Consider the following 45,244-nt stretch of genomic DNA (forward strand, 5'->3'; position numbering starts at 1 on the left):
GCAGAGGACCCCCACATGTCCACACCGCCCCACACCGGAGGCCTGCTCCTCCTCGTCGACGGCACGGCCGGCCTGCTCACGGTCGCCGCCCTCGGTATCGCGCTCCTCCTCTTCCTGATCATCAAGGTCAGACTCCAGCCGTTCGTCGCACTGCTCGCGGTCTCCATAGCCGTCGGCCTGCTCTCCGGACTGTCCGTCACCGAACTCTTCGGCACCGTCCAGCGCTCCGACGCCGTCTCCACCATCGAGTCCGGCATGGGCGGCATCCTCGGCCATGTCGCGATCATCATCGGCCTCGGCACGATGCTGGGCGCGGTCCTCGAGGTCAGCGGCGGGGCCGAGGTGCTGGCGTCCCGCCTCCTCGGCCTCTTCGGCGAGCGGCGTGCCCCGCTCGCCATGGGCCTCACCGGCCTGATCTTCGGCATCCCGGTCTTCTTCGACGTCGGCATCTTCGTCCTCGCGCCGATCGTCTACGCGGCCGCCAAGCGGGGCGGCAAGTCGATCCTCCTCTACTGCCTGCCCCTCCTCGCGGGCCTGTCGATGACCCACGCCTTCCTGCCCCCGCACCCCGGCCCGGTCGCGGCCGCCGGCCTGCTGCACGTGGACCTCGGCTGGGTGATCCTGATGGGCGTGGTCTGCGGCGTCCCGGCGGTGCTGGCCGCGTGGGCGTTCTCGGCGTGGATCGGCAAGCGCATCTTCGTCGCCGTGCCGCAGGACATGGTCGAGGCGGCGGCCGAGGCCAAGCAGGCGGTGATCGAGGAACAGCGCGGCCAGGGCGTGGTCCCGCGCGAGGACCCGGTGCCCCTCGGCACGGTCCTCGGCATCATCGGCACCCCGCTGATCCTGATCCTCGCGGCCACCTTCTCCTCCATCGCCCTGGACCCCTCCACCGGCCGCTCGGTGATCGAGTTCTTCGGTCACCCCTTCGTCGCCCTGACGATCGCCCTGCTGCTCGCCTACTACCTGCTGGGCGTCCGGCGCGGCTGGTCCCGCAGGTCCCTGGAGACGGTGTCCACGGCCTCGTTGAAGCCGGTCGGCAACATCCTGCTCGTGGTCGGCGCGGGCGGGATCTTCGGCGCCGTCCTGAAGGCGAGCGGGGTGGCCCAGGCCCTGTCGGACACCTTCCACGACGTGGGCCTGCCGGTGCTGGTCCTCTCCTACCTCATCTCGGTGGTGCTGCGGGTCGCCCAGGGCTCGGCGACGGTGGCGATCGTGACGACGGCGGGCATCGTCGCCCCGCTCCTCGCCGAGGGCCACCACTCCCAGGCCTTCGTCGCCCTCGTCATCATGGCCATCTCCGCCGGCTCGATCTTCGCCTCCCACGTCAACGACGGCGGCTTCTGGATGGTGGCGAAGTACTTCGGCATCAGCGAGCGGGACACACTGCGGACGTGGACCGTGCTGGAGACGGTTCTGTCGGTGGTGGGGTTCGCGGTGGCGGCGGTATTGAGCCTCTTCGTATAACGAAGTTGGGGGCTGGCTGTGTCCGGCACAGGATCTTCGACCATACTTCGCGCTGTGGAGCAGCGTATAGGTTCGAGCAGCCAGCCCCTGGAGGGCGCCGGATTCGACCCGGCATTCATCCCCGGGCTCACGTCGCCCGCGACCGCGGAGCCGGAGGACACGAAGCCGGCCGACGAGGTCGAGGCCGAGGACGGGGAGGCCGAGGACGAAGTCGTCGGGGAGGCCCGTGACGCGGCGGAGGAGACCGCCGAGGACGACGCGGACGAATCCTCCGACGGTCCCGTCTTCGAGGCCTCCGACCGCCGGGCGCGGATCACCGCCGACGCCAAGGGCGTCCGGCTCCGCCTCGACGAGGAGGAGTGCGAGTTCCGCTGGGAGGAGATCGGCGCGATCGAGACCGAGGAACCGCGGTTCGGCAAGCGGTTCACGATCACGGTGCACACACCTGACCGCCGCTGGTACCCGATCGAGATCGAGGCGGCGGCCAGGTCGCGCTTCAAGGAGTGGGACGAGCAGTTGGACGCGGTGCTCGACGCCTACTTCGAAGAAGGGGAGGAGGCCGAGGCCGGGAAAGCCGAGGCCGAGGAGACCGACTAGCTGCAGTACTGGGTCGCCTTGCCGATCGACCGGTACATACAGTCCGCGTTCTCCAGCAGTTGCAGCACGGCGTCCCGGTTCCGCGCGGTCTCCCGCTCGATCACCTCGTCGGGCGGGTAGAACCCGCCCGCGCCCGCGGACGTCGGGTACATCTCGAAGGTGTACGAGAAGATCTTCTGAGTGCCCCAGAGGTAGTCGTCGATCGTCCCGTCCGTGATGTACAAATCGCTGGACTGCTCAGCGGTGTACCCGTTGCTCGCGGCCATCTTCTGCCCGACGGCCTTGAACGCCGCGTTGTCGTCCGCCGTCATGCCGGTCGCCGTGTCGGAGTACGTGAACCCGAACGGCCACAACACGAGTTCGCTGTAGGTGTGGAAGTCGATCCCGGCGGTGATCTGCTGCTTGCCGCCGACCACCCGGCTGCGCACGAAGTCGGCGACGACCTTCACCTCGGGCGCCGACTCGGCGGAGGCCCCCCGGTAGGTCTCGGAGGACGTGGAGCCCGAGGAGCCGCCGCAGCAGCCCCAGTTGTAGTTCCAGTTCCGGTTGAGGTCCGTACCGACGTTCGAGGAGCCGGAGTTGGGCTGCCGGTTCTTGCGCCAGGAGCGGTAGGCGCCGGTGGCGATGTCGTACTCGCCGCCGTCCGGGTTGAGGTCGGGGACGATCCAGATCTCGCGCCCGTTGACCATGCTGGTGACCCGGGAGTCGGTGCCGTAGCCGGCGCCCAGTTCGCGGATCAGGTACAGCGCCATCTCCACCGTCATGTGCTCGCGGGCGTGCTGGTGGTGGGTGAACAGCACCTCCGGCTCGGCCTCGTCGGTGCCCACGTTGTCGCTGATCTTGATGGCGACGATGTCCCGGCCGCCGTACGACTTGCCGATCACCCGCTTGCTCATGATGCTCGGGTAGGCGGCGATGCGCTGGTCGATCTCCGCCGTCATCTCGGCGTAGTTGTGGTACTTGGCGTCTGCCGTCGGGAAGTCGAAGAGCCGCACCTCGTCCTCGGCGACCCGGTTCGGCGCGGAGCCGAGCAGGGAGACCTCGTAGCCCTGTGCGCGCAGCTTGCCGATCTGGTCGGCGCGGCCGGAGACGACCACGGTCTCCTCGTCGGCCTCGTCGACGCTCACCCCGGACTGGGCGATCGCGGTGCGGGTGACGGGGGTGTTGTGGTCGACGTGGATCTCGTACTGGCGGATGTCGTCGGCGGAGGCGGTCGCCTTGGGGGCGCCGTCGGCGGAGGCGCTGGTGGCCGTCGCGGAGAGGGGTGCCGCGAGGGCGAGGGCCAGCAGTGCGGCGAGCAGGGCGGGTCGCCTGCCGCCGCGGGCGCGGATGGCGCCCGCGCCTGAGCCGCGGATGCGAAGTCGCATGGAGTCTCCTTGTGGGGAGCCGGTTGTGGGGGGTCTTGCTGTGCGCTTGCTGTGTGCGGCGGTGCGGTGCCGCATATGGTCCGGCCTTGGCATGGTCAGGTCAAGAGACGACAAAGAGCCGCTGGCCTGAATCATGCGGAATGCGAAGCGTGAAGGGCGGCGCAGTGTACGCACGGGCGTGTCGCGGAAGGCGATCCTCGCCGAAGTACACCCCTGAGAGTGAGCCTGACGTGCACATTTGCGCATTCCGGGGAAGCCTGGGGGTCCGCACGAACGCACCCCCCAGAGGACTTGCCGATCATGGGCGGATCAGCGCCGCGCCGGGACTGTCACCTGCCGGTGGAGACGACCAGCTTCGTCGACCGGCGGAGCGAACTGGCCGACGGGCGCGAGCTGTTGGCCAGGGCGCGACTGGTGACCCTGACCGGCCCCGGCGGCGTCGGCAAGACCCGGCTGGCCGCCCGGATCGCGGCCCGGCTCGAACGCGCCTTCCCTGACGGCGTCCGCTTCGTTCACCTGTCCGGCCTGCGCGACCCGGCCCTCGTCCCGCTGGCCGTCGCCGACGCGCTCGACCTGCACGACCACTCCGAACGCCCCGCGCTGGACGCACTGGTGGAGCGGGTACGGGACCGGCGCCTCCTGCTGGTCCTGGACAACTGCGAACACCTGCGGCCCGCCTGCGCCGCCCTGACCGGCGCCCTGCTGCGCGGCACGGCCGGCATCCGCGTCCTCGCCACCAGCCGCCACCGCCTCGGCCTCACCGAGGAGCACCTCTTGGAGGTACGGCCGCTGCCGGTCCCCGACCCGGACGGCGACCTCCGCGCCGCCGACGGCTATCCGGCCCTCGCCCTCTTCGCCGACCGCGCGGCCGCGGTGGTCCCCGGCTTCCGCCTCACGGCCGCGAACCGGGCCTCCGTCGCCCGGCTGTGCCGCCGCCTCGACGGCCTTCCCCTCGCCATCGAACTGGCCGCCGTCCGGATGCGGGTCCTCGGCGTCGAACAGCTCCTCGCCCGCCTCGACGACCGCTACCGCCTGCTGACCGGCGGCAGCCCGGCCGTGCTGCCCCGGCACCAGACGCTGCGGGCGGCGGTGGACTGGAGCCACGAACTGTGCGACGAGCGGGAGCGGCTGGTGTGGGCGCGGCTGTCGGTGCTGGCGGGCAGCTTCGACCTGGAGACGGCGGAGGCGGTGTGCGGGGGCGGGGGGCCGTCGCGTCTTCCCGAGCCCGGGGGCCGCCGCCCCCGGACCCCCGCTTCGGCCCTGGACGGGCCTGCCTCTCGAACTCCCCCGGAGGGGGCACCCCCTGACGGACCGGGAGCGGCCGCCCGTTGTGCCGGGCGAGCCGGGCGGGCCGGATGGTGGGCGGGCATGGGTCCGGGGGGCCGGGGGGCGGAGCCTTCTGATGGAGGCCGGGCGCCGGAGTCCGCCGGGGCCGAAGGGGCGGCTGAAGGCACCGCTGGAGGAGCGGCTCCCCTTCCCGCCCACGACGTGCTGGACGCCGTGGCAGGGCTCGTGGACAAGTCCGTGCTGGTCCGGGAGACCGGGCCGGACGGCCAGCCGGTGCGGTACCGGCTGCTCGACACCCTGCGGCACTACGGACTCGAGCGGCTCCGCGAGGACCCGGGGGAGGAGCGCGCCGCCCGGGCCCGGCACCGTGACTGGATGCTGCGCCGGGCCGCCGACGACGAGCGGGACTGGTTCGGACCCGGTCAGCCCGACACCGTCGCCCGGCTCCGCGCCGACCAGGACAACCTGCGCGCCGCCCTCGACTTCAGCCTCACCACCCCCGGCGAGGAGCACGCCGCCCTCCGGCTCGCCGGCACCCTGTGGTTCCACTGGCATGCCTGCGGAGCCCCGCGAGAGGGCCGGTACTGGCTCGACCGGGCCCTCGCCGCCAACCCCGGCCCCACCCCCGAACGGGCCCGCGCGCTCTGGGTCGCGGGCCTCCTCGCCGGCTGCCCCGAGGACCTCACCCGCGGCCGCCGCCGCGCCGAAGAGGCCCGTGACCTCGCCCGCGAACTCGGCGACGAGGCCGAAGCCGCCCACGCCGAGTACGTCATCGGTGTCATCCGCCTCTTCAGCGACGACCTCCCCGGCGCCCTCGCCCACTTCCGCGCCTCCGTCGCCCGCGGCCGCCGCCCCGGCCAGCACCTCAGCCTTCTCGTCCTCGACCATGTCGAACTCGCCTGCGCCCTGGCCTTCCTGGGCCGGCCCGACGAGGCCGTCGAGGTCTGCGAGGAGACCCGCCGGCTGTGCCTGGCGCACGGCGAGCGGTGGGTGCTGTCGTACGTGGAGCGCATCCTCGCCCTCGCCCACCGTGAGAAGGGCGACCCGGAGCGGGCGGAGGCGCACGCCCGCGCGGCCCTGCGCCTCAAGCTCGCGGTGCACGACGTCGTCGGCATGGGCCTCACCCTCGATCTGCTGGCCCGGATCGCCGCCGACCGCGCCGCCCACGAGCGCGCGGCCCTGCTGCTCGGCGGCGCCGACCGCACCTGGGAGGACGTGGACCGCGACCGCTGGGGCGCGGACTGTCTGCTCGCCACCCGTCGCGCCGCCGAGGACCGGGTCCGCGAGGCGATCGGCCCCGCGGCCTTCCGCCGGGCCTACGACCGCGGCTCCGCCCTCGCCCTCCCCGAACTCGCCGCCCACGTCCTGGACCCGGCCGCCGCCGGCACCGGGAGCGGCCCGGCACCGGCATCCGGCCCGCTCCCCGGGGTGCCGCCCGCCGTCCGCCTCACCCGCCGGGAGGCCCAGGTCGCCGAACTCGTCGCCGAGGGCCTCGCCAACCAGCAGATCGCCGACCGCCTGGTGATCGCCCGCCGCACCGCCGAAGGACATGTCGAACGCATCCTCAGCAAGCTCGGCTTCAGCAACCGCAGCCAGATCGCCGCCTGGGTGGCGGCCCAGCGCTGACACCCGCGTGCCCGCACCCGCAGACCCGCCGTTCCGCGCACCCCGGACGCCCCGCAGGGCCCGTCCGCCGACCGATCCAGGGGGACCCGTGTTCGACCACCGCATGACCGTCTTCGACACCGACGAGGGGTTCGTCGCCGACGCCCTTCCCTTCCTCGCCGAGGGCCTCGCCGCCTCCGGCGAACCACCGCCGCTGGCGATCGTCGCCCCCGACAGGCTGGACCTCCTGCGCGACGTCCTCGGCGGCGACACGCGGCACGTCGGCCTCGTCCCGCACACCGACTGGTACACCGGCTCGGCCGCCAACGCCGTGGCCCGGGCCGCCGCCCACCTCGCCGGACACGCCGGTCCGGGCGGCCGCACGCATCTGCTGATGGAACCGGTGTGGAACGGCCGGGCCGGCCGCTCCCCGCGTGAGAGCGCCGAGTGGATCCGCTACGAGGCCCTCGCCAACCTCCTCTTCGCCCCCCTGGCGACCACCGTGATGTGCGTCTACGACACCCGTACCGCGGGCGCGGTCCTCATCGAGGCGGCCCGCCGCGCCCACCCCGGTACGGGCGTGTACGAGGACCCGGCACGCGTCGCCGCCGAGCTGGACGACGTCCCGCTGCCGCCGACGCCGTCCGACGCGCGGCGGCTCACCGAACCCGCGCCCGAGGCCGTCCGCGCCTGGGCGGCCGGGCACGGCCTCGGCGCCGCCGACGCGGAGCTGTTCGCCACGGCCGTCACCGAGGCGGCCTCCCTCGGCCGGGTCACCGGCGCGCTGCTGTGGGGCGAGGCACCCGGCTGCGTCTGCGAACTCGGCCTGGCGGAGCGGATCGACGACCCGCTCGTCGGCTTCGTCCCGCCGCAGGCCACCGGTCTCGCCCCCGGCCAGGGGCTCTGGTACGCCCGCCAGGTGTGTGCCTACGTCGACGTCCGGGACACCGACGGCGGGGGTACGACCGTACGGTTGCAGTACGCGTGAGCCCCTCCGCGGGCGCGGTGCGGGTACGGAATCGGGTAGTCCTCCCCGTACGCGAACGGCCCGGGCAGGGGATCCTTGCGGCATGGCCATGCTGCGACTGACCGGGGGAGGACCCCGCCCGGACTCCGCCGCCCGGCACGCCGGACCACCCCGGCCGCCGACGGGGGCGGGCCTTGCGATCACCGAGTACGACCCCCGGCCTGCCGCCGTCCGTGAGGCCCGGGCCCAGGTGCGCGGGCGACTGGCGGACTGGGGCCTGGCGGACCGGGGCGAGCTGGTGGACACGGCCGAACTGCTCGTCAGCGAGCTGGCCACCAACGCCGTGCTGCTCTCCACGAGCCGCTTCCGGCTCACCCTGACCCTCGCGCACGGGCTGCTGCGCTGCGAGGTGCTCGGGGCGGACGGTGCGGCGGGCGGCGGCGGGATGTTCCTGGTGGAGGCGCTCGCCCGGCGCTGGGGCCGTCACCGGGACAGGTCGGGCACCACCATGTGGTTCGAGCTGGCGACGGAGTGAGCCCATCGGGTGGAGATGGCGTCCGCGCTCTTGCCTGCCTGCCGTCTTTGAGCTTTCTTGACCATCATGGCGGACACCACGGGAAACCCCACGGACACCGAGGCACCATCCGGCATCGACAACGAATCCCCCCGCAGAAGCAGTTGGAAGCACATCGGCCCCGGCATCGTGGTCGCCGCGACCGGTGTGGGCGCCGGTGACCTGGTCGCCACGCTCATCGCGGGCAGCAACTTCGGCTACACCCTCCTCTGGGCGGCGATCGTCGGCTGCCTGGTGAAGATCTCCCTGGCCGAGGCGGCCGGGCGCTGGCATCTGTCCACCGGCCGCACCCTGTTCGACGGCTGGGCGAGCCTCGGCCGCTGGACGACGTGGTTCTTCGTCGTCTACGCCGTCGTCTGGGGCTTCGTCTACGGCGCGGCCGCGATGTCGTCGAGCGCGCTGCCGCTGCAGGCCCTCTTCCCGGACGTGATGGACCTCGAGTGGTGGGGCATCCTGTGCGGGCTGGTCGGACTGGTCTTCGTCTGGTTCAACAAGTACGCGGTCTTCGAGAAGGTCATGACGGTCCTGGTGGGCGTCATGTTCGTGGTGACGGTGTACCTGGCGATCCGGGTCACCCCGAACCTCGGCGACGCCTTCGCGGGTCTGCTGCCGGTCCTGCCGGACGAGAAGGACTCCGTCCTCAACACCCTCGGCCTGATCGGCGGCGTCGGCGGCACGATCACCCTCGCCGCGTACGGGTACTGGGTCAACGCCAAGGGCTGGACCGACACGGGCTGGATGAAGGTGATGCGGCTCGACAACCGTGTCGCTTACGCCACCACCGGCATCTTCGTCGTCGCCATGCTGTTCGTCGGCGCGGAGCTGCTGCACTCCGCGAACGTGGCGATCGCGAGCGGCGACAAGGGGCTCGTCCAGCTGAGCGACATCCTGGCGGCCGAGTACGGCTCGGCGACCGCGAAGTTCTTCCTGATCGGCTTCTTCGCCACCTCCTTCACCTCGCTGATCGGCGTCTGGCACGGCGTCAGCCTGATGTTCGCCGATTTCGTGGCCCGCTACCGGAGCGCGTCGGGCACGACGGGCGGCGAGGTGGCCTCCGGCGCGCGCGAGCGGTCCTGGCCCTTCCGCGCCTACCTGCTGTGGCTGACCTTCCCGCCCATCGTCCTCCTCTTCCAGGGCCAGCCGTTCCGTCTCGTCATCCTGTACGGAGTCCTGGGCGCGGCCTTCCTTCCCTTCCTGGCCGGCACGCTGCTGTGGCTGCTCAACACCTCCCGGACGCCGCGGAAGTGGCGCAACGGGCTGCTCAGCAACGCGATGCTGGTGCTGGCGGGGGTGCTGTTCCTGGTGCTGTGCGTGAAGCAGGTGTGGGACCAGCCGTGGTCGGAGTTCTTCTGATCACCGGCGTTAGTTGACTTTCGCAAACTTGAGTTACTCAAGTTTGAGTTTGGCAAGCATCTCTCCTAGGCTGCTGCTCCCCTAGGAGAGGTGCCGTGCCATGGCAGTGACCGTGCTCGACGAGAAGACCGCGCTGGTCCTGATCGACCTCCAGGCGGGAACCCTCGCCGCCCCGACCAAGCCGTACCCGGCGGCCGACGTGGTGGCCCGGGCCGCCGAACTCGCCGAGGGCTTCCGCGCCGCCGGCGCCCCCGTCGTCCTGGTCCGCATGGCCACCTCGCCCGACGGCGCCGACGCGGCACCCGGCCGCAGCGAGGCGGCCCGGCTGGCCGGCGGTCGCTCCCGCCCCTACGACCTGGGCCCGATCGCCGAACCCCTGACCGGCCACGACGGGGACATCCTGGTCACCAAGCGGACCTGGGGCGCCTTCCACGGCACCGACCTCGACCTCCAGCTGCGCCGCCGGGGTGTCACCCAGATCGTCCTGGCCGGCATCGCCACCAGCCTCGGCGTCGAGTCGACCGCCCGCGCCGCCCACGAGCACGGCTACCACGTCACGTTCGCGGTCGACGCGATGACCGACATCAACGAGGACGCGCACCGGCACAGCGTGTCGTACCTCTTCACGCTGATCGGCGAGCCGGGGACGACCGAGGAGATCCTGGGCCTGCTGAAGGGGTAGCTGGCTCAAGGCGTGACCGTGTCGTCAAGCCATTCCGGGCTGAGCGCGATCGTGCGCAACTGGCCGAGGGTGAGGGCCGGCGTCTCACGGGTCGCGTCCTTGTTCTGGTCGTCGGTGTTGAACGCACTGACGACGACACGCAGTCCTTCCTTGCGCAGGGTGTCCGCGGTCCACTCCACGACCCCCGCCCCGCCCTTCTCGCCGGCCGCCTCGCGCAGAGCGACCCGGGTGCCGTCGGGGAGGGTCTCGGAGCCGGAGCCGTAGCTGCCGGCGACGTCGGACATGCCGGGCTGCACGTTGACCTGGACGAGGCTCCGCCCCTTGCCGTCGTCGACCACGAAGTAGCCGTACTCGGTCTCCTGGCTGCCGTGGGAGACGATCTCGGCTCCCTTGGGCAGCAGCAGCTTGAGCTTGCGCAGGATCGTCGGGCCGGACATCTCCCCGGAACGGGTGGGGGCACCGCTGGACGCGGTCGGTGCCTTCTCCTCGGGCAGGGCGTCGATGATCCTGCGCCACTGCCCGGCGGTGACCAGTTTCTTCAACTGCTTCGGGGCGAGGGGCGGATCGGTACGCGTGACCGGCTTTCCCTTCTCCGCCGCGGCGTTCCACTCGATGACGCTGACGTGGTGTCCGTCCGGGGTGACCAGGTCGGCGCCCCACGCCTTGGTCTCGGCGCGGTGGTCGGGATACTCGTACCCCTGATAGACCGTGATCGCGGAGCCGTCGGACAGGGTCTCGGTCGTGCACTTCTCGAAGTCCGACTGTGTGCCCTCCGAGCAGGGGATCACCTCGGCGGCGGGATCGAGGTTCTTCCCGCCCGGCGTGATCCGGTCCAGCCCCAAGGAGATGGACCCCTCGCCCTTGCCGTCGTCGAACACGCCCACCGCGAGCGGCGGCAGGTCCTCGTCCGTGCCGCGTGCCTCGGTCCTGGTGAACTTCCCCCGGGGCAGGAGCCGTTGGAGCGTACGGACGACGTCGTCGGCGGAGTAGGCGGTCGCCGGGCCGGGCGTGCGGCTCGCGGCGACGGACGTTTGCCGTGGGGCGGGCGTATCGCCCGACGGCGCGAGCAGTGCCCCGCCCACCCCCACGAGGGCGAGGCCTGCCGCGCTCCCCACGATCGCGGTCCGGCGCTGCAACTGCAGCCGCCGGCCCCGCAGCGCGCCCGCGGCCGCGAGCTCGGTGCGGGGGGAGTCGAAGGCGCCGCCCAGATGATGCAGGGCGGCGGAGAGACGGTCCTCGAAGGGATCGCCTGGACGGTCTGCGGGCATGGTGAACCACCGTTTCCACGAGCTGGGTGATGAAGGGGCGGGTGAAGCGGGACTGTTCTCTCGTCAGGGGCGGGCGTACTCGCCGATGTCCTCGCCCAGCAGCTCGCGCAGCCTGCTCAGCGCTCGTGACGATCTGGTCCGTACGGCCGCCGGGCTTGCGTTCATGGCGCCGGCCGTCTCCTCTATCGAGCGGTCCTCCCAGTACCGCAGGACCACCACGGCCCGGTCCTTCGCGGGCAGCCGGCCCAGGGCCTGGAGCAGCGTGAGTCTGAGCGGTGTGTCGGTGCGGCTCCCGTCGGGCAGGTCGGGGAACGCCTCCACGGCCCGCTCCCGGCTGCTGCGGCGCCGCTGGTGGGCGAGGAAGGTGCGGGTCAGGACGGTCTGCGCGTACCCCGCCGGGTTCTCCACCCGGGAGACCCGGCCCCAGCGGACGTACAGCCGGCCGAGGGTCTCCTGCACCAGATCCTCGGCGAGGTGGGTGTCCCCCGCGGTGAGCAGACACGCGGACCGGTAGAGATGCCCGGTGCGCGCCGCGGCGAACTCGGCGTACTCGTCCGCGCGGACCTTCCTCATACGACGTCCCCCTGTTCGACCGTCTGCACTGTCCTCACCCCATTGATGCGGTGGGGTGGGGAAAATGTTTCAGGGTGGACCGAAGACGGCGCACAGGGTTCGTTGGGTAGGTTTCCGGCGTGACCGAGCAGCCGCCGCCGTATCCCGCCACCCCGCCGCCGGGATTCGGGCCGCCACCGCCCCCGTACGCGCCGGGGCCGCCCCGGCCCGCGGCCCCCGGACCGGAGTTCCTGGCGGTGGACAAGCACAACGCGATCGTCGTCGACGCGTCCGGCGTCGGCTTCGAGATGTACGACATCACCGTCGACTTCCCCTGGCCCGAGATCCGCAGCGTCCACTACAAGGCGAGCCCCAACGGCAAGGCGCTGATGGTCGCCGTGGTCCATCTGGACGGCAGGGTCTACGAGGGCGTGGTGAACGCGAAGCCGCGCGGCCTGCTGCACGGCTGGTTCGCGCAGTTGGCCTGGGTGCTCGGGTACTACCGGCCGACGGGATGAGGACACGGCCGGACCCTGGGGGGAGGGTCCGGCCGCGTCGCGGGGGTGTGGAGAGTGGTCAGTGGGCGGCCACCTCGAAGGTGGCCGCGCGCGGCACGAACTTCGTGCCGCCGTCCGTCGACGTCGCCAGGGCGGAGACGTACCAGGTGCCCTTGGCCAGGTCGGCGGCCTCCGCCTTGGTGACCTTCAGGGTGTAGGTGCAGCGGTACGCCTCGTCCGAGACGGCCTGGCACTTGGCGCTGTCCACGTGCCGCAGTTCCGCCTCGGTCGGGTCGAGCTTCGAACTCGCGGGCCAGGCGACGACCTTGAGGTTCTCGATGTTGTTGTCGTCGGTCACGTCCGCGGTGAAGGTGATCGAGCCGGCCGCGTCGTCCGAGGGAGCGACGTAACGCGCCGAGCCGTTCTCCACGGACGGGTTGGTGGGGGCGAGGGCCCAGGCGAGACCGCCGGCGGCCACCCCGCCGAGGGCGACGACGGCACCGATGAGGGACGAGACGAGAACGCGCTTGGACATGGTGATTCCCCGTGGGTAGGTGTGGTGTCGGAGGCGGTGGTCGCCGCTTCCTCGATGTGATCGAGCCTAGGGTCGGGGGCCGGGCACGGTCCTCACGCCGCGGGACGATTGCCGCGCTCGAACCGCGGTTGGAGCAGCTGCGGGATCTGCAACCCAGGTAAGAGAACCGAATCCGACCCGGGCCGGAGTCGCGCCCCTCACCTGCGGACATAGCCTGGGCGCACGATGAAGCGAACCGACGACCGGCTGATCCCGGTCCTGCTGATCTGCGTTCAGGCCGTGGTGTGGCCCGGGGCGTCCCTCCTGCGCGGCACCGTCCCTTCCGCGTCCGACCTGCTCGTGGCGGCCCTGGTCGCCGGACCGGTGGCGGCCGCGCTCGCCCTGCGCCGCACCCGCCCGGTGACCACGCTGGTCCTGGTCGCGGTCGCCTGCGGGCTGGGGGCCGGGCCGCTGCCCACGGGAGCGGTGGCCGTGTCCGGGACCGCGGGCGTCGCGCTGGCCCTGTTCACGGTGGCGAGCGAACGCGACACCTTCACCGCCCTGCTGTGCGTGGTGACGCTCCCCTTCTGGCAGTTCGCACAGGACGTCAGCCTGCACGGGCTCAGCTACCGCGACGGCCTCGGCGTCGTCCTCACCGCCCTGCTGTACGCGGCCGCGTGCGGCACCGGCATGCTGGCCAGGCGGTCCCGGCGCGCCCGACTGGCGGCCGAGCACGCGCTGCGGCGCGCCGAGGCCGAGCGCCACCGGCTGCCGGCGGCCGAACGGCGCCGTATGGAGCGGGAGTTGCACGACGTCAGCGCCCACCACCTGACCGCCGTGGTGGTCACCGCCGGCGCGGCACTGGGGCTGCGTGAACGCCGACCCGAACTGGCCCAGGAAGCACTGGAGTTCGCGGCCGAGACCGGCCGCGAGGTCACCCGGGCGCTCGGCGCGGTCCGGGCGCCGGCGCCCTCGCGCGAGGAACTGCCGTCACCGGAGGAGCGGTTGCGGGCACTGGTCGCGGGGTTCCGCAGGCTCGACCAGCCCGTGGACTGCGAGATCGACCCCCTCCCGGACGGCGTCCTCGCGGACGCGGCGTACGGCATCGTGCGCGAGGCACTGACCAACGTGGCACGGCACGCGCCGGGCGCCCGCACGACGGTGCTGTGCAAGTACGGCGACACCCGCACGGACGTCGTCGTCACCAGCGCTGCCCCGCCGGCCGGCGCGGCCGCGCACGCGGCGGGCCTCGGCGGCGGCCGGGGCCAGGGCTTCCTGCGGTCCCGCGCCCGGGAGGCGGGCGGCACCCTCACCACCGGCCCCACCGCCGACGGCGGCTGGGAGGTGCGGGCGACGCTGCCCGGCCGGACCTCCGCCCCGGTGGAGGGAGCCGTACCGCGCGGCTACCGCCTCGCCCAGGTCGTCGCCGCGCTCGGCCTGTCCCTGCAGCCACTGCTCCCCGCGCTGATCGTCCGCACGGAGACCGCCGCGTACACCTCGCAGATCTCCGCGGGCGCGCTGTTCGCCCTGCTCGCCGCCGCCCAGGCGGTCACCCTGCTCTGGCTGCGCCGGACCCCCCGGACCGCCTTCGCCGCGCTGCTCGCGCTGGCCCCGCTGTGGCCGGTGGCGATGGCGGTGGGCGACTACACCGGACCGGTGCTCCTGCCGCCCGCGCTGAGCATGCTCGCCACCTGCGCGGCACTCGCCGCGACCGCGTCCACCCGGATGGCCCTCGGCGGCGCCGCCGTGGCGGTGCACGCGGCGGCCCTGACCGCCGCCGTCCTGGACCGGGGGACGAGCCTGCCCGGCTGGGCGGTGGGCGCGGCGGCGGTGACCGGGGCGGCACTCCCCGTCGCCGCCGCGACAGGGGCCGGAGCCCTGCGCGGGAGGCGCGAGGCGGCCGCCCGGGGCGTGCGGGAGGAACGGCTCGCGGCCCTGACCGAGGAGGCCGTGCGGGACGCGTGGGCCGAGCGCCGCCGGATCGCCGGCGGGCTGGAGACCACCGTGCTCTCCCGTACCGCCGACATGGTCGGCGAGGCGGAGGCGGGCCGGCTCGACGCCACCGCCGACCGGGCCCGCGAGGCACTGGCCGCGATGCGCGCCCTGCTCGACACCGTCCGGGAGGAGAACGCGGCGCCCGACCTGCGCCCGCAGCCCACCCTCCAGGCTCTCGACCTGCTCGCCCACCAGTGCCGGGCCGCCGGCCGCGAGGTGGAGATACGGCTGACCGACCGCGTCCCGCCGCACCTGCCCACCGCCGTGGACCTGGCCGCCTACCATGCGGCGGAGACGGTGCTCGCGGCCGGTGACGAGGAGCCCGCGGTGCTCGAACTGGACGCGTACGACGATACGTTGACCCTGACGGCGACCGGAGTGCCCGGTGCCGCCCGCCCCGCCGTACGGGAGCGGCTGACGGCGCGGGTCACCCCGCTCGGCGGAACCCTGACCACCGGCCCGCCCGGCACGGTCCGCCTCCGGCTGCCGCTCGAGCCGGCCGGTGAGCGCAGGGACGAAGGGGACGAGGAGAGGGAACGATGAGCCTCAAGGTGCTGGTCGTCGACGACCAGGGCATCGTACGGGCGGGCTTCGCCGCCCTGATCGACGCCGAGGAGGACATGACCGTCGTGGGCGAGGCCGGCGACGGGGTGGCGGCCGTACGCCTGGCCGAGGAGCTGTCCCCCGACGTGGTCGTCATGGACGTACGCATGCCCGAACTGGACGGCATCGCCGCCACCCGGATCATCACCGGCAACGAGAACGCGCCCCGCGTCCTCGTCCTGACCACCTTCGACCTCGACGCGTACGTCTTCGAAGCGCTGCGGGCGGGCGCCTCGGGATTCCTCCTGAAGGACGTGCAACCGGCCGAACTCCTCCAGGGCATCAGAGTGGTGGCCGCCGGCGAGAGCGTGCTCGCCCCCTCGGCGACCCGCCGACTCATCGGCCACTACGCCGCCGCCCCCGCCGCCACACCGGAGGTCAGCCCGCGCGAGCTGGACAGCCTCACCACCAGCCAGCGGGGCGTCCTGACCCTGCTCGCGTCGGGCCTCAACAACGCGGAGATCGCCGAGCAGCTGGGCATCACGGTGGGCACGGTGAAGTCCCATGTGAACGCACTGCTCCGCAAACTCGGCCTGCGTGACCGGGTCCAGGCGACGATCCTCGCCTACGACCTCGGTCTCGCCCGCCCGAACCCGCCCGGCGCCCACCTCTGACCACCCCAAGGAGCCCCTCGTGACAGGTCCGGCCCGCCTGCGGCACGCCCTCACCGACGTCTTCGCCCTCGCCTACCTCGCGGTCTGCGCGGCGCTGCTGATCTGGGCGCTGGTGGTGACGGCGACGGACGACTCGGGCGAGTCCATGGCGGGAGTCATCCCCCTCCTCGCCACGGCCCCGGCCAGCCTGATCCTGCTCTTCCTCCCCGACCACGTCACGATGACCGTCGCGGCGATCGCCTTCGGAGCCCTGTGCAACGCGGCGGTCATCGGCTGGTGCGCCCGCATGCTGCGGGGTCAGAGCAAGTGATCGGCCTTCCCCGCTTTGATGTCCCGGATCATGGTCCGGAGCGCTTCCCGGGAGTCGCTGAGATAGGAGTCCTCGGCGCCGGCTATGGCGATGTAGGCGTTGCCGTTGGGGTCGGTGCCGAGGCGGAAGCAGGCCGATCCCTCGGCACAGAAGGGCTCTTCCCAGGTGATGTCGGGCACGGTCGTCTCCTCAGAGCTGGATGGCGATGTCCTGGATGAAGCCGTACGACTCTTCGGGTGAGAGCGCACGTTCCTCCATCCAGTCCAGTTGCGTGCGGTACTTGGACAACTGGGCTTCCTGGTACAGGAATTCCGGCCCGTGCGTGCTGTCGACCTGAACGGTGTCCAGCAGAGGCACCGGCCCCTCCAGATAGACGACGGTCTGCCCGGCACCGGGGAACGAACCCGCCTCGAAGGGAATCACACGCAGCGTCACGCATGGCCGCTCAGAGGTGGCAAGCAGATGCTCCAACTGCCCCCGCGCGACCTTGCGGCCACCAAACTGCATGCGCAGCGCGGCCTCGTGCAGTATCCCGACGTACTCGGTGGGTGCGTTGCCGTCCAGAACCCGCTGCCGCTCCAGCCGGTGGGCGAGCCGTAGGGCCACCTCGTGCTGGGGCAGCGGCGGGAGTGCGGCCTTGAAGACGGCCTGGGCGTGGTCGCTGGACTGCAGCAGCCCCGGCATGTGGATCAGGTGCACGCTGCGGATCCGTACGGCGTGATGTTCCAACTCGGCGATGTCGAGGATCCCGGCCGGCAAACTGCCCCGATACCGCTCCCACCAACCTCGCTCGGCGGGTTGGGCCATATCCACCAGGGCGTCGACGTATGCCTGGTCGTCACAGTCGCAGTTGCAGGCCAGTGTGCGTAGCCGCTCGGCGCTGATGGCACGGGTACCCGACTCGATGTTGGAGATCTTGCCGCGGTCCACGCCGAGCAGTCCCGCGGCGTACTCCCCGGTCATACCCGCGGCGGTGCGCATCCTCCGTACCTCCGCCCCAAGCCTCTTCTGACGCTCGGTCGCAGACGCCCTCGCGGCCATGCGCTTCCCTCCTCACAAAGCCGGAGTCACCCTATCGGTGCCTGTGTTCCCCTGAAATTGGGGCAACATAACCCTGCATGCTCTACATTCGGTGATGCAAAAGCTACACAGAGCAGTCAGCAGTGCATCGCGCGAGCCTGCCCGACGAGCCACCGACTGCCAACGCCTGCCCACCCACACAAGGATTTCCCATGCCCATGCCCCTCTGTCCCCTCGCCCCCAAGTTCCCTGCCGACTTCACGCCGCCCTTCCCCGAAACCCTCTCCTACAGCCTCACGCTCCCCGCTGCCCTGGCCAGCCCCTCCCTTGCACGGGCGGCGACACGAGAGGCCCTCAAACTCCACGGTCTGCACGACATGCTGGACCCGGCGCTGCAAGCCGTAGGTGAACTGACAGCAGTGGCCGCCCAGTTCACCGAGTCCCCCGACTTCTACCTCTCCCTCCGCTACCGAGCCGACACCCTCCGAGTGATCGCCTACGACAGCCACCCCCGCCACACCCAACCGAACCTCGCCGCCGCCTGCGACACCCGCCGCCGAGCGGCCCTGCGCATCCTGGCCTGCGTCTGCCGCTCCTGCGAAGGCGACTGGGGCTTCGGCGAGTCACGCGAGCCCGGCGGCGGGACCCGGATGTGGGCGACGCTGCCGAGGGCGAGCGCGACGGCCTACGGCACGGGGGCGGTGCACAGCCCGGTGGCTGTCACCGCTTGACCAGATGAGACGAGCCTCTCTCCGCCGGGCTCGCGGCGGCGGCGTACGCGGCCATCGGCCTACCCCGCCGTCTGAGCAGAAAGCCACCACTTACGTGGGTCCAGAGTGCCCGCTCGTGCAGCGACTCAGGGCCGAAGCTCAGCAGATCGGCGATGCAGTCCGAGTTCGACCGCCGACTGCGCCGTCGCAGGCCTCCACATGGTGGTCCAGCTCCGGACGGCGGCCGCGTTTCGGGGTCAGCCGTTCGTGCCGGGCTACTCCCATGGCCAGTGCACGTCGACTGGTTCGAACTCCTGGCTCGTGGCTTCCCGGCCGTCTGGCGCCGGGAGGTCGACGACGGTCTGGGTGAAGAGGTGATGGACTCGTGGATCGACGGCTTCGGCCAGTGCCGTAGGCCCGGCGAGCGTACCGCGCAGCAGCCATCCCGGGCCGTCGCATCCGATGATCCGCGTCGGTTGGAGCACCCGTTGCCCATTCCGGACGACGGGAATCTCGGCCAGGATTTCCGCACCGAAGCGGCTTTCACCGTTCTCGGCGCGTCCTCCTTCGTGTCGGATCTCCTCGATGATCTCCGGGCGCATCGTGCCCCAGTCGGAGCCGCCCGGAATCCGAAACACCCGCAAACCGAGCGCATGCCCGCCGAACACGAGGGTAACGCCGGTGATGCGGTCCCCGGAGCGCAGCGGCTGCGTCTCCATACCGGGCAGGCGGGGGACCTTCAGCACGCCGTAGTCGGTGCGCTCAGTGTCTGCGGGCATCGGCGTCTCGGAAACATCCCATGGGCCGGCATCGCCGTTTCTGACCCGGGGAAGAGCGAGTTCCGCCACGATCTCTTCCCATACTTCTGCGGCGTCCGCGAGCAGCACCTCGAGAGCATCCGGCGCCGCGCCGGGACGGTGGACGAACGCCCACAGCCAGCCCAGCCAGTCCTCCCAGCGGAACGGGGCGCCCGCCTCGGACTGGGCCAGAGCGTTGTAGACGTCACCGCTCAGGATGGTGGTCAGTACCTCGTGCCCGGCCCCCGTCGCCTGCTCGGCGAAAGCCGGGTCCTCCACGGCTGCGATCGAACCAGCCACCACAACCACCATCCCGGGGCTCTGCCGTTCCCATACTCCGAAGTCCGCCAGGGCCAGGTTTTCCGGGGTGAGTGCTCCATCCCGGCCGAACTGCTCAACGATTTCCGCGGCCCTCGCCGTGATCACACTCACTCGCCTCTCCCAGTCGCCCTTCGAGCCCTTCGTGCGACCATCTTCTTGAATACGTCGGCAGAGACCATGGCCGAAACGGCCACCGCGCTCACCGGATCGGCCACCTGCAGTCCGCCGCCGTTGCCGTCAACTACTGCCGTCAGGAGCGATCAGGCCACCTGATTCATCTTTTCCAGGGCTTGAATATCAATCTCCGAAAATCCAAAGATATCTATGAGCATCTGCGAGGGTGAATTTGCAGTACTCGACCAATCGGCCGAGGGGAGCCTCAACGGCCACCGCTCCCGGCGACCAGGAATTCAATTCCTTCATGAGTGAACGAACTTGAAGAGAATTGAAGATTGTATCTCCATACGGATCAATGTGTCCCAGGAGGGGAAAGCGCTCACGGTCGATCCCCTGGAGTAGCGGATTGATACTTCCGAGCGAGATCAGTGGGGACAGTACTGCACCGTCTCCGCCCCTCACCTGCATCTTCAGCGCCATCGCTCAATACCCTCGTATATCTCTAGGAAGCCCCGGATGCATGGTCTTCAGCTTCAAGGTATCCGCATCACGTATGACGGTGTAGACCTTCGGTCCGCACTCCCATTTCGGTCTGCCCGATGAAATCAGGAGCTTCGATGACTGTTCGGATCGAATGACTGTCAGCGTGATACTTCCCTACAGCACTCTTGGACCGGGCGGCCAGATTCTCCAAATCGACGTCGTCATCGAAGAGACTCGATGTTTCGTCGACCAAATGTCCACCGTCAATGTGGCGAGGTTCAACGTGGGTTGCGATCTTCGCCACATCGTCGTTGCAATTGTGCACCAAGATCGGCGTGGCCCCCGCCAGCACATAGTACGTGTGCGGGCGGAATCTCCGTCAGCTGCAAATTCGCTGGTCAAGCTCCGATTTGACAGCCATTCCCCGTCCGTGCATGTGCGCTGAAGTCCGCCGGTGTTGCCGTCGCTACTGCCGTCGAGCAGACGGGGGTCGCTGCACATTTCTACACGCCAAATCTGGCTAATCCACGGACCGTCACTAGAACGCGATGTCGCCTATTTCGCTGACCCCGCATCTTGGCTTGGATCCCTAATCAGACACGCCAGGACGGACTCTGCTGCCCCATCCAGAATAGCGATCACGCGCCAAGGTCCGGTGATTATCGACAGCAGACCGACTCGCCCTTCGGCTCGACTCAGAGCATGGAACAGAGAATTCCACCCAACCCGCGATTTCCGAAACTTCGGCAGCGACTCAAACCTGTATCTGTAGATTTCCAGCAGCTCGCTTGCATGGGGTAATGTGACCTCGATATCGGCATCCGGATCTCCGAAGAGCGCCTGCGTCAATTGCTCGACAATCTGTGCAGGAGCATCCACGCCAGCCTGCGCAATCAGCTGAGCTACCCTTCGCCTAGTGATCGACTGCACGGTCATCGCGGCCTCCAAACCGGATACGGGTTGCCTTGCACGGGTCCTTCAATCAGCACTTCGAACTCGCCCCTTAGATCGGGGTCTGCCCAAGGCTCATCATTTACGTGAACATGTGTGCGTCCCGCCGAAATAGTCCGATGCCCTCGTCGCGTGCCAGGTCTTCCAGGACGTGATCACCAGGCTCACCGCGGGTCTGGATGCCAGGCGAGCATTGTTGGTTACTTCACGACTGGCTCCACGGCATTCGATTGTGCGCCAGCTTTTTCACGCGAACTCAATTAGGCGGTCAGCCTTTCTTCAAATTTTCCCTGGCGAAGGCCGCAATATCACCGAGGGCGTCTTCGGCCAGGCCACCCAGCGTGGGGTCGTCGAGCAATTCTTCAAGCCGATTGACGACATCGGCACTTACAACTTTATGGATTCTTCCTACGTGCCCCATGCAGGTCACAGCCAGAGCTCTAATCTGCGGATCAGTTTCACGAGATAGACATTCGAGCAGGACGGCCTCGACCCGCTTGCGGTCCGGATCATCGTATGTCATCGCCAGCAGCGCTCTGGTAGACATCTCAATATCCGAACTCCTAAGGTCGGACATCAAAGCTGCCCGCCATTTTTCTAGCTCCAGTTTTTCTCGATCCATCACGGAACCTTAATCAGTCCTGCCTTGATTCCCTTACGCAATACCGACTGCGCCTTCGCCATGCCTGGGTCTGTTCCCATGTTCGTCCGCACATGCCCGTGGAAGATCTCGTTGGTTCCGCCAGGCGTTGTGCAACCGCAGGGGACCACGCCAGTCCGGTCCAGGATCACGGTGTCTCCGTTGGACGGATCAACTCCCACCCGGCGCGGAGATGTGGGTTTGATCTGTACGGAGTTGTCCAGCGCCCCTTGTCCGTCCTGAGGCTCAGCACTGTTTTCACCACGCGAACTACTCCGTGCCTCAGACCCGTGCTTTCCCCCTGCCTCATATATCTGCTCATCACAGTTGTGAACGAGGACCGGGATTGCACCCGCCAGCACATAGTACGTGTGCAGCGTCCCGACCGTGAGGTCGTAAGTAACCCCCGCCTGGTGGAAGTTGCGGACTCCGGTCACCGTGACCGTCGTGCCGTCCGGCTGGCGGAGCTTTGTGCCCGGTGTCAGATCGTGGGCGTCGGTCCAGCGGTGGTGGGTGGGGTCCCAGAAGGGGTGGTGCCAGGTGGTGGTGAGGGTTTGGGAGGAGGGAGGGCCTCGGACAGGGGTCGTGTCCAGGGTGAGGGTGGTGAAGTCCTTGTCGGTCGTGGTGACGATGACGTTCTGGACCTTTTCCGGAGCGGTGACCCCGGTCTGCGGGTCGGTCGCCAGGACCGTGTCGCCGGCCTTGATGTTGCTGATGGGTTTGGACGAGCCGTCGGCCAGGCGGACCTCGGTGGACGGGACGAAGCTGTGCACCACGCAGCTCGCGGCCTCGGCTCCGGCGCCCTCGGCCTTCTCCGCCTCGACGATCGCGCGCTCCGCCGCCAGGGCGTCGTCGGCGACCTTGGCGGCCTCCTCCGCGTCCTTGACTGCCGTGTAGGCCCGGTCGAGGGCGCGCCAGATCTTGAAGGCCTCGACACCGACCTTGATGGCCTTGAAGACCTTGCCCCAGGGGACGGCGGTCAGCGCTGTGTTGACGCAGCCCATGACGTCGCCCTTGGTGAAGCAGTTGTAGGCGTCGGTGAGGCCGATGACGTCCGCGATGAGACTGAGCATCTGGTGTTTGAAGCCGGACGCCTGTTTCTTGGCGGCCGCCGCCGCTGCGTCGGCTGTTGCTTTCTGCCGTTGCAGGGCCCGTTCCTCGGCCTGGGCGTGGGCCGTGCTGTTGCTGACCTCGGCCTGGTAGCGCTTGGCGTAGGACTTGGTGTTGTTGGGGGTGCTGCCCGAGCCGGGGTGGTCCTGGATCGATGCGTGGGTGGAGACCGAATTGCCGGGCGTGTAGTTGAGGCAGTAGGCGCAGTTGCGGGTCGGGCAGTCGATGTCGGCGCAGTCGCCGCTGGGGTCGGAGGTGGTGACCGGGGTGTCGTCGGCGTAGTCGTAGGCGTTCCAGGACTGCGGGGCGCCGGGGTCGAGGAGGGGATCGGGGCTGAGGAAGCGGCCGATCGTTGGGTCGTATTCACGGGCGCCGAGGTTGGTGAGGCCGGTGTTGTCGTCCTCGGTGCCGCCGACGAAGCCGCGCTGTCCGGCGGTCCAGGTGCCCGACTGGTCGCGTGACTCGCCGAAGGGCTTGTACTGGCGGCGGGTGACCTGCTGGGTCTGGGAGTCGACGGCGAGGGTGCCGGTGCCCTGGCGGTCGGGGATCAGATAGGTGAACTTGCCGTCGGACGAGTGGGTGGCGACGGTCTCGCCGGCGAGGGAGATGTAGCGCACACCGTCCGCGCTGCCGGCGCCCTTGTCGAGGGTGATCTCCTCGTCGCCGGTGTAGAGGGTGGTGGCGTCGGGGCTGCGGCGCAGCAGCAGGGTGCCGTCGGCGTCGTAGAGGTACGTCGTGTCGCCGCTCGTGCCGGTCGAGGACAGCTCGGCGAGGTCGCCCTCGTCGTTGTAGGTGAGGGTGTCGGTGCCCGCCCGCGTGGTGCGGGTGCGGGCGTTTCCGGCGGCGTCGTAGGTGTAGGAATTCGTCGTGTTGGCTGCCGCGTCACCGGTGGTGACCTTGCTGACCTGGGCGACGGCGTGGGCCGGACCCGCGCCTGCCGCGAACGGGGTGTAGGTGGCGGTCGTGTCGTGGGAGGTGTCGCCCGACGGGTCGTGGTCGACCTGGATGGACCGGGCACCGGTGGCGTCACCCACCGCGCACTACCGCGTGACGGATGGCGAGGGCGTCGGGTGTCAGGCGGGAGACGTGGTGGCGGCCTCGCCTTCCCCTTCCGACTCGCCCGGCTCGGCGGCGTGGAGAAGCCCTGTCGGAGGACCGCGGAGAGGGCGAGGGTCAGAAGGATCAGGTGGAGAAGGACGAAGCCCAGGCCAAGCAGGACATGGCCGCTCCGGTGGCTCCGACGATCTGACCCGCGTCTGCGAGCTGATGAACCCGCGACGGCCGACCACCGCCGCGTCCTCGCCGTCGGCGTCTCGCTGACCGTTCCGGTGGCCTCCGCGGCCGCCGAACCCGCCCCCGGCGTCACCGTGCCCGCCGCCCAGGCGTACGACGGTGACAAGCCGCTGACCTCGACGAAAGCGGCGGCTTCGCGAACGCCCGGCCCCGGGAGTGTCGGGGCCGGGCGTTCGCCCACGGGGTTAAGCCCTGGGTCTCACGGCAGCGCGTGCACGTGTGGTCCTACCGTCGACGACCACGCGTTGCCCGCCGTCGCGTCCCAGTTCGTGGACCAGGTCATCGCGCCTCGCAGGTCGGGGTACGTCTTCGAAGGTTTGAAGGAGCCGCAGCCGGTGCCCTTCGTCAGGCAGTCCAGGGCGTTGTTCACCACGGACGGCGACACGTACCCGCTGCCCGCGCCGCTCGTCGAGGCCGGGAGGCCCAGGCCCACCTGGGACGGGGACAGGCCGCCCTCCAGCTGGATGCAGGCCAGGGCGGTGAGGAAGTCCACCGAGCCCTGCGAGTACACCTTGCCGTCGCAGCCCAGCATCGAACCGCTGTTGTAGTACTGCATGTTGACGACGGTGAGGATGTCCTTCACGTTCAGCGCGGTCTGGAAGTAGGTGTTCGAGGTCGACTGCATGTCGATCGTCTGGGGGGCCATCGTCAGTACGAGCGAAGAGCCCGCCTTCGAGGACAGCGACCGCAGCGCCTGGGTCATGTACGTCGCGTCGAGGCCGTTCTCCAGGTCGATGTCGACGCCGTCGAAGCCGTACGTCTGCATGAGGGTGTAGAGCGAGTTCGCGAAGTTGGCCGCCGACGTCGGGTCGTTGACCGACACCGTGCCGTTCTGGCCGCCGACCGAGACGATCACCTTCTTGCCGGCCGCCTGCTTCGCCCTGATGTCGGCCTTGAACTGGTCCACCGTGTAGCCGCCGAGGCCGGCCGAGTCGAGGTTGAAGGTCACCGCGCCCGGAGTGGTCGTCGCGTCGGCGAAGGCCACCGCGATGATGTCGTACTGGGACGGGACGTCCGAGATGCGCTGGACCGTCGCGCCGTTGTTGAAGTTCTGCCAGTAGCCGGTCACCGCGTGCTTCGGCAGAGAGCTGTTCGACGTGGCCGTCGTCGTGCCCGTGACCGCCGTCGACTTCGGCGACTCGCCCGCCGCGTTCGCCGCCGTCACCTGGAAGGAGTACGACGTGGACGCCGCGAGCCCGGTGACGGTGGCCGAGGCGCCGGTCACCGAGGTGACCTTCGTGCCGGCCCGGTAGACGTTGTAGGACGTCGCGTTCGACACCGGGGACCAGGAGAGGGAGACGGAGGAGGACGTCGTACCGGAGACGGCCAGACCCGCCGGTGCGGGCGGGACCGTCGGGGTCGTGTCGCCGCCTCCGCCGCCGTCGGGGCCGTAGACCGAGACGTCGTCCGCGTAGTACGGCGGCTGGCCGTACCAGCCGTGGGTGTAGACCGTGACGGACGTGGTCGACGACCCCGTGGTGAAGGTGGTCGACAGTTGTTTCCAGGTCGAGGAGTCGGGGGTCCAGGTCGACACGTCCGTGGTGCCCGTGCCGGTCACGCCCAGGTAGCTGTAGCCACCCTGGACCCAGGCGCCGAGCGTGTACGTCGAGTTGGGCTGTACCGCCACCGACTGGGTGCACTGGGCGTAGTCCAGGCCGGCCGGGGTCGCCTTCAGCGCGGCCGCGCCGCCGTGCACGGGGGAGGAGACCGTCGTGCCGCTGCCCGCCGAGCAGGTCCAGTCGGTCAGGCCGGACTCGAATCCGGCGTTCTTCGCGTTGTCGATGTCCGCGGCGGACGCCTGAGCCGCGCCCGCCAGGGAGAGGGCGAGAGCGGCGACCACCGCTCCCGACCACAGTCGTAGCCGGTGTTCGTGCCGGGACTTGTGTTTGTTAGGGGACATGACAATACGTTGGTCCAGACCAATTCGCTTGTCAAGAGGTCCGCTTGTGGAAGGCCGGTGGAGCTCGGCGGTGCGTAACCTGCCCCGTTTTGCTGCGACTTGCGCGAAGAACAGTTCCTTACCAGCTACGGAAAGCTGTTCTCCGGCCACAGGGGCGTGGTTACAGTGCTGAGGTAGTCACGCAATGAAGTCACCTCGGTGCGCCGGAGTAACGCAACGCCGGTGGGCCGGACCGCGGGAATCGGGGAGCTGCGTGTGCCAACAGCCATTGCCGTGACCGGCGCCGACCTGGCGCTGCCGCCACAGGACGAACGGACCCTGCCTGCGGCCGTGCTCGCCGGCCTCGACCGGCAGCCGCTCGAACAGGCGTTGGCCGCCGTGCAGTCGCTCGTCGAGCAGTACGGGCATGTGATCGTCGTGTACTCGCGGGCGACCCCGCCCGCCGTGGAGCAGCGGCTGCACACCATCCGGTCGCTGCTGGAGAGCGACCGGATCGCGCTCCACCGGCCCGATCTGCCCCCGCTCGCGGTCGCCGTCCTCGCCCGCCAGCTGCGCCAGCTCGCCTCCTGCGACCTCGGGCCCGGCGTGCTCGCCTCGGCGGCCCGGCTGCTCACCCACTACATCCACGCCGGCGCGCTCCTCGGGTCCGTCGCCCGCCTCGACCGCGTCCCCGTCGTCGGGCTGAAGTCGCATGCCAGGTCGTGGGTTCCGGGCAGTCAGTTCGGTGTGCTCGCCCATCCGCAGCCCGAGTTGACGAAGGCCGTACCCGGAGCCGTCCTCCCCGGCCCCGAGTTCGGCACCTGGATGCTCGTCGGGCGCGGACAGCTGCAGTCCGACTGGGTCACCGGAACCCTCGCCCCCTCCTGGCGGGTCCAGGGACTCAGGGAGACCGAGGCGCCCGCCGAGTCCGCCGACTGGTGGGGCACCCCGAAGCTGATCGAGTTCTGCGCCTACCTGCCGGACCTCTCGGTCCTGTACCAACTCGTCGCCTCGGTCCGGCAGACCGTCTGCCACTGGTGCGGCATCGACGTCATCGGCGACCGCTGCGTCTTCTGCTGCGCCACCCCGCCGCCCGCCTCCGAACTCACCGCCCGCCCCGTCCGCGCCCTGACCACGGGCGGCTAGTACCGCTTCCGTTCGTCCCCGCTCGACCCGACCCCCAACGAGGTTGCACGGTTCATGAACTCCCGTCAGCGCCGCGGCGTGATTCTCCTGCTCCTGTCGGTGTTGTGCGCCCTCGCGGCCTTCGCCGGCGTCCTCTCCGTCATAGACGACGTCAAGTCCGAGGTCGGCCCCGAGGTCGCCGCGTACGAGCTGCGGTCCGACGTGGCGCCGTACACGCCCCTCACCGCGGGCCAGTTCAAGAAGATCGAGATGCCCGAGCGCTGGCTGTCGGAGAACGCGGTCACCGATCTCGCCACGATCCGCGGCAAGATCGCCGTGACCACGCTGAAGAAGGGCTCCCTGCTCCAGGACGACATGATCGTCGACCAGCCCGCCCTCCAGCCGGGGCAGCAGGAGGTCGCCATCATGATCGACGCGGCGACCGGGGTGGCGGGCAAGATCAAGCCGGGCTTCTCCGTCAACGTCTACGCCACCTTCGAGGGCGCCCGGGAGAGCGATCCCGACCAGTCGAAGATCATCGTGACGAACGCCCGCGTCATCGACGTCGGCAAGCTGCCCGTCCTCGACCCCGACGCGAGCGAACGGGACCGGTCGACGACCCAGGTGGTCCCCATCACCTTCGCGCTCTCCACGCTCGACGCCCAGCGCATCACCTACGCCGAGTCCTTCGCCAAGCGGGTCCGCCTCGCCCTCGTCGCCCCCGGCGGTGACACCACGGTCCCCGAACGGGACCGTACGTACGAACTCGCCACGGACAAGTGAGAGGCCGCCGCCCATGCCCACGAGGATCCTCCCGGCCGTCGGCGACGCGGACGCGGTCCGCTCCCTCACCACCCTCCTCAGCCAGCTCCCCGACGCCGAACCGGTCACCCCGGTCGGCGACTCCACCCAGCTCGTCGACACCCTCGCCCGGCTCGCCGCCGAGTCGGTCGACGAACTCCCCGAGGTCGTCGTCGTCCATGAACGCATCGGCCCCGTACCGGCCCTCGAACTGGTCCGCGAGGTCGCCCTGCGCTTTCCGGCGGTCGGCGTCATCCTCGTCACCACGGACGTGGGCCCCGGTCTCTTCCAGGCCGCCATGGACTCCGGCGCCCGCGGCCTGGTCACGCTCCCGCTGAGCTACGAGGAGCTGGCGAACCGCGTCCAGTCCGTCGCCCAGTGGTCCGTGGGGGTACGACGTCATCTGGGCCACGGGTCCGAAGTGTTCACCGGAGTGGGAGGCACGGTCGTCACCGTCAGCGGCGCCAAGGGGGGCGTCGGCGCGACCCTGGCCGCCGTCCAGATCGCCCTCGCCGCCCAGGCCTCCGGCCGCCCCACCGCCCTGGTCGACCTCGACCTGCAGGCCGGCGACATCGCCTCCTACCTGGACGTCCAGTTCCGCCGCTCGGTCGTCGACCTCGCCGCCATCGCCGACATCTCGCCCCGCATCCTCGCCGAGGCCGTCTTCCGCCACGACACCGGAGTGGCCCTCCTCCTCGCCCCCGGCGAGGGCGAACGCGGCGAGGAGGTCACCGACCGCGCCGTCCGCCAGATCCTCAGCGCCCTGCGCTCCCGCTACGAGGTCGTGATCGTCGACTGCGGTGCCCAGCTCAGCGGCGCGGGCGCGGCCGCCGTGGAGATGGCCGACCGGGCCCTGCTCGTCACCACCCCGGACGTGGTCGCGGTCCGGGGCGCCAAACGCACCGTCCGCATGTGGGACCGGCTCCAGGTCCGCAAGGCCGAGGAGACGACCGTCGTCGTCAACCGCCACTCCCGCGGCACGGAGATCCAGCCGCAGCTCGTCCAGCGGATCACCGGCACGGCCGTCGCCGCCACCGTGATCCCCGCCAACTTCCGTGAACTGCAGGCCGCGGTCGACGCCGGCCGGGTCCACGCCCTCGACGGCAAGAGCACCGTCCGCCAGGCCCTGTGGGCGCTCGCCGCGGAACTGGGCCTGGTGAAGGTGCCGGAGGGGGCCGTCGTACGGCGGGGCGGCCGGGGCCGGGGCGCGGACCGGGGCGCGGTCGGTTTCCGGCGGCGGAAGGAGTGAGGCCGTGAGGAGCCGGGTGCGCGGGGACCGCGGGCAGGTCACGATCGAGTTCCTCGGCATGACGCCGCTGATCATCGTGACCCTGGTCCTGGTGTGGCAGTTCGTACTTGTGGGATACACGTTCACGCTCGCGGGGAATGCTGCCGACGAGGCGGTGCGGGCGGGGACGGCGGCGCCGCCGGGGGAGCGGCAGGGGGTCTGCGAACAGGCGGGCCTTGACAAGCTGGGGGACGCGTGGAAAGGAAACGCGAGCGTGAGCTGCGGCGGCACTGGCTATGTGACGGCCGAGGTCACCCTGCACGTCCCCGTCCTGTTCCCGGGCCTGATCGACTTCCCGTTCCCGGTGTACGGCCACGCCGGTGCCGTAGAGGAAGAGGACGGCGACTGAGATGCGGTACGGACTGCGCAGGCGCGGCGACCGGGGGCAGGTGGCGCTGGAGTACCTGGGATTCCTGCCGCTGTTGCTGCTGGTCGCGCTGGGAGCCGTCCAGCTCGGACTGATCGCGTACGCCGCCCAGCAGGCGGGGACGGCGGCCAGGACCGGGGCGCGCAGCGCGTCGCTCCGCGAGGACTACCAGGCGGACTGCGCCCGGGCGGTGAGCAGTTGGCTGGACGCGGGGTGCGTGAGCGCCGACCTGGGCGACGAGGTGCAGGTCACCTCCAGTGTCACCATCCCGTCGGTCATCCCCGGCATCGGAAGCTTCGGCACCGCCCGCAAGACGGCCACGATGCCGGTCGACCACTGAAGGAAGGCGGCGAAGCCATGAGCCTGCGGGCACGCATCACCACCCCCGAGGAGCAGGGCGGCCGGGGCGAGGACGGCCTCCTGGTCTCCTCCTACCGGTCCAAGCTGCTCGAGGAGATCGACCTCGCCGAGATGAGTTCGCTGGCGGCCGCCGAGCGCCGGGCGCGGCTCGAGCGTGTCCTCGGGCACATCATCAGCCGTGAGGGCCCGGTGCTGTCGACCGTGGAGCGCTCGCAGCTGATCCGGCGGGTGGTCGACGAGGCACTCGGCCTCGGCATCCTGGAGCCGCTGCTCGAGGACGCGTCCATCACGGAGATCATGGTGAACGGCCCGGACGCGATCTTCGTCGAGCGGGCGGGGAGGGTGGAGCAGCTTCCGCTCCGGTTCGCCTCCAACGACCAGCTCATGCAGACGATCGAGCGGATCGTGTCGACCGTCAACCGCCGTGTCGACGAGACGAACCCGATGGTGGACGCCCGCCTCCCGTCCGGCGAGCGCGTCAACGTGATCATCCCGCCGCTCTCCCTCACCGGCCCGATCCTCACCATCCGCCGCTTCCCGCGCTCCTTCACCCTCAACGAGCTCATCGGCTTCGGCTCGCTCGACGAGCCCATGCTGTACCTGCTGGCGGGGCTGGTGCAGGCGAAGTTCAACGTGATCGTGTCGGGTGCGACCGGCACCGGCAAGACGACCCTGCTCAACGCCCTCTCCGGACTGATCCCGGAAGGCGAACGCATCATCACCATCGAGGACTCGGCCGAACTCCAGCTCCAGCAGTCGCACGTGATCCGGCTGGAGTCCCGGCCGCCGAACGTCGAGGGCAACGGCCGGATCACCATCCGCGACCTGGTCCGCAACTCGCTGCGGATGCGCCCCGACCGGATCGTGGTCGGCGAGGTCCGCGGCGGCGAGTCGCTCGACATGCTCCAGGCGATGTCCACCGGCCACGACGGCTCGCTCGCCACCGTCCACGCCAACAGCGCGGAGGACGCGCTGATGCGGCTGCAGACCCTGGCGTCCATGTCCGACGTGGAGATCCCGTTCGTCGCGCTGCACGACCAGATCAACAGCGCCGTCGACGTGCTCGTCCAGCTCACCCGGTTCGCCGACGGCGCCCGGCGGATCACCGAGATCGCCCTGCTCGACAGCCACGGCTCGGAACCCTTCCGGCTCGCGACGATCGCCCGCTTCAACGCCCAGCCGATGACCGCCGACGGCCTCGTCCACGGCGCCTTCGAGTACTTCCCCCTCCCGCGCCGCACCGCCGACCGCCTGTACATGGCGAGCCAGCCGATCCCGCAGGCGTTCGGGGTCGCGCGCGACGCACTCGAACTGACCACACGGGAAGCGCGGTAGCAGCCATGGACCTCGACACCCTCATCACCCTCACCACCGGTGTGGCCCTGCTGACCTGCACCCTGGCCGTCGCGGGCGTCCACGTCTACGCCAAGGGCCGCGCCCAGCGGGCCGCACTCGTGGAACGGCTGTCATACACCGGCCAGGTTCCCCTGAGCGGGCGCCGCCGCCGCTTCCGCGACCTGGATCGTCGCCTGCGCCGTACGCCCCTGGGCCGCAAGCTCGAACTCAAGCTGGCGGCGACCGGGCTGGACATCACCCCGGGCGAGTTCTTCGTCTACATGATCGCCACGGTGGCGGGCCTGTGGCTGGTCGGCCAGGCGGTGCTGGCCCCCTTCTTCGGCCCGCTCGCCGGACTCCTCGGCATCTGGGCCGCCCTGCAGTTCCTCAACTGGCAGCGCCAGAAACGCATCGAGAAGTTCATCAACCAACTCCCCGAACTGGCCCGCATCCTGGCCAACGCCACCCACGCCGGCCTCGCCCTGCGCACCGCCATCGGCATGGCGGCGGAGGAGCTCGAGGCCCCGGCCGGCGAGGAACTCGGCAAGGTGGCCAACCAGTTGGCGGTCGGCCACTCCATGGACGACGCCCTCGGTGAACTCGCCGACCGGCTCCCCTCCCGCGAACTCGTCGTCCTCGTCACCACGCTCGTCCTCTCCAACCGGGCGGGCGGCCAGGTCGTCGGCGCGCTGCGCAACCTCACCGAGACCCTGGAGGAGCGCAAGGAGACCAGGCGCGAGGTGCGCACCCAGCTGTCCCAGGTCAACATGACCTCGTACGCCGTGCCGGTGCTGGGCGTCGGCGCCCTGTTCCTCATGGACAGCGTCAGCTCGGGAACGCTGGAACGGATGACCGGGTCGGCGATCGGCCAGGCCTGTGTGATCGTCGCCTTCGCCCTCTACGCCGTCGGCTTCGTCCTCATCCGCCGCATGTCGCGGATCGACGTCTGAGGAGGGACGCACCAGCATGGAACTCCTGCTCGCCCTCGCCATGGGCCTCAGCGTGTGGGGCGTCTTCGCCGGGATCCGCATGTACCGGGCCGAGGCGAAACTCCCCAGCGACCTGGTACTGGCCCTGGAGGTCGGCGCCACCCGCACCAGCGCCGTGGGCTCGCTCGTCGACCGCCTCGGCATGCGCTACGCGCCCGCCGTGCTGCGCCTGATGGGCCCCAAACAGGTGGCCCGCTACCGGCGCCGGATCGACCTCGCGGGCAACCCGGGCGGCCTGACCATCGACCGCTACGCCGCCCGCCGCGCGGTCTACGGCGCGATCGGCGGCCTCGGCGCCCTCGCCGCCCTCCTTCAGGGCAGCTTCTTCATCGCCCTCCTCATGCTGGCCTTCGCCGCCTTCTGGTCGGAGGTCGGCATCTGGTCGGCGATCCGGGTCCGCAAGGACGCCATCGAACGCACCCTGCCCGACTTCCTCGACGTCCTCGCCGTCGTCGTCAGCGCCGGCCTCGGCTTCCGCCAGGCCCTCGACCGGGTCTCGTCCAAGTACGAGGGCCCCTGGGCGGACGAGATCCGCATCACCCTCCGCCAGATGGACCTGGGCATGAGCCGCCGCGAGGCCTTCGAGGAGCTGCGCCGCCGTAACGACTCCGAGCAGGTCGCCATGTTCGTCACCGCCCTCCAGCAGGGCGAGGAACTGGGCGCGCCGATCGTCGACACACTCGTCGCCATCGCCAAGGACATGCGCCGCACGGACGCCCAGAACGCCCGCCGCAAGGCCGCCCGCGCGGTCCCCAAGGCCACGCTGATGATCACGACGTTCATGGTCCCGGCGACGATGCTGCTGCTCGGCGCGGGCATGCTCCTCGGCTCCGGCACCGACTTCAGCTCGATCACCGGGGACTAGGGGGCACCGATGACGGCAACCGCGGACACCATGCGTCTCCAGGTCAACGCCCTCCAGGCGATGTGCCGCCAGGTCTTCGGCTTCCGTCTCGCGATGATCGCGGTGGCCGCCCCCGTCGCCCTCCTCAACGCATCCCCCGGCCTGGGCACCCGCCTGGTCGGCGCGGCCGTCGTCGTCACCTTCATGGGCTCCTACGTCCTGTTCCGCGACTGGGAACGCTTCGGCCCCCTCCTCCTGCGCCATCCCGCCCTCCTCGCGGCGGACACCGTCCTCGGCACGCTCCTGCTGATCTCCGCCGGCCCCGACACCACCCTCGCCTACGTCAGTGTCTGCACCCCGCTCCTCGCCGGCATCGTCTACGGCTGGCGCGGCGCGGCCTGCTTCGCCTCCCTCCAGTCGCTGATCCTGCTCCTGGTGCAGGCCACGCTGGTGGCGGGCCCGGGCACGAGCGTCGCCGAACGCCTCCTCCTCCCCGGTTTCTGCGTCATCACGGGCGCGGTCGGCTCGACCCTGCGCGGCCTCATGCTCCGCTTCGGCGAGGCCACCCAGACCCTGACCGCCGTCCGGGCCCGCCTCGCGGTCGCCGAGGCGGTGGCCGCCGAACGCGCCCGTCTCGCCCGCGAGATGCACGACTCGGTCGCCAAGACCCTGCACGGAGTCGCGCTGACCGCGGACGCCCTGGCCTCCTCGGCGGACCTCGACCCCGCCGCGGTCCGACGGCAGGCGGAACTCCTCGCCCGTTCCGCCCGCCGCGCCGCCGCCGAGTCCCGCGAACTCCTCACCGACCTGCGCCGCGAGTCGGACCCGCCCGCGGGCGTGGACGTCCTGCCCGAACTGAAGGCCCGCACCAGCGACTTCGCGTCCCGCACCGGCCTGCCCGTCACCTACCGTCCCACCGGCGACCGTACGACCCTCCCGGTGCCGCCCGCCGTGGCCCGCCAGCTCCTCACCATCACCGCGGAGGCCATGGAGAACGCCCGCCGGCACGCGGCCCCCACGTCGGTGGAGGTCTGCGCGGGCGTCCACGACGAACAGCTCACGCTCTCCATCCACGACGACGGCCGCGGCCTCCCGCCCGGCACCACCCTCGACCACCTCCGCCGCACCGGGCACTTCGGCCTCGTCGGCATGGTCGAACGGGCGGCCTGTGTCGGCGCCCGCATCCACATCGCCAGCGGCGACCACGGTCCGGGCACCGAGGTACGACTCGAACTGCCCCTCGCGGCGCTTGTTCCCGAGCGGAGGCCGCATGTCGCACCGACCCCCTGACGCAGCCGTGCGGGTCGTGGTCGCCGACGACAACCCGGTGGTCCGCGCGGGCCTGACCGCGATCCTCACCAACCGCGAGGACATCACCGTCGTGGCGGAGGCGGCGGACGGCCGCGAGGCCTACGAGGCGGCCGTCCGCCACCGCCCCGACGTGGTCCTCCTCGACGTCCGCATGCCCGGCGTGGACGGCCTCACGGCCCTCCCGCACCTGGCCCGCATCACCTCGGTCCTCATGCTGACGTACAGCCATGACTCCTCGACCGTCCAGGAAGCGCTGCGCCTGGGCGCGCGCGGCTACCTGGTGCACGGCGAGTTCACGGTGGAGGAACTGACGTCAGCGGTCGGCGATGTCTCAAGAGGCAATCATATCGGTGCGACTGCACACATGGACATTGCCCCAACAGGCTTATTTCCAGCGACTTTCGCGCACTCGCTTTCGCAACTGCAACCAAATGTGGGACAGTCTTCGCTGTCGGCGCCAGCGCCGGTGCCGGGACACAGGGCCGGGTTCGGGCTCAGCGGGAGGGAGGCGGAGATCATGGACCTCATCGCGTCGGGTCTGAACAACCAGCAGATCGCCGCCGCCTGCTTCATCAGCGAAAAGACCGTCAAGAACCACATCAACCGCATCTTCGCCAAGCTGCACAGCAGCAGCCGCGCGGAGGCGGTGGCGAAATGGCTGGGAAATTGGGCCCACGGGCCCTCGTCCGCAGCACCCGCCACGGCATACGTTCCTCATGCCAATGCCTCAAACCGAGAGGAACGCCATGAGCGACCTGCTGCTGAGGACCGCCGTCGCGGCCAAGGTCCGGGTGACGGAGGCGGTAAGGCGCCGCGCCGCCGGCGACCGTGGGCAGACCGCGGTGGAGTACCTGGGGATCATCGCGGTGGTGGTGGCGATCGTGGTGCTGATCGCGAACACGAACCTGGGCCAGACGATCGTGGACAAGCTCACCACCCAGATCGGCAAGGTGGCTCCCTGACCCGATCTCACGGGCACCGCGACGCCGGGCAGGCTTTCCCCATCTACATCACGGTGGTGGCGGGCCTGCTCTTTCTCGCGTTCGCGTACTTCGCGGTGGGCCAGGCGGCGGTCAACCGGAACGGCGCCCAGACCGCCGCCGACGCGGCCGCGCTGGCGGCGGCCCAGGAGACGAGGGACCAACTCGCGGGCGAGTGGGTCGCGGACGTGCTCGACCCGACGAAGTGGCAGCAGATCTTCGACGGTGACGTGAGTCTGGAACCCTCGTGCTGGCGCGCCTCCGAGCTCGCCGCGCAGAACGACGCCAGTGTGGACGACTGCGTGGACGGCCTCCGCACCACCGTCAGGGTCCACGCGAACAAGTCGGCGGGGGAGTCCGTCATCCCCGTCACGAGCACCACAAGGGCACATGCGTCCGCCACCGCCGTGGTAGAGCCGCTGTGCACGTTCGAACTGCCGGGCGAGGACCCCGAGGACCCCGAGGACCCCGAGGACGCCGTACTGCCGACGCTCACGTGCGACGACGGGGAGGACTGGCAACTGGACCCGGAGGACCTGACCGATCTGCCCGGGCCCGAGGACCTCTTCGACGTCCACCTGACCACCGGCTGAAGAAGGAAGCAGAGTGATGAACATGCGATTCACTGCGAAAGCCCGCAGGGGGACGGTCGCGCTGACCCTCGTGGCCGGGCTGGCCCTCGGCGCGGCCGGCTGCGGGGGCGGGGGTGACGACGACAAGAAGCCGCAGAACACGTCGTCGGCATCCAAGTCCGGTGGTGGATCGCAACCGAACACGCAGGAAGGGGAGTCCGAGGAGCCGATCGCCGAACTGAAGGGCCCCGGCGGCCTGCTTCTCCAGATCACCTCCGCGGTGCGCGACTCAGGCGGCTTCGTCACCGTGAACGGTGCCCTGAAGAACGACGGCGGGGAGATGGCCACGATCCCGTCCGCGCTGAGCGGCAACGAAACCGAGATCATGAACAACGGCCGCTCCCTCGGCGGAGCCACTCTCGTCGACTCCAAGAGCAAGAAGCGCTACTACGTCCTCCGCGACACAGACGGCCGGCCCCTCACCACCACCGGCTTCTCCACCCTGAAGGCGGGGGAATCGATCGACGTCTTCCTCCAGTTCCCCGCACCCCCCGCCAGCTCCACCGACGTCACCTTCCAGCTCCCGCTGTTTCCCAGCGCGGTCATCAAGATCTCCGGGTGAGGCCGGTCATGACCCCACGTCTCACGCTGGCCGTGGCCACAGCCACCCTCGTGATCCTCGGCACCGCTCCCGCGTCCCGTGCCGACGACACCGCCCCCAGCGTCCCCCCGGGCACCGAACCCACCGCCACCGCCCCGGTCGAGGTGGACCCGAACGACCCCGACCTCAAGCTTCCCCAGGGCGGCACCCTGGCCGAGCCCAAGGTGCTGGACATCAAGCAGGTCGTGGAGGACCAGTCGGGCGACGAACGCCGTGAGGACACCAACGCGGACGTGACGTTCGCCCTGCAGGCGGAGGTCCTCTTCGGCAAGGACAGCGCGAAGCTCGGCGCGGACGCGCAGGCCCGTATCGCGGTGATCGCCGACGAGATCAAGAAGCAGAACACCAACCTGGTCCGTGTCTTCGGCTTCACGGACAACCTCGGTTCCTCCGCCCACGGTGACGTCCTGTCGAAGCAGCGCGCCGACGCCGTCCAGGCCGAACTCGCCGGCGACCTGAACAACCCGGACATCACCTTCGAGGTGCGCGGCTACGGCGAGCAGTACCCGATCGCCGACAACTCCACGGAGGAGGGCCGCAAGAAGAACCGCCGGGTGGAGGTCACCTTCCCGAGGACCGCGAGCTAGTGCCGCGGCACTAGGGGCTGTCCGCCTGCCGCAGGATGTCGTAGCGCAGCAGCACGACACCGTTGCCGAAGGTGCGGGACTCGGTGAGGTGGAGCGCGGTGTGGGTGTCGGCGGGCGGGAAGAGGGGGGTGCCGCCGCCGACGAGGACGGGGTGGACGCAGAGGTGGATCCCGTCGACGAGACCGTGGCGGAGGAAGGCGGCGGAGAGGGCGGCCCCGCCCAGGCCCAGGTCGCCGCCCGGCTGTGCCTTCAGGGCCTCGACCTCCTCGGGGACGACGTCCCGCACGATCGTGGTGTTCCACTCGGCGTGTTGCAGGGTCCGCGAGTACACGGTCTTCGGGATGTCCCGCCAGATGCCGGCGAACTCGGCGGACGTGGGGGAGACGTCCGGGTCGGCGTCGGCGGTCGGCCAGTAGCCGGCCATGAGTTCGTAGGTGGTACGGCCGCTGAGCAGGCCGCCCATTTCACGGATCACGTCGTTGAAGTACTGGTGGACTTCCTCGTCGACGCGATGCCAGGAGATGTCCTGTCCGGGGCCCTCGATGTACCCGTCGAGGGACATCGACATCATCAGCACGATTTTTCGCGGCACGGGGAAGAGGGTAGGCCGGACAGGATACGAGAGGTGGGACATGGGGCGGTGGCGGGACGGGCGCGGCGAACTGGTCGTGGGCGGGGAGGGTGTGGAGGACGGGGGCGTCATCCGGATCCCGCTGGAGATCGCCGCCTCCTACCGGGCCCGTACGAAGGGCCTGCTGGGCCGGGACGGCGTCGACGGCGTGCTGCTGCTCTCCCCCGCTTCCGGGGTCCACACCTTCGGTATGCGCATCCCCATCGACGTCGCCTATCTGGCCCGCGACCTCACGGTCCTGGCCGTCCGCACGATGCGCCCCGGCCGTCTGGGCCTGCCACGCCCGCGGGCCCGGCACGTCCTGGAGGCCGAGGCGGGCGCCCTGACGGAGTGGGGGGTGCGGGCGGGGGCGCGGGTCTCGGTCGAGACGTTCCCCGCGGGAAAATGACCGGCGCCCGTTCCCTCCCCTCTGCCACGATCCCTCCATGACCGCCCATCAGCCCCCCGGCCCCGGCCCCGCCCCCACCTTCGAGGACCTCCTCGCCGAGGGCGCCGCCGTGCCCACCGAGGGATGGGACTTCTCGTGGTTCGAGGGGCGGGCTACGGAGGCACGGCCCTCGTGGGGGTACGCGGTGTCGCTGGGCCGGCGGCTGGCCGGCGCGACCGCCGCGCTGGACGTCCAGACCGGGGGAGGAGAGGTCCTGGACTTCGCCCTCGGGCGGGCCGGGAGCGTGCCCCTCCTCGCCGTCGCGACCGAGGGCTGGCCGGCGAACGTCGCGAAGGCCACCGATCTGCTGCGGCCGCGCGGTGTCGTGGTCGTCTCCTCGCCGGAGGACGCCCCGCTGCCGTTCGCGGACGCCGTCTTCGACCTCGTCTCCAGCCGTCACCCCGTCAGGCCGCTGTGGGAGGAGATCGCGCGGGTGCTGCGGCCCGGCGGGACGTACTTCGCCCAGCATGTCGGCCCGCGCAGCGTCTTCGAACTGGTCGAGTTCTTCCTCGGGCCGCAGCCGGACGCGGAGAGCAGCGCGCGGCATCCCGACCGTGAGCGGGCCGGGGCCGAGGCGGCCGGTCTGGAGGTCGTCGGCCTGCGCGCGGAGCGGCTGCGCGTCGAGTTCCACGACATCGCGGCCGTCGTCCACTTCCTGCGCAAGGTGGTGTGGATGGTGCCGGGCTTCACCGTTCCGGCCTACGAGCCCCGGCTGCGAGCCCTGCACGAGCGGATCACGACCGAGGGCCCCTTCGTGGCCCACAGCACCCGACATCTCATCGAGGCCCGCCGCCCCTGAGACCCGCCCGGCGGCGCCGCGCGGAGAATTGGCCGGGAACCGTCGCCCGGTGCGCCGGGGTGTGCGCGGGCGGAGAGATCGAGGAGTGTTCGCCGTAGCGCATTCCGGCGTACTCCGGTCGGTCGTCCGCGGCCCTCCGGGCAAAGCGAAAGGTGCATTCCGGTGCACTCTTCCGCAGAACGCCCCCGGCCTCCACGGGGTTTCCACATCGTTATCGCGACTGGTTCGCATTCACAGTCGACCTCGCGTAAGTTCGAGGGCGCGCAATTCGCGCCAGCAAAGCTGCGGGTGCGGCACCGCGCAGTGGAGGGGGCTGCACGGTGCCGCCCGCGTCAAGCCGGCGTTCACCGGCCGGTTAGCCCGTCAGGGGGACCTGCGGACGCCCTCCCGGGTGACGCCCAAGTCGCGTCAAAACCTCTGCTTCCCTCGGTAAACCACCCGATTCCCCTGGGATTTGGCTGTGTTCCGGCCATCGGCCACCCATGAATCATGGCTTCCGGGGTCATCTGGGCGTCGTCAGCCGACTCCGGAGAGTAATTGTCTCGCGCCAATGCACGCAGCATCACTTACGAAGGGTTATGGTGGAAACCCCCCCTCGGGCCGGTCCGTCTCCCCCCCACGGACCGGCCCGTTTTTTTGCACCCACATCGAACCGCCCCGCACGGCAACGGCGATCCGCACGGCGGTAGGCTGTGGCCGCGGGGACCGCACCGTACGGAGGGGCTGACAATCACGTGAACCTGCGCGACAAGCTGCGCGGCCTTCTGGTCAGGCTGTACGCACGCCGGGTGGAAGGCCACCTGGACCACGCTCAGGTGCCCAAGCACATCGGGGTCATCATGGATGGCAACCGGCGCTGGGCGAAGGCCGCGGGTTCCTCCACCGAGGACGGCCACCGCGCCGGTGCCGAGAAGATCGAGGAGTTCCTCGGCTGGTGCTCCGAGACGGATGTCGAGGTCGTCACCCTGTGGCTGCTGTCGACGGACAACCTCGACCGCCCGCAGGAGGAACTCGTCCCGCTCCTCGGCATCATCGAGGACGTCGTGCGCACCCTCGCCGCCGACGGCCGCTGGCGGGTCCACCACGTCGGCACCCCCGACATCCTCCCCTCGCATGTGCAGACCGCGCTGAAGGAGGCCGAGCAGGCCACCGCGCACGTCGACGGGATACTGGTCAACGTGGCCATCGGCTACGGCGGCCGGCAGGAGATCGCCGACGCCGTACGCTCCATGATCGTGGACGCCGCCGACAAGGGCACCTCGATGGAGGACCTGGCGGACTCCGTCAGCGTCGACCTCATCGGCCGCCACCTCTACACGCGCGCCCAGCCCGACCCCGATCTGGTGATCCGCACCAGCGGTGAACAGCGGCTGTCCGGATTCATGCTGTGGCAGACGGCCCATTCGGAGTACTACTTCTGCGAGGTCTTCTGGCCGGCCTTCCGCAAGGTCGACTTCCTGCGGGCCCTGCGCGACTACGCGGCCCGTCACCGGCGCTACGGCGGCTGACCCACGCGATCCCCCGAACGGGGCGTTTGTACCCCTTTTGGGGTGGAAGTAACAAGGAGTTCACCGGCGCGCCGTCATATGCCGTGGCATGGCGGCGCATTTTCGAGGGCATAAGCCAAGCAGGTCGATGCCCGAACCACGGGTGTCGCATCCTCAGCGGGCGGCACGGGGCCGTCCGCCCGGGAGGCCCTTTGCACCAGCCCGACCGTGCGGTCACGGCACGGAAGAAGCAGCGGGGGGCCGGTCACCGGCCCGTGCATCGGGGCCGCCGACCGGTCCAGCTCCACTCCGTCGCTCCCCGACCTCATCCGAGGGGGTACGTCCTTCCGTGGTGACCAGCACAAAGCGCCGTATGCCAGACCGGCGCACCTATGTTCTCGACACCAGCGTCCTGCTGGCCGACCCGAACGCCATGGCCCGCTTCGAGGAGCACGAGGTCGTGCTCCCCATCGTCGTGGTCACGGAACTGGAGGCCAAGCGGCACCATCCCGAACTCGGCTACTTCGCCCGGCAGGCCCTGCGTCTGCTCGACGACTACCGGGTCAGGTACGGACGCCTCGACGCCCCCATCCCGATCGGGGAGCTGGGCGGGACCATCCGTGTCGAGCTCAACCACTCGGACCCCAGCGTGCTGCCGTCCGGCTACCGCCTGGGGGACAACGACTCACGCATCCTCGCGGTCGCCCGCAATCTGCAGGCCGAGGGGTTCGACGTCACGGTCGTGTCGAAGGATCTACCGCTCAGGATCAAGGCGTCCTCGGTCGGTCTCCTCGCCGAGGAGTACCGGGCCGAGCTCGCCATCACGGACTCCTCCGGCTGGACCGGAATGTCCGAACTGACGCTGCCCGGCGAACAGGTGGACATCCTCTTCGAGGAAGGACACGTGTACGTCCCGGAGGCCGCCGACCTGCCCGTGCACACCGGCCTGACCATCCAGTCGGAGCGCGGCAAGGCACTCGGCCGGGTCACCCCCGAGGGCAACATCCGGCTGGTGCGCGGCGACCGTGAGGCGTTCGGCATCAAGGGCCGCAGTGCCGAGCAGCGCATCGCGCTCGACCTGCTGCTCGACCCGGACGTCGGGATCGTCTCCATGGGCGGCCGGGCCGGCACCGGCAAGTCGGCGCTGGCACTGTGCGCGGGCCTGGAAGCGGTCCTGGAGCGCCGCCAGCACCAGAAGGTGATGGTCTTCCGTCCGCTGTACGCGGTGGGCGGGCAGGAGCTCGGCTATCTGCCCGGCTCCGAGGCCGAGAAGATGAGCCCGTGGGCGCAGGCGGTCTTCGACACGCTGTCGGCCGTCACCTCCCGCGAGGTCATCGAGGAGATCACCGCCCGCGGCATGCTGGAGGTGCTCCCGCTGACCCACATCCGCGGCCGCTCCCTCCACGACGCCTTCGTGATCGTCGACGAGGCCCAGTCGCTCGAGCGGAACGTGCTGCTGACCGTTCTGTCCCGGATCGGCGCCAACTCCCGGGTGGTCCTCACCCACGACGTGGCGCAGCGGGACAATCTGCGGGTCGGGCGCTACGACGGTGTCGTCGCCGTCGTGGAGAAGCTGAAGGGCCACCCGCTCTTCGCGCACGTGACGCTGAACCGGTCCGAGAGGTCCCAGATCGCGGCGCTTGTGACCGAAATGCTCGAGGACGGACACATCTGACCCTGACCGCACAAGTTCATAAGCTTTGAGCGTCAGTTGGCGCCGCCCGACAAAGGCCGTGAGCCTAGCCGGGCGGCGTCGACGCGTGTGGGGGTTTCGCGAAATACACAGGTCACCAACAGGTGTGAGCTTTCACACGCAACTCGAGATTGCCTTGTGGTGTCTGGTTACGGCAAAGTCTCGTTCCTGTCAGGCCCCGCATACGGCACACGTGTACCCCCAGGGGTACGGAAGCACACACGCACCACCCTTCAACTCCATAGCGTCGTCGTATGCCGCCCGAGCACCACACGGCGCTCCCTCCGGGGGAGTTGCCCACCGGGCCCGCGCCTCCCGTGACCCCGCAGTTGGGAGGCCAGCGTCAGGGGCACGATTGCGTCCGCCAGGGTCACCGAAGCGGGCGATGCTGGAAGGAAACCGTGTGAGCCGGATCTCGGTCCGGGGATTCGCAGTGGCCTCGGCCACGGCGGTCACCGCTGTCGGAAGCGTCGTCGGCGTTGCCTCGGGCAGTGTCGCGCAGCCCAACGACGCAGAGTCGACGGCGAGCGACGCGACGCTCCTCGCTGACATCCCTGTGGGCCAGCAGGCCCAGGTGCAGACGACGTCCCTGACGCAGCAGGCCAACTACCAGGCCATCGCCGCGGACGAGGGCGCGAAGAAGGACGCGGAGGCAGCGGCACGCAAGGCCGCGGCCAAGACCGCCGTCGCGAAGAAGGAGGCCGCCGAGCAGGCGGCCAAGGAGCGTGCGGCGGCGAAGGCCAAGGCCAGCCGCAGCGCGGGTGACTTCCCGATCCAGAGCTCCTACACGGTCGCGCAGATCCAGGCGATGGCCGCGCAGATGGTGCCGAGCGGCCAGTTCCAGTGCTTCAGCAACATCGTGGACCACGAGTCCAGCTGGAACTACCACGCCGTGAACGCCTCCTCCGGCGCCTACGGTCTCTTCCAGGCGCTGCCCGCCGGCAAGTACGCGTCCGCGGGCGCCGACTGGCAGACCAACCCGGCCACCCAGATCAAGTGGGGCCTGAACTACATGAACAGCCGGTACGGCAGCCCCTGTGACGCCTGGTCGTTCTGGCAGGCCAACAGCTGGTACTGAGCCCCAGCGGCTCCGGCCGCGCACCCTTTTCATCTGTCGACCAAGCAGAAGGAACCCGTGTGAGCCGGAACTCGGCCCGGGGATTCGCGGTGGTCTCGGCCACCGCGGTCACCACTGTCGGTGCTGTCATGGGAGTTGCCCAGGCAGGCACCGGTCAGACCGGAAACGACGCAGAGACCAAGGCGACCGAGGCGACCCTCCTCGCCGACTTACCAGTGGGCCAGCAGGCACAGGTGCAGACGGCATCCGTGACCCAGCAGGCCAACTACCAGGCCATGGCGGCCGACGCCACCGCCAAGAAGTCGGCGGAGGAGTCGGCCCGCAAGCAGGCCGCCAAGGACGCGGTGGCCAAGCAGAAGGCCGCCGAGGCGAAGGCGCAGGCCGACAAGGAGGCCAAGGAGCGCGCGGAGGCTGCCAAGGCCAAGTCGGAGGCCGGCACCCAGTCGACTTCGGCCGGCACCACGTTCAGCCAGCAGTCGTCCTACACCGTCGCCCAGGTCAAGGCCATCGCGGCCTCGATCGTGCCGAGCGGCCAGTTCCAGTGCTTCAGCAACATCGTGGACCACGAGTCCGGCTGGAACTACAAGGCCGTCAACCCCTCCTCCGGCGCCTACGGCCTCGTCCAGGCCTACCCCGGCTCCAAGATGTCGTCCGTCGGCGCCGACTGGCAGACCAACCCGGCCACCCAGATCAAGTGGGGCCTGAACTACATGAACGACCGCTACGGCAGCCCCTGTGACGCCTGGAACTTCTGGCAGGCCAACGGCTCCTACTGAGCCGTCGCCGGCACCGTCGCTCAACCTCGCACAGCCCCTCCCCGTCCTCAGGGGAGGGGCTTTCGCCCTGTACGGTCGTAGAGCCCGCGTCGCATCTTTGGCCGGGCTCGCTCCGAGGGGGGAGTGGTGGGGATGGACGGGGGAAGAGGACGGATCATGTCGCGAGTGCCAGGGTGGCTCGGCCGGATCGGCGCCGGTCTGACGGAGATGGGTGACCGGCTCGACGAGCGGCGTGCCGAGGTCGAGCGGGAGAGCGAGACCGTGGAGCCGGAGCAGAGCGTGCCCGAGACCGTCGAGGCGCCCCCGGCGGACCTGCCGCCGCCCGCGCCGCGCCCCGATCCCGTGCAGGCCGTGCCGTGGGGTGTCCGGGTCGCCGCCGAGGCGGGCTGGCGGCTGCTGGTGCTCGCCGGGACCCTCTGGGTGCTGATCAAGGTCATCAGCGCCGTCCAACTGGTCGTCCTGGCCTTCGTGGTCGCCCTGCTGCTGACCGCGCTCCTCGAGCCCACCGTGGCCCGGCTCAAGCGGGCAGGGGTGCCGCAGGGGCCCGCGACGGCGCTCACCGCGATCCTCGGGTTCGTCGTCATCGGTCTGATGGGCTGGTTCGTGACCTGGCAGGTCATGGAGAACATCGACAACCTCTCGGACCAGGTCCAGGACGGCATCGACGATCTGCGCCGCTGGCTGCTCAACAGCCCCTTCCACGTCACCGACAAGCAGATCAACGGCATCGCCAAGAACCTGCGCGAGGCGATCGGCGCCAACACCGACTCCATCACCTCGGCGGGCCTGGAGGGCGTCACGGTCGTCGTCGAGGCGCTCACCGGCATCCTGCTGTCGTTCTTCTCGACGCTGTTCCTGCTCTACGACGGCAAGCGGATCTGGGAGTGGACGCTGAAACTGGTCCCCTCCGCCGCCCGGCCGGGCGTGGCCGGCGCGGGCCCGCGGGCCTGGGCGACGCTCACGGCGTACGTCCGCGGCACGGTCGTCGTCGCCCTCATCGACGCCATCTTCATCGGCCTGGGCATCTACTTCCTCGATGTGCCGATGGCCGTCCCGCTCGCCGTGTTCATCTTCCTGTTCTCCTTCATCCCGCTGGTCGGCGCGGTGGCCTCCGGCGCGCTGGCGGTCGTCGTGGCGCTGGTGACCCAGGGCGTGTTCACCGCGGTGATGACACTCGCCGTGGTGCTCGCGGTGCAGCAGATCGAGGGCCACATCCTCCAGCCGTTCATCCTCGGCCGCGCGGTCCGCGTCCATCCGCTCGCGGTGGTCCTGTCGGTGGCCTCCGGCGGCATGGTCGCGGGCATCGGCGGCGCGGTGGTGGCCGTCCCCCTGGTGGCGGTCACCAACACGGTCGTCGGCTACCTGAAGGCGTACTCCCAGGAACCGGCCCCGCGGACCTCCCCCCGGCCGAGGGGAGCGACGGCGGCGGGGGTGGCCCCCGTGGCCCCACCGCCCGCGGACAAGACCGACTAGGGCCCTTCTGATGGATCTCCGCGGCGTCGCGACGCCCGGCACGCACTCTCGCCGCACCGGACAAAAGCCCTAGTAGCTCCGCTACGAGGG

At 70.3% G+C, this 45,244-nt stretch carries 44 protein-coding genes and 1 pseudogene; 33 read left to right on the top strand and 12 right to left on the bottom strand.

Annotated elements, in window-relative coordinates; genetic code table 11:
- Positions 1-15: 15 nt before the first annotated feature.
- Positions 16-1,464 carry a GntP family permease gene (locus tag ABT057_RS11785; protein ID WP_352342442.1) on the top strand — a complete coding sequence of 483 codons (1,449 nt, stop codon included), beginning with the start codon at positions 16-18 and terminating at the stop codon, positions 1,462-1,464.
- A 54-nt stretch (positions 1,465-1,518) separates the two neighbouring features.
- Positions 1,519-2,061, top strand: coding sequence for a hypothetical protein (locus tag ABT057_RS11790; RefSeq protein WP_352342444.1), 543 nt, complete (start codon positions 1,519-1,521; stop codon positions 2,059-2,061).
- Here ABT057_RS11790 and ABT057_RS11795 read toward each other — a convergent pair.
- Positions 2,058-3,428, bottom strand: a complete 1,371-nt coding sequence (locus ABT057_RS11795) for a M14 family metallopeptidase (protein ID WP_352342446.1) — start codon at positions 3,426-3,428, stop codon at positions 2,058-2,060. The genes ABT057_RS11790 and ABT057_RS11795 overlap by 4 nt on opposite strands.
- 300 nt (positions 3,429-3,728) lie before the next feature.
- On the opposite strand from ABT057_RS11795, the gene ABT057_RS11800 reads away from it, so the two are divergent.
- The 5 genes from ABT057_RS11800 (at position 3,729) to ABT057_RS11820 (ending at position 9,896) form a co-directional block, all read left to right on the top strand.
- Complete coding sequence (locus ABT057_RS11800) at positions 3,729-6,341, top strand: ATP-binding protein (RefSeq protein WP_352342447.1); 2,613 nt, start codon at positions 3,729-3,731, stop codon at positions 6,339-6,341.
- A gap of 88 nt (positions 6,342-6,429) precedes the next feature.
- Entirely contained in the window at positions 6,430-7,308 is an 879-nt protein-coding gene (locus tag ABT057_RS11805; protein WP_352342448.1) for an anti-sigma factor RsbA family regulatory protein, read from the top strand.
- Positions 7,309-7,390: 82 nt separating this feature from the next.
- Positions 7,391-7,822: an ATP-binding protein gene (locus tag ABT057_RS11810; protein ID WP_352342450.1), complete on the top strand. Its 432-nt coding sequence runs from the start codon at positions 7,391-7,393 to the stop codon at positions 7,820-7,822.
- Positions 7,823-7,888: 66 nt separating this feature from the next.
- Positions 7,889-9,214, top strand: a complete 1,326-nt coding sequence (locus tag ABT057_RS11815; protein ID WP_352342451.1) for an Nramp family divalent metal transporter — start codon at positions 7,889-7,891, stop codon at positions 9,212-9,214.
- A gap of 100 nt (positions 9,215-9,314) precedes the next feature.
- Positions 9,315-9,896, top strand: a complete 582-nt coding sequence (locus ABT057_RS11820; protein WP_352342453.1) for an isochorismatase family protein — start codon at positions 9,315-9,317, stop codon at positions 9,894-9,896.
- Positions 9,897-9,901: 5 nt separating this feature from the next.
- Here ABT057_RS11820 and ABT057_RS11825 read toward each other — a convergent pair whose 3' ends face one another.
- Positions 9,902-11,164, bottom strand: a complete 1,263-nt coding sequence (locus ABT057_RS11825) for a hypothetical protein (protein WP_352342454.1) — start codon at positions 11,162-11,164, stop codon at positions 9,902-9,904.
- A gap of 63 nt (positions 11,165-11,227) precedes the next feature.
- On the bottom strand, positions 11,228-11,737 hold the full coding sequence (locus ABT057_RS11830) for a SigE family RNA polymerase sigma factor (protein ID WP_352342456.1): 510 nt from the start codon (positions 11,735-11,737) through the stop codon (positions 11,228-11,230).
- A 119-nt stretch (positions 11,738-11,856) separates the two neighbouring features.
- On the opposite strand from ABT057_RS11830, the gene ABT057_RS11835 reads away from it, so the two are divergent.
- The gene (locus ABT057_RS11835; protein ID WP_352342458.1) at positions 11,857-12,234 is read left to right on the top strand and encodes a hypothetical protein; all 378 of its coding nucleotides are present in this window, start codon (positions 11,857-11,859) and stop codon (positions 12,232-12,234) included.
- Positions 12,235-12,292: 58 nt separating this feature from the next.
- Here ABT057_RS11835 and ABT057_RS11840 read toward each other — a convergent pair whose 3' ends face one another.
- The gene (locus ABT057_RS11840; RefSeq protein WP_352342460.1) at positions 12,293-12,748 is read right to left on the bottom strand and encodes a DUF5707 domain-containing protein; all 456 of its coding nucleotides are present in this window, start codon (positions 12,746-12,748) and stop codon (positions 12,293-12,295) included.
- Between the two features lie 225 nt (positions 12,749-12,973).
- Here ABT057_RS11840 and ABT057_RS11845 point away from each other — a divergent pair, with 225 nt between their 5' ends.
- From ABT057_RS11845 to ABT057_RS11855, 3 genes are read left to right on the top strand one after another with little or no spacing between them, the layout of a single operon-like run.
- The gene (locus ABT057_RS11845) at positions 12,974-15,265 is read left to right on the top strand and encodes a sensor histidine kinase (protein ID WP_352342462.1); all 2,292 of its coding nucleotides are present in this window, start codon (positions 12,974-12,976) and stop codon (positions 15,263-15,265) included.
- On the top strand, positions 15,262-15,939 hold the full coding sequence (locus ABT057_RS11850; RefSeq protein ID WP_352342464.1) for a response regulator: 678 nt from the start codon (positions 15,262-15,264) through the stop codon (positions 15,937-15,939). The genes ABT057_RS11845 and ABT057_RS11850 overlap by 4 nt, the downstream gene beginning before the upstream one ends.
- Before the next feature lie 19 nt (positions 15,940-15,958).
- A complete protein-coding gene (locus tag ABT057_RS11855; RefSeq protein WP_352342465.1) occupies positions 15,959-16,249 on the top strand; it encodes an SCO4225 family membrane protein in 291 nt (96 codons plus the stop codon).
- On the opposite strand, the gene ABT057_RS11860 is transcribed toward ABT057_RS11855, so the two are convergent.
- Complete coding sequence (locus ABT057_RS11860; RefSeq protein ID WP_352342466.1) at positions 16,237-16,428, bottom strand: hypothetical protein; 192 nt, start codon at positions 16,426-16,428, stop codon at positions 16,237-16,239. The two genes, ABT057_RS11855 and ABT057_RS11860, sit on opposite strands and share 13 nt — an antisense overlap.
- A 10-nt stretch (positions 16,429-16,438) precedes the next feature.
- The gene (locus ABT057_RS11865; RefSeq protein WP_352342467.1) at positions 16,439-17,290 is read right to left on the bottom strand and encodes a helix-turn-helix domain-containing protein; all 852 of its coding nucleotides are present in this window, start codon (positions 17,288-17,290) and stop codon (positions 16,439-16,441) included.
- A gap of 191 nt (positions 17,291-17,481) precedes the next feature.
- Between ABT057_RS11865 and ABT057_RS11870 the strand changes: the two genes are divergently transcribed.
- A complete protein-coding gene (locus ABT057_RS11870; RefSeq protein ID WP_352342468.1) occupies positions 17,482-18,000 on the top strand; it encodes an ATP-binding protein in 519 nt (172 codons plus the stop codon).
- Positions 18,001-18,254: 254 nt separating this feature from the next.
- Here the strand turns inward: ABT057_RS11870 and ABT057_RS11875 are convergent, their stop codons facing one another.
- The 5 genes from ABT057_RS11875 to ABT057_RS11895 all read right to left on the bottom strand — a co-directional run bounded on the left by ABT057_RS11875 (position 18,255) and on the right by ABT057_RS11895 (position 25,591).
- Entirely contained in the window at positions 18,255-19,208 is a 954-nt protein-coding gene (locus ABT057_RS11875) for a DUF3710 domain-containing protein (protein WP_352342470.1), read from the bottom strand.
- 1,044 nt (positions 19,209-20,252) lie between these two features.
- Positions 20,253-20,633 carry a forkhead box protein gene (locus ABT057_RS11880; RefSeq protein WP_352342472.1) on the bottom strand — a complete coding sequence of 127 codons (381 nt, stop codon included), beginning with the start codon at positions 20,631-20,633 and terminating at the stop codon, positions 20,253-20,255.
- A 283-nt stretch (positions 20,634-20,916) separates the two neighbouring features.
- Entirely contained in the window at positions 20,917-21,270 is a 354-nt protein-coding gene (locus tag ABT057_RS11885; protein WP_352342474.1) for a hypothetical protein, read from the bottom strand.
- A complete protein-coding gene (locus ABT057_RS11890) occupies positions 21,270-23,432 on the bottom strand; it encodes an RHS repeat-associated core domain-containing protein (RefSeq protein ID WP_352342475.1) in 2,163 nt (720 codons plus the stop codon). The genes ABT057_RS11885 and ABT057_RS11890 overlap by 1 nt, the downstream gene beginning before the upstream one ends.
- A 458-nt stretch (positions 23,433-23,890) precedes the next feature.
- A complete protein-coding gene (locus ABT057_RS11895) occupies positions 23,891-25,591 on the bottom strand; it encodes a chitinase (protein ID WP_352342477.1) in 1,701 nt (566 codons plus the stop codon).
- Between the two features lie 255 nt (positions 25,592-25,846).
- Here ABT057_RS11895 and ABT057_RS11900 point away from each other — a divergent pair, with 255 nt between their 5' ends.
- The 14 genes and pseudogenes from ABT057_RS11900 (at position 25,847) to ABT057_RS11965 (ending at position 36,790) form a co-directional block, all read left to right on the top strand.
- Entirely contained in the window at positions 25,847-26,716 is an 870-nt protein-coding gene (locus tag ABT057_RS11900; RefSeq protein WP_352342478.1) for a hypothetical protein, read from the top strand.
- Positions 26,717-26,770: 54 nt separating this feature from the next.
- Entirely contained in the window at positions 26,771-27,478 is a 708-nt protein-coding gene (gene cpaB, locus ABT057_RS11905; protein WP_352342480.1) for a Flp pilus assembly protein CpaB, read from the top strand.
- A gap of 13 nt (positions 27,479-27,491) precedes the next feature.
- Positions 27,492-28,745 (top strand): CpaE/TadZ family protein, encoded by a 1,254-nt coding sequence (locus ABT057_RS11910; RefSeq protein WP_352342481.1) that lies wholly within the window; start codon positions 27,492-27,494, stop codon positions 28,743-28,745.
- Positions 28,746-28,803: 58 nt separating this feature from the next.
- Positions 28,804-29,133, top strand: a complete 330-nt coding sequence (locus ABT057_RS11915; protein ID WP_352342531.1) for a pilus assembly protein — start codon at positions 28,804-28,806, stop codon at positions 29,131-29,133.
- A gap of 1 nt (position 29,134) precedes the next feature.
- A complete protein-coding gene (locus ABT057_RS11920) occupies positions 29,135-29,491 on the top strand; it encodes a TadE/TadG family type IV pilus assembly protein (protein ID WP_352342483.1) in 357 nt (118 codons plus the stop codon).
- Positions 29,492-29,508: 17 nt separating this feature from the next.
- Positions 29,509-30,846, top strand: coding sequence for a TadA family conjugal transfer-associated ATPase (locus tag ABT057_RS11925; protein ID WP_352342485.1), 1,338 nt, complete (start codon positions 29,509-29,511; stop codon positions 30,844-30,846).
- Positions 30,847-30,851: 5 nt separating this feature from the next.
- Positions 30,852-31,796: a type II secretion system F family protein gene (locus tag ABT057_RS11930; protein ID WP_352342487.1), complete on the top strand. Its 945-nt coding sequence runs from the start codon at positions 30,852-30,854 to the stop codon at positions 31,794-31,796.
- 16 nt (positions 31,797-31,812) lie between these two features.
- The gene (locus tag ABT057_RS11935; protein ID WP_352342489.1) at positions 31,813-32,700 is read left to right on the top strand and encodes a DUF5936 domain-containing protein; all 888 of its coding nucleotides are present in this window, start codon (positions 31,813-31,815) and stop codon (positions 32,698-32,700) included.
- 9 nt (positions 32,701-32,709) lie between these two features.
- Positions 32,710-33,969, top strand: a complete 1,260-nt coding sequence (locus ABT057_RS11940) for a sensor histidine kinase (protein ID WP_352342490.1) — start codon at positions 32,710-32,712, stop codon at positions 33,967-33,969.
- A pseudogene (locus ABT057_RS11945) lies at positions 33,929-34,654 on the top strand (response regulator); the annotation flags it as partial. The gene ABT057_RS11940 and the pseudogene ABT057_RS11945, both read left to right, overlap by 41 nt.
- Positions 34,655-34,736: 82 nt before the next feature.
- The gene (locus tag ABT057_RS11950; protein ID WP_352342533.1) at positions 34,737-34,952 is read left to right on the top strand and encodes a Flp family type IVb pilin; all 216 of its coding nucleotides are present in this window, start codon (positions 34,737-34,739) and stop codon (positions 34,950-34,952) included.
- The gene (locus tag ABT057_RS11955) at positions 34,949-35,563 is read left to right on the top strand and encodes a pilus assembly protein TadG-related protein (RefSeq protein WP_502973867.1); all 615 of its coding nucleotides are present in this window, start codon (positions 34,949-34,951) and stop codon (positions 35,561-35,563) included. Before ABT057_RS11950 ends, ABT057_RS11955 begins: the two co-directional genes overlap by 4 nt.
- 16 nt (positions 35,564-35,579) lie before the next feature.
- The gene (locus tag ABT057_RS11960; protein WP_352342492.1) at positions 35,580-36,164 is read left to right on the top strand and encodes a hypothetical protein; all 585 of its coding nucleotides are present in this window, start codon (positions 35,580-35,582) and stop codon (positions 36,162-36,164) included.
- Between the two features lie 8 nt (positions 36,165-36,172).
- Entirely contained in the window at positions 36,173-36,790 is a 618-nt protein-coding gene (locus tag ABT057_RS11965) for an OmpA family protein (RefSeq protein ID WP_352342494.1), read from the top strand.
- A gap of 10 nt (positions 36,791-36,800) precedes the next feature.
- Here the strand turns inward: ABT057_RS11965 and ABT057_RS11970 are convergent, their stop codons facing one another.
- Entirely contained in the window at positions 36,801-37,424 is a 624-nt protein-coding gene (locus tag ABT057_RS11970; protein WP_352342495.1) for a dihydrofolate reductase family protein, read from the bottom strand.
- On the opposite strand from ABT057_RS11970, the gene ABT057_RS11975 reads away from it, so the two are divergent.
- The 7 genes from ABT057_RS11975 to ABT057_RS12005 all read left to right on the top strand — a co-directional run bounded on the left by ABT057_RS11975 (position 37,423) and on the right by ABT057_RS12005 (position 45,154).
- Positions 37,423-37,809: a DUF192 domain-containing protein gene (locus ABT057_RS11975; RefSeq protein WP_352342497.1), complete on the top strand. Its 387-nt coding sequence runs from the start codon at positions 37,423-37,425 to the stop codon at positions 37,807-37,809. The two genes, ABT057_RS11970 and ABT057_RS11975, sit on opposite strands and share 2 nt — an antisense overlap.
- Before the next feature lie 37 nt (positions 37,810-37,846).
- Positions 37,847-38,647: a class I SAM-dependent methyltransferase gene (locus tag ABT057_RS11980; RefSeq protein ID WP_352342499.1), complete on the top strand. Its 801-nt coding sequence runs from the start codon at positions 37,847-37,849 to the stop codon at positions 38,645-38,647.
- A gap of 734 nt (positions 38,648-39,381) precedes the next feature.
- A complete protein-coding gene (locus ABT057_RS11985; protein WP_352342501.1) occupies positions 39,382-40,155 on the top strand; it encodes an isoprenyl transferase in 774 nt (257 codons plus the stop codon).
- 328 nt (positions 40,156-40,483) lie between these two features.
- Positions 40,484-41,809, top strand: coding sequence for an RNA 5'-3' helicase PhoH2 (phoH2, locus tag ABT057_RS11990; RefSeq protein WP_352342503.1), 1,326 nt, complete (start codon positions 40,484-40,486; stop codon positions 41,807-41,809).
- Positions 41,810-42,230: 421 nt separating this feature from the next.
- A complete protein-coding gene (locus ABT057_RS11995; protein ID WP_352342505.1) occupies positions 42,231-42,905 on the top strand; it encodes an aggregation-promoting factor C-terminal-like domain-containing protein in 675 nt (224 codons plus the stop codon).
- Positions 42,906-42,964: 59 nt separating this feature from the next.
- Positions 42,965-43,681: an aggregation-promoting factor C-terminal-like domain-containing protein gene (locus tag ABT057_RS12000; protein WP_352342507.1), complete on the top strand. Its 717-nt coding sequence runs from the start codon at positions 42,965-42,967 to the stop codon at positions 43,679-43,681.
- 156 nt (positions 43,682-43,837) lie between these two features.
- Complete coding sequence (locus tag ABT057_RS12005) at positions 43,838-45,154, top strand: AI-2E family transporter (RefSeq protein ID WP_352342508.1); 1,317 nt, start codon at positions 43,838-43,840, stop codon at positions 45,152-45,154.
- Positions 45,155-45,244 lie beyond the last annotated feature (90 nt).

The organism is Streptomyces sp. NPDC002588 (assembly GCF_040295925.1).
Classification (GTDB): Bacteria; Actinomycetota; Actinomycetes; order Streptomycetales; family Streptomycetaceae; genus Streptomyces.

Bases quoted from the DNA above. Each gene is read 5' to 3' on its own strand.
- ABT057_RS11850 (WP_352342464.1), top strand. From the start codon at position 15,262: ATGAGCCTCAAGGTGCTGGTCGTCGACGACCAGGGCATCGTACGGGCG.
- ABT057_RS11895 (WP_352342477.1), bottom strand. From the start codon at position 25,591: ATGTCCCCTAACAAACACAAGTCCCGGCACGAACACCGGCTACGACTG.
- ABT057_RS11800 (WP_352342447.1), top strand. From the start codon at position 3,729: ATGGGCGGATCAGCGCCGCGCCGGGACTGTCACCTGCCGGTGGAGACG.
- ABT057_RS11980 (WP_352342499.1), top strand. From the start codon at position 37,847: ATGACCGCCCATCAGCCCCCCGGCCCCGGCCCCGCCCCCACCTTCGAG.
- ABT057_RS11970 (WP_352342495.1), bottom strand. From the start codon at position 37,424: ATGTCCCACCTCTCGTATCCTGTCCGGCCTACCCTCTTCCCCGTGCCG.
- ABT057_RS11960 (WP_352342492.1), top strand. From the start codon at position 35,580: ATGAACATGCGATTCACTGCGAAAGCCCGCAGGGGGACGGTCGCGCTG.
- ABT057_RS11825 (WP_352342454.1), bottom strand. From the start codon at position 11,164: ATGCCCGCAGACCGTCCAGGCGATCCCTTCGAGGACCGTCTCTCCGCC.
- ABT057_RS11810 (WP_352342450.1), top strand. From the start codon at position 7,391: ATGGCCATGCTGCGACTGACCGGGGGAGGACCCCGCCCGGACTCCGCC.
- ABT057_RS11785 (WP_352342442.1), top strand. From the start codon at position 16: ATGTCCACACCGCCCCACACCGGAGGCCTGCTCCTCCTCGTCGACGGC.
- cpaB (WP_352342480.1), top strand. From the start codon at position 26,771: ATGAACTCCCGTCAGCGCCGCGGCGTGATTCTCCTGCTCCTGTCGGTG.
- ABT057_RS11935 (WP_352342489.1), top strand. From the start codon at position 31,813: ATGGAACTCCTGCTCGCCCTCGCCATGGGCCTCAGCGTGTGGGGCGTC.
- ABT057_RS11975 (WP_352342497.1), top strand. From the start codon at position 37,423: ATGGGGCGGTGGCGGGACGGGCGCGGCGAACTGGTCGTGGGCGGGGAG.
- ABT057_RS11840 (WP_352342460.1), bottom strand. From the start codon at position 12,748: ATGTCCAAGCGCGTTCTCGTCTCGTCCCTCATCGGTGCCGTCGTCGCC.
- ABT057_RS11870 (WP_352342468.1), top strand. From the start codon at position 17,482: ATGCCCATGCCCCTCTGTCCCCTCGCCCCCAAGTTCCCTGCCGACTTC.
- ABT057_RS11930 (WP_352342487.1), top strand. From the start codon at position 30,852: ATGGACCTCGACACCCTCATCACCCTCACCACCGGTGTGGCCCTGCTG.
- ABT057_RS11830 (WP_352342456.1), bottom strand. From the start codon at position 11,737: ATGAGGAAGGTCCGCGCGGACGAGTACGCCGAGTTCGCCGCGGCGCGC.
- ABT057_RS12005 (WP_352342508.1), top strand. From the start codon at position 43,838: ATGTCGCGAGTGCCAGGGTGGCTCGGCCGGATCGGCGCCGGTCTGACG.
- ABT057_RS11815 (WP_352342451.1), top strand. From the start codon at position 7,889: ATGGCGGACACCACGGGAAACCCCACGGACACCGAGGCACCATCCGGC.
- ABT057_RS11865 (WP_352342467.1), bottom strand. From the start codon at position 17,290: ATGGCCGCGAGGGCGTCTGCGACCGAGCGTCAGAAGAGGCTTGGGGCG.
- ABT057_RS11950 (WP_352342533.1), top strand. From the start codon at position 34,737: ATGAGCGACCTGCTGCTGAGGACCGCCGTCGCGGCCAAGGTCCGGGTG.
- ABT057_RS11910 (WP_352342481.1), top strand. From the start codon at position 27,492: ATGCCCACGAGGATCCTCCCGGCCGTCGGCGACGCGGACGCGGTCCGC.
- ABT057_RS11940 (WP_352342490.1), top strand. From the start codon at position 32,710: ATGACGGCAACCGCGGACACCATGCGTCTCCAGGTCAACGCCCTCCAG.
- ABT057_RS11915 (WP_352342531.1), top strand. From the start codon at position 28,804: ATGACGCCGCTGATCATCGTGACCCTGGTCCTGGTGTGGCAGTTCGTA.
- ABT057_RS11885 (WP_352342474.1), bottom strand. From the start codon at position 21,270: ATGGATCGAGAAAAACTGGAGCTAGAAAAATGGCGGGCAGCTTTGATG.
- ABT057_RS11965 (WP_352342494.1), top strand. From the start codon at position 36,173: ATGACCCCACGTCTCACGCTGGCCGTGGCCACAGCCACCCTCGTGATC.
- ABT057_RS11920 (WP_352342483.1), top strand. From the start codon at position 29,135: ATGCGGTACGGACTGCGCAGGCGCGGCGACCGGGGGCAGGTGGCGCTG.
- ABT057_RS11925 (WP_352342485.1), top strand. From the start codon at position 29,509: ATGAGCCTGCGGGCACGCATCACCACCCCCGAGGAGCAGGGCGGCCGG.
- ABT057_RS11820 (WP_352342453.1), top strand. From the start codon at position 9,315: ATGGCAGTGACCGTGCTCGACGAGAAGACCGCGCTGGTCCTGATCGAC.
- ABT057_RS11845 (WP_352342462.1), top strand. From the start codon at position 12,974: ATGAAGCGAACCGACGACCGGCTGATCCCGGTCCTGCTGATCTGCGTT.
- ABT057_RS11880 (WP_352342472.1), bottom strand. From the start codon at position 20,633: ATGACCGTGCAGTCGATCACTAGGCGAAGGGTAGCTCAGCTGATTGCG.
- ABT057_RS11795 (WP_352342446.1), bottom strand. From the start codon at position 3,428: ATGCGACTTCGCATCCGCGGCTCAGGCGCGGGCGCCATCCGCGCCCGC.